General features: G+C 62.2%; 51 protein-coding genes and 1 pseudogene (2 of these 52 cut by a window edge). 28 read left to right on the forward strand and 24 right to left on the reverse strand.

Translation table 11 applies throughout. The annotated features are described in order from the left end of the window. Positions 1-1,303, reverse strand: the 5' portion of a protein-coding gene (gene gltX / locus NKI29_RS02170) for a glutamate--tRNA ligase (RefSeq protein WP_352795436.1). Its footprint begins 119 nt before the window's first position; the window shows 1,303 of its 1,422 coding nt (coding positions 1-1,303); the start codon lies at positions 1,301-1,303; its stop codon lies off the left edge, out of view. A 96-nt stretch (positions 1,304-1,399) separates the two neighbouring features. Between gltX and NKI29_RS02175 the strand changes: the two are divergent. Next, positions 1,400-3,863: pseudogene (locus tag NKI29_RS02175) on the forward strand (ComEC/Rec2 family competence protein). On the opposite strand, the gene lexA reads toward NKI29_RS02175, so the two are convergent. Then, entirely contained in the window at positions 3,857-4,591 is a 735-nt protein-coding gene (lexA, locus tag NKI29_RS02180) for a transcriptional repressor LexA (protein ID WP_023674949.1), read from the reverse strand. The pseudogene NKI29_RS02175 and the gene lexA overlap by 7 nt on opposite strands. A gap of 446 nt (positions 4,592-5,037) precedes the next feature. Here lexA and kynU point away from each other — a divergent pair, with 446 nt between their 5' ends. Both kynU and NKI29_RS02190 read left to right on the forward strand, forming a co-directional pair. Then, positions 5,038-6,285 carry a kynureninase gene (gene kynU, locus NKI29_RS02185; protein ID WP_352568688.1) on the forward strand — a complete coding sequence of 416 codons (1,248 nt, stop codon included), beginning with the start codon at positions 5,038-5,040 and terminating at the stop codon, positions 6,283-6,285. A gap of 96 nt (positions 6,286-6,381) precedes the next feature. After that, entirely contained in the window at positions 6,382-7,212 is an 831-nt protein-coding gene (locus NKI29_RS02190) for a hormone-sensitive lipase (protein WP_352568687.1), read from the forward strand. A gap of 7 nt (positions 7,213-7,219) precedes the next feature. On the opposite strand, the gene NKI29_RS02195 is transcribed toward NKI29_RS02190, so the two are convergent. The 5 genes from NKI29_RS02195 to NKI29_RS02215 are packed head-to-tail and all read right to left on the reverse strand — an operon-like array spanning position 7,220 to position 12,650. Further along, on the reverse strand, positions 7,220-8,425 hold the full coding sequence (locus NKI29_RS02195; protein ID WP_352568686.1) for a molybdopterin molybdotransferase MoeA: 1,206 nt from the start codon (positions 8,423-8,425) through the stop codon (positions 7,220-7,222). Beyond that, complete coding sequence (moaC, locus tag NKI29_RS02200; RefSeq protein ID WP_352448833.1) at positions 8,425-8,931, reverse strand: cyclic pyranopterin monophosphate synthase MoaC; 507 nt, start codon at positions 8,929-8,931, stop codon at positions 8,425-8,427. Before moaC ends, NKI29_RS02195 begins: the two co-directional genes overlap by 1 nt. Positions 8,932-8,933: 2 nt before the next feature. Continuing rightward, on the reverse strand, positions 8,934-9,746 hold the full coding sequence (gene trpC / locus NKI29_RS02205) for an indole-3-glycerol phosphate synthase TrpC (RefSeq protein ID WP_352795438.1): 813 nt from the start codon (positions 9,744-9,746) through the stop codon (positions 8,934-8,936). 4 nt (positions 9,747-9,750) lie between these two features. Beyond that, positions 9,751-10,761 carry an anthranilate phosphoribosyltransferase gene (gene trpD, locus NKI29_RS02210; protein WP_352474265.1) on the reverse strand — a complete coding sequence of 337 codons (1,011 nt, stop codon included), beginning with the start codon at positions 10,759-10,761 and terminating at the stop codon, positions 9,751-9,753. Then, a complete protein-coding gene (locus NKI29_RS02215) occupies positions 10,758-12,650 on the reverse strand; it encodes a SurA N-terminal domain-containing protein (RefSeq protein WP_352795440.1) in 1,893 nt (630 codons plus the stop codon). The genes trpD and NKI29_RS02215 overlap by 4 nt, the downstream gene beginning before the upstream one ends. A 142-nt stretch (positions 12,651-12,792) precedes the next feature. Here NKI29_RS02215 and tpiA point away from each other — a divergent pair, with 142 nt between their 5' ends. From tpiA to NKI29_RS02240, 5 genes are all read left to right on the forward strand, one after another. Then, positions 12,793-13,560 (forward strand): triose-phosphate isomerase, encoded by a 768-nt coding sequence (tpiA, locus tag NKI29_RS02220; protein WP_352795442.1) that lies wholly within the window; start codon positions 12,793-12,795, stop codon positions 13,558-13,560. A gap of 163 nt (positions 13,561-13,723) precedes the next feature. Further along, the gene (gene secG / locus NKI29_RS02225; RefSeq protein ID WP_352502400.1) at positions 13,724-14,176 is read left to right on the forward strand and encodes a preprotein translocase subunit SecG; all 453 of its coding nucleotides are present in this window, start codon (positions 13,724-13,726) and stop codon (positions 14,174-14,176) included. Positions 14,177-14,375: 199 nt separating this feature from the next. Further along, complete coding sequence (locus tag NKI29_RS02230) at positions 14,376-15,497, forward strand: L,D-transpeptidase (RefSeq protein ID WP_352685756.1); 1,122 nt, start codon at positions 14,376-14,378, stop codon at positions 15,495-15,497. 147 nt (positions 15,498-15,644) lie between these two features. Then, on the forward strand, positions 15,645-17,273 hold the full coding sequence (gene pyrG / locus NKI29_RS02235) for a CTP synthase (protein WP_352448839.1): 1,629 nt from the start codon (positions 15,645-15,647) through the stop codon (positions 17,271-17,273). Positions 17,274-17,283: 10 nt separating this feature from the next. Continuing rightward, a complete protein-coding gene (locus NKI29_RS02240) occupies positions 17,284-17,823 on the forward strand; it encodes a DUF1697 domain-containing protein (protein WP_352795444.1) in 540 nt (179 codons plus the stop codon). 30 nt (positions 17,824-17,853) lie between these two features. Here the strand turns inward: NKI29_RS02240 and NKI29_RS02245 are convergent, their stop codons facing one another. The 3 genes from NKI29_RS02245 to NKI29_RS02255 form a co-directional block, all read right to left on the reverse strand. After that, positions 17,854-19,311 carry an NCS1 family nucleobase:cation symporter-1 gene (locus tag NKI29_RS02245; protein WP_352795446.1) on the reverse strand — a complete coding sequence of 486 codons (1,458 nt, stop codon included), beginning with the start codon at positions 19,309-19,311 and terminating at the stop codon, positions 17,854-17,856. A gap of 183 nt (positions 19,312-19,494) precedes the next feature. Continuing rightward, positions 19,495-19,887: an MmcQ/YjbR family DNA-binding protein gene (locus NKI29_RS02250; protein ID WP_352621805.1), complete on the reverse strand. Its 393-nt coding sequence runs from the start codon at positions 19,885-19,887 to the stop codon at positions 19,495-19,497. 27 nt (positions 19,888-19,914) lie between these two features. Continuing rightward, positions 19,915-20,607, reverse strand: coding sequence for a TetR/AcrR family transcriptional regulator (locus tag NKI29_RS02255; RefSeq protein WP_352795447.1), 693 nt, complete (start codon positions 20,605-20,607; stop codon positions 19,915-19,917). A gap of 136 nt (positions 20,608-20,743) precedes the next feature. On the opposite strand from NKI29_RS02255, the gene NKI29_RS02260 reads away from it, so the two are divergent. Genes NKI29_RS02260 through NKI29_RS02270 form a run of 3 tightly spaced genes read left to right on the forward strand, consistent with a single transcriptional unit; the run spans position 20,744 to position 23,670 of the window. Then, on the forward strand, positions 20,744-21,754 hold the full coding sequence (locus NKI29_RS02260) for an efflux RND transporter periplasmic adaptor subunit (RefSeq protein WP_502896619.1): 1,011 nt from the start codon (positions 20,744-20,746) through the stop codon (positions 21,752-21,754). Positions 21,755-21,760: 6 nt separating this feature from the next. Continuing rightward, a complete protein-coding gene (locus NKI29_RS02265; RefSeq protein WP_023674966.1) occupies positions 21,761-23,002 on the forward strand; it encodes an ABC transporter permease in 1,242 nt (413 codons plus the stop codon). Then, on the forward strand, positions 22,999-23,670 hold the full coding sequence (locus tag NKI29_RS02270; RefSeq protein ID WP_352795450.1) for an ABC transporter ATP-binding protein: 672 nt from the start codon (positions 22,999-23,001) through the stop codon (positions 23,668-23,670). The genes NKI29_RS02265 and NKI29_RS02270 overlap by 4 nt, the downstream gene beginning before the upstream one ends. Positions 23,671-23,687: 17 nt before the next feature. On the opposite strand, the gene otsB is transcribed toward NKI29_RS02270, so the two are convergent. From otsB to NKI29_RS02290, 4 genes are all read right to left on the reverse strand, one after another. Then, on the reverse strand, positions 23,688-24,449 hold the full coding sequence (otsB, locus tag NKI29_RS02275) for a trehalose-phosphatase (RefSeq protein WP_352593655.1): 762 nt from the start codon (positions 24,447-24,449) through the stop codon (positions 23,688-23,690). After that, a complete protein-coding gene (locus NKI29_RS02280) occupies positions 24,446-26,227 on the reverse strand; it encodes an alpha,alpha-trehalose-phosphate synthase (UDP-forming) (RefSeq protein WP_023674969.1) in 1,782 nt (593 codons plus the stop codon). The genes otsB and NKI29_RS02280 overlap by 4 nt, the downstream gene beginning before the upstream one ends. Before the next feature lie 179 nt (positions 26,228-26,406). After that, positions 26,407-28,569 carry an amylo-alpha-1,6-glucosidase gene (locus NKI29_RS02285; protein WP_023674970.1) on the reverse strand — a complete coding sequence of 721 codons (2,163 nt, stop codon included), beginning with the start codon at positions 28,567-28,569 and terminating at the stop codon, positions 26,407-26,409. Positions 28,570-28,616: 47 nt separating this feature from the next. Further along, positions 28,617-29,678 carry a glycosyltransferase family 4 protein gene (locus NKI29_RS02290; RefSeq protein ID WP_352568676.1) on the reverse strand — a complete coding sequence of 354 codons (1,062 nt, stop codon included), beginning with the start codon at positions 29,676-29,678 and terminating at the stop codon, positions 28,617-28,619. 255 nt (positions 29,679-29,933) lie between these two features. Here NKI29_RS02290 and NKI29_RS02295 point away from each other — a divergent pair, with 255 nt between their 5' ends. From NKI29_RS02295 to NKI29_RS02345, 11 genes are all read left to right on the forward strand, one after another. Next, positions 29,934-30,236: a DUF982 domain-containing protein gene (locus tag NKI29_RS02295; RefSeq protein WP_084640966.1), complete on the forward strand. Its 303-nt coding sequence runs from the start codon at positions 29,934-29,936 to the stop codon at positions 30,234-30,236. A 1,170-nt stretch (positions 30,237-31,406) separates the two neighbouring features. Beyond that, a complete protein-coding gene (locus NKI29_RS02300; RefSeq protein WP_352593649.1) occupies positions 31,407-31,574 on the forward strand; it encodes a hypothetical protein in 168 nt (55 codons plus the stop codon). A 263-nt stretch (positions 31,575-31,837) separates the two neighbouring features. Continuing rightward, complete coding sequence (locus NKI29_RS02305) at positions 31,838-32,062, forward strand: hypothetical protein (protein WP_352568673.1); 225 nt, start codon at positions 31,838-31,840, stop codon at positions 32,060-32,062. A 113-nt stretch (positions 32,063-32,175) separates the two neighbouring features. After that, positions 32,176-32,430, forward strand: a complete 255-nt coding sequence (locus NKI29_RS33435; RefSeq protein ID WP_023674976.1) for a DUF6894 family protein — start codon at positions 32,176-32,178, stop codon at positions 32,428-32,430. A 465-nt stretch (positions 32,431-32,895) separates the two neighbouring features. Beyond that, positions 32,896-33,438: a class I SAM-dependent methyltransferase gene (locus NKI29_RS02315; RefSeq protein ID WP_352568671.1), complete on the forward strand. Its 543-nt coding sequence runs from the start codon at positions 32,896-32,898 to the stop codon at positions 33,436-33,438. A gap of 312 nt (positions 33,439-33,750) precedes the next feature. After that, on the forward strand, positions 33,751-35,463 hold the full coding sequence (locus tag NKI29_RS02320) for an ABC transporter ATP-binding protein (RefSeq protein ID WP_352568670.1): 1,713 nt from the start codon (positions 33,751-33,753) through the stop codon (positions 35,461-35,463). 6 nt (positions 35,464-35,469) lie between these two features. Further along, a complete protein-coding gene (locus NKI29_RS02325; RefSeq protein ID WP_352646116.1) occupies positions 35,470-36,651 on the forward strand; it encodes a glycosyltransferase family 9 protein in 1,182 nt (393 codons plus the stop codon). Between the two features lie 9 nt (positions 36,652-36,660). Beyond that, entirely contained in the window at positions 36,661-37,848 is a 1,188-nt protein-coding gene (locus tag NKI29_RS02330; RefSeq protein ID WP_352568668.1) for a glycosyltransferase family 9 protein, read from the forward strand. Then, positions 37,838-39,016 (forward strand): glycosyltransferase family 9 protein, encoded by a 1,179-nt coding sequence (locus tag NKI29_RS02335; protein ID WP_352646114.1) that lies wholly within the window; start codon positions 37,838-37,840, stop codon positions 39,014-39,016. Before NKI29_RS02330 ends, NKI29_RS02335 begins: the two co-directional genes overlap by 11 nt. Positions 39,017-39,317: 301 nt before the next feature. Then, positions 39,318-40,112 carry a sulfotransferase domain-containing protein gene (locus tag NKI29_RS02340; protein ID WP_352568666.1) on the forward strand — a complete coding sequence of 265 codons (795 nt, stop codon included), beginning with the start codon at positions 39,318-39,320 and terminating at the stop codon, positions 40,110-40,112. Positions 40,113-40,126: 14 nt separating this feature from the next. After that, entirely contained in the window at positions 40,127-40,822 is a 696-nt protein-coding gene (locus tag NKI29_RS02345; RefSeq protein WP_352568665.1) for a sulfotransferase family protein, read from the forward strand. Positions 40,823-40,852: 30 nt separating this feature from the next. Here the strand turns inward: NKI29_RS02345 and NKI29_RS02350 are convergent, their stop codons facing one another. After that, a complete protein-coding gene (locus NKI29_RS02350) occupies positions 40,853-42,250 on the reverse strand; it encodes a glycosyltransferase family 2 protein (protein WP_156937290.1) in 1,398 nt (465 codons plus the stop codon). On the opposite strand from NKI29_RS02350, the gene NKI29_RS02355 reads away from it, so the two are divergent. The 4 genes from NKI29_RS02355 to NKI29_RS02370 all read left to right on the forward strand — a co-directional run bounded on the left by NKI29_RS02355 (position 42,167) and on the right by NKI29_RS02370 (position 46,251). Beyond that, positions 42,167-43,222 carry a glycosyltransferase family 4 protein gene (locus tag NKI29_RS02355; protein WP_210164203.1) on the forward strand — a complete coding sequence of 352 codons (1,056 nt, stop codon included), beginning with the start codon at positions 42,167-42,169 and terminating at the stop codon, positions 43,220-43,222. The genes NKI29_RS02350 and NKI29_RS02355 overlap by 84 nt on opposite strands. Positions 43,223-43,335: 113 nt before the next feature. Further along, the gene (locus NKI29_RS02360; RefSeq protein WP_352471919.1) at positions 43,336-44,109 is read left to right on the forward strand and encodes a glycosyltransferase family 2 protein; all 774 of its coding nucleotides are present in this window, start codon (positions 43,336-43,338) and stop codon (positions 44,107-44,109) included. A 108-nt stretch (positions 44,110-44,217) separates the two neighbouring features. Then, positions 44,218-44,940 carry a glycosyltransferase gene (locus tag NKI29_RS02365; protein WP_352568663.1) on the forward strand — a complete coding sequence of 241 codons (723 nt, stop codon included), beginning with the start codon at positions 44,218-44,220 and terminating at the stop codon, positions 44,938-44,940. A 273-nt stretch (positions 44,941-45,213) separates the two neighbouring features. Continuing rightward, a complete protein-coding gene (locus tag NKI29_RS02370; RefSeq protein WP_352456718.1) occupies positions 45,214-46,251 on the forward strand; it encodes a phosphatidylglycerol lysyltransferase domain-containing protein in 1,038 nt (345 codons plus the stop codon). A gap of 587 nt (positions 46,252-46,838) precedes the next feature. Here NKI29_RS02370 and NKI29_RS02375 read toward each other — a convergent pair. From NKI29_RS02375 to NKI29_RS02410, 8 genes are all read right to left on the reverse strand, one after another. Continuing rightward, positions 46,839-47,915 (reverse strand): ABC transporter ATP-binding protein, encoded by a 1,077-nt coding sequence (locus NKI29_RS02375; RefSeq protein ID WP_352568662.1) that lies wholly within the window; start codon positions 47,913-47,915, stop codon positions 46,839-46,841. Next, a complete protein-coding gene (locus tag NKI29_RS02380; protein ID WP_023674990.1) occupies positions 47,912-48,712 on the reverse strand; it encodes an ABC transporter permease in 801 nt (266 codons plus the stop codon). The genes NKI29_RS02375 and NKI29_RS02380 overlap by 4 nt, the downstream gene beginning before the upstream one ends. Before the next feature lies 1 nt (position 48,713). After that, positions 48,714-49,574, reverse strand: a complete 861-nt coding sequence (locus NKI29_RS02385; RefSeq protein WP_352568661.1) for an ABC transporter permease — start codon at positions 49,572-49,574, stop codon at positions 48,714-48,716. Between the two features lie 66 nt (positions 49,575-49,640). Then, the gene (locus NKI29_RS02390) at positions 49,641-50,660 is read right to left on the reverse strand and encodes an ABC transporter substrate-binding protein (protein WP_352568660.1); all 1,020 of its coding nucleotides are present in this window, start codon (positions 50,658-50,660) and stop codon (positions 49,641-49,643) included. An 83-nt stretch (positions 50,661-50,743) separates the two neighbouring features. After that, entirely contained in the window at positions 50,744-52,219 is a 1,476-nt protein-coding gene (locus tag NKI29_RS02395) for an aldehyde dehydrogenase (protein WP_352568659.1), read from the reverse strand. After that, positions 52,216-53,274 (reverse strand): LLM class flavin-dependent oxidoreductase, encoded by a 1,059-nt coding sequence (locus NKI29_RS02400; protein ID WP_352795451.1) that lies wholly within the window; start codon positions 53,272-53,274, stop codon positions 52,216-52,218. The genes NKI29_RS02395 and NKI29_RS02400 overlap by 4 nt, the downstream gene beginning before the upstream one ends. A gap of 5 nt (positions 53,275-53,279) precedes the next feature. Further along, positions 53,280-55,079, reverse strand: a complete 1,800-nt coding sequence (locus NKI29_RS02405) for an alpha/beta fold hydrolase (protein ID WP_352795453.1) — start codon at positions 55,077-55,079, stop codon at positions 53,280-53,282. Next, a complete protein-coding gene (locus tag NKI29_RS02410; protein ID WP_023674996.1) occupies positions 55,072-55,659 on the reverse strand; it encodes an amino acid synthesis family protein in 588 nt (195 codons plus the stop codon). Before NKI29_RS02410 ends, NKI29_RS02405 begins: the two co-directional genes overlap by 8 nt. 140 nt (positions 55,660-55,799) lie before the next feature. Between NKI29_RS02410 and NKI29_RS02415 the strand changes: the two genes are divergently transcribed. After that, the gene (locus NKI29_RS02415; RefSeq protein WP_023674997.1) at positions 55,800-56,471 is read left to right on the forward strand and encodes a GntR family transcriptional regulator; all 672 of its coding nucleotides are present in this window, start codon (positions 55,800-55,802) and stop codon (positions 56,469-56,471) included. A 196-nt stretch (positions 56,472-56,667) separates the two neighbouring features. Further along, entirely contained in the window at positions 56,668-57,660 is a 993-nt protein-coding gene (dusA, locus tag NKI29_RS02420) for a tRNA dihydrouridine(20/20a) synthase DusA (RefSeq protein WP_352724792.1), read from the forward strand. Positions 57,661-57,668: 8 nt separating this feature from the next. On the opposite strand, the gene NKI29_RS02425 is transcribed toward dusA, so the two are convergent. Then, positions 57,669-57,671, reverse strand: the end of a protein-coding gene (locus NKI29_RS02425; protein ID WP_352448873.1) for a TIGR02281 family clan AA aspartic protease. It continues 702 nt past the right edge of the window; only the last 3 of its 705 coding nucleotides appear in the window; its start codon lies beyond the right edge, outside the window; it ends in the stop codon at positions 57,669-57,671.

Here is a 57,671-nt window from a genome sequence, read left to right on the forward strand (position 1 = left end):
CGGCGCCGAGTTTATGGCTGGCGGCCTGCGCATAGTCGCGGATCGCGGCTTCGGCTGAGGCGGCAGACCACTCCGAAACCGTGGCTAGTGCCGCATGAGCGCCCCGCAGGATCGCGCGCGCCTCACCGCTGAGCAGCGCCGCCGCCTTCTCGTCGACCGGCAGCGGCCGCTCGACGAAAAGGAATGCAGCCCCTTCAACAAGTTCGACCAGCGTCTTGGCGCGCTCCTTCAGGCCCGGCAAAGCGGCAAGCAGTTGCGCCCTGCGTCTGTCGTCGAGGCGCGCCGCGATTGCCGGGCCGCCTTCAAGATAGGGCAGAGTGGCGATGAAGATGTCGAGCAGCGCCGCGTCGTTCATCCGGCGCATATGCACGCCGTTAAGCGCCTCGAGCTTGGCGAAGTCGAAACGGGCGGCGCCCTTGTTGACGTCGCCAATGTCGAACCATGCAATCATGTCGGCGATCGACATGATCTCATCGTCGCCGTGGCTCCAGCCAAGCCTCGCCAGATAGTTGAGCAGCGCCTCCGGCAGGTAGCCCATGGCGCGATAGGCTTCGACGCCAAGCGCACCGTGCCGCTTCGACAGCTTGGCGCCGTCGGCACCGTGGATCAGCGGGATATGCGACATCGACGGCACCTCCCAGCCCATGGCCTGATAGATTACGGTCTGGCGTGCGGCGTTGGTCAAATGATCGTCGCCGCGGATGATGTGGGTGATGCCCATGTCGTGATCGTCGACGACGACGGCATGCATGTAGGTGGGATTGCCATCCGAGCGCAGAATAATGAAATCGTCGAGATCCTTGTTGGGAAAGCGCACGTCGCCCTGGACGCGGTCATGCACCACCGTCTCGCCGTCTGTCGGCGCCTTGATGCGGATCGCCCCCTTGGCGCCGGGCGGCGCCTCCGACGGGTCGCGGTCGCGCCAGCGTCCATCATAGCGGGGCGGAAGCCCCTTGGCTCGCGCTGCCTCGCGCATCGCCTCCAGCTCCGCCGGCGTCGCGTAGCAGTAATAGGCCTTGCCCACGCGCACCAGCTCCTCGGCCACCTCGCGATGGCGCGGCGCGCGCTCGAACTGCGAGACAGGCGCGCCGTCCCAGGTGAGTCCGAGCCAGGAAAGTCCGTCGAGAATGGCTGCCGTCGCCGCATCGGTGGAGCGCTCGCGGTCGGTGTCCTCGATGCGCAGCAGCATCGTGCCGCCTGTGTGCTTGGCATACAGCCAGTTGAACAGCGCCGTGCGCGCGCCGCCAATGTGCAGATAGCCGGTGGGCGAGGGGGCAAAACGGGTGACGACCTTATCGGGCATGGAACTCTCAGGCGGGCGAAGGAAGTGGGTTTGCGGACTTTCGCGCGTTGCGCGTTCATGTAGCATAGGAGGTCGAGGGCGCAAGGGGCAGACCCGATGGCTGTGCGAGGCCGTGGTGCGGGCGAGGGCGAGGACGTTGGCAGCGGCGTCAGCGAACGCTTGCTGTTTGCCGCTCCCCCGCCTGTCCTGCCGGCACCGGCATTGCTACCCGCTCCGCGCTTCGATGCTCCGTCGCTGCCGGCCAGCGACCCAGCAACGGTTCTCGTGCCCGCGGGCGAGCCCATCGTACGCCTGCCCAGGCGTTTCCGCCTCCCGTCACCGTCCCGTATCCGCAACAGCGTAACCTCGGCAGCCGGCCTGGAACTCGACCGCGGCATCGCCTTCCTGCTGGTGCCGGTGTTCCTCGCATGCGGGGTGGTCGTATATTTCGGGCTGTCGGTGGAGCCGGCCTTTCCACAGCCGATCGCAATCGCGCTCCTCGCGGCCCTTTGTGCCGTCGTCTCGCGGTCATGGCCCAGGACGCGCCTGTGCTTCATGGTGGCGCTGCTCTGCGCGCTTGGCGTACTTGCCGCCAAGTTCGAGACATGGCGTGTCGGAACGCATATGCTCGGCTCCGAAATCTCGACGCGGCTGACGGGTCGCGTCGTATCGTACGAGCCCATGGCGAGCGGCCGCATCAGGCTGACAATCGATGTGATCTCAACGGCCAGGCCGACACTGCGCTACATGCCGGAACGGGTCCGCGTTTCGGCGATGAAGATACCGGCTGAGCTGACCGCCGGTTCCGAGATCACCGGCTATGTGCGGCTGCTGCCGCCGACCGGCCCGGTGCGGCCCGACAGCTATGATTTCTCCTTCGACAGCTATTTCGCCGGTATCGGCGGCAGCGGCTTTTTTCTCGGCAATCCGAAAGTCGTGTCGTCGGGCAGCATGCCGCTTGCCGCGCAGCTTTCTTCCGCGATCGAAGACGCGCGCGAATCCATCGCCGACCATATCCGCAGCCGCATCGGCGGTGCCGAGGGCGAGATTGCTGCTGCGCTGATCGTCGGCGTGCGCGCCGGCATTCCCGAGGAGATCAACGAAGCGATGCGGCGCACCGGCATCTACCACATCATCTCCATCTCGGGGCTGCATATGGCGTTGGTCGCCGGCACCATCATGGCGCTGCTGCGGGGTGCCTTTGCGCTGTTTCCCGATTTCTCATCGCGACGGCCGGTCAAGAAATATGCCGCGGCCGCCGCTTTTTTCGATTGCGGCCTACCTCGTCTTTTCCGGCATTGTCGTTGCGGCCGAACGCAGCTTCATCATGCTGGCGGTGATGCTTATCGCCGTGCTGTTCGACCGGGCCGCGCTCACCATGCGCAACCTGGCGATCTCGGCCATCGCGGTCATCCTGGTGTCGCCGCACGAGGTGGTCGGTCCGAGTTTCCAGATGTCCTTCGCCGCGACGGCGGCCCTTGTCGGCGCCTATGCAGGCTGGTCCGATTACCGCGCCGGCAGGGCCACCACGCCGCCGCCGCGGCGGTCGCCGCTACGCTTTGCCACTCGAAAGGTCCTGTTGGGCATGTGCGGTCTGGCGATGACCTCAATCATTGCAGGGAGCGCCACGGCGCTTTTCGCCATATGGCATTTCCAGCGCGTGGCGCCGCTCAGCCTGTTCGCCAATCTGGCCATCATGCCCATCGTCTCACTGGTCGTCATGCCCTTCGCCGTTCTCAGCGCGCTGGCGATGCCGTTCGGTGCGGATGGCCCTTTCCTCTATGTCATGGGCAAGGGGCTGACGGCGATGATCGCCCTGTCCGGGTGGATCTCGGAGCGCTCGCCGATCGATGCGGTCGGGCTGATTTCGCTGAGATCCGTCCTTCTGGTGACGATCGCCCTCGTCATTGCCAGCATGGCGACGACCTGGTTGCGGCTGGCGGCACTTCCTTTTGCGCTCGCCGGCTTGCTGACGACAACGCAGACACGCATACCCGACGTATTGGTCTCGGAGGACGCGCGGCTGGTCGCGCTGCCGATCGGCAGCGGTGAACTCGCGGTCAACCGGGCACGCCCGAATGAGTTCACCATCGACAACTGGAAACGCGCGCTCACATCAGAGGCCATCGTCGCGCCGGAAACACCTGGAAAGAACGACCCGCAATTCGACATTGCCGATCCGGCCGACCTACCGCCGGGCATGCCGTTCATTTGCACGGACGGCCTCTGCCTTGCCAGGCATCCATCCGGCGCGATCATCGCGCAAGCCAAGGACCGCGATACTGCGCGGCCAGCCTGCGCCTTTGCCAGCTTGATCGTCATCGACGACGCCACCGCCCATAACCCCTGCTACTACGACCGGCTGGTCCTCGTCGTCACCAAACGGCAACTGGCGCGCGCGGGAAGTGCCGCCGTCTATTTCGATCCACAAGCGGCAACACGCGCCGAGATCCGCTTCGCCGTCAAAAAATCATACCGGCCCTGGCACGTGCAGCGGAAATTTTCACGCGCGGCACGGGGCCTGCCGCCATACCGCAGGGCCGACAACCCCAAAGCCGGCGCCAAGGGCGGAGCTCAGTAGCGGCGGATCAGTCCGACGAGCTTGCCCTGCACCTTGACCCTGTCTGGTCCGAAGATGCGCGTCTCGTAGGCCGGATTGGCGGCTTCCAGGGCGATCGAGGCGCCCTTGCGGCGGAACCGCTTCAGCGTCGCTTCCTCCTCGTCGACCAGTGCCACCACGATCTCACCGGGGCTCGCCGTATCGGCATTGCGGATGATCACCGTGTCGCCGTCGAAAATGCCAGCCTCGATCATCGAATCGCCTTTGACCTCGAGCGCATAATGCTCGCCGCCCATGATCATATCCGGCGGCACCGAAATCGAATGCGTCTGGTGCTGGATGGCATCGATCGGCACACCGGCCGCGATGCGGCCCATTACCGGGATCGAAACGGCGGCGACGACATCGTCGTCATTGCCGGCTGCAGGGACACGCGACGATGTCGGCTTGCCCTGCCGAGGGGCGCCTTGCCCAAGGCTGCCCTGGATGACACTCGGCGAGAACTTGCGTGCCGCATTGAGGCCGGGGGCGATCGAGTCAGGCAGGCGTAGCACCTCCAGCGCACGGGCCCGGTTGGGCAAACGGCGAATGAAGCCGCGCTCCTCCAGCGCCGTAATCAGCCGGTGGATTCCGGATTTGGAAGCCAGATCGAGCGCTTCCTTCATCTCGTCGAATGAAGGCGGGATACCGCTTTCCTTCAACCTTTCGTGGATGAACATAAGCAGTTCGTGTTGTTTGCGTGTCAGCATAGCGACCCCCAACAGAATCAGAAAAACAAACCCAGAACAAACACTATCTGTTCCAGTTGTGTTCCGCAACTGTTTAAAGTTTAATGAATGCGTTAAGGCTCGGGAAACAAACGACGTCCCTACCGGCGTACCGCATTTTCACCGCCGCGAGCCTCATCGCCTTGATTCTGCTTTCGTTTGCGCCCTTCTGGCCTCCTAGAAGGCGGCACTGGCATCGGCCGTCGGTCGGCAAAAGGCACGGAATTGAACCCGTATCGACTGTGCGGTTTGGTCAATGCACCGTGAACGAAACGAATTCAAAACGCCAACCTCGGGTTAAGTCCCGGTTTCCACCGCCTGGTCAGGCTGCTTCTCGCCGGTGGAGCCTTGCTGCGCGCAACCAGGTAATGGAAGAACAGTCGATGCGTGTCCGGCGTTGCGTTGGATCTTGGGGGAGCAGACAAATCATGACAGGAATTCCCGATCTCGTGGCCATAAAGGCGATGGATGCCGCGGATCCGTTGCGCGCGATGCGCGACCGCTTTGTGTTGCCGCAAGGAGTGATCTATCTCGACGGCAATTCGCTAGGAGCTGCTTCACGTGCCGCTTTCGATGAACTGCACAAGGCCGCGACCGAAGAATGGTCGCATGATCTCATCCGCGCATGGAACACGGCCGGCTGGTTCAACATGCCGCTTGAACTTGGCGACCAGCTCGGGCGCCTGATCGGTGCCGCGGCCGGCCAGACGGTGGTCTGCGACACGACATCGGTCAACATCTACAAGCTGCTGCACGCCGCCATGGCCATGCGACCGGAGCGGCAGGTCATCGTCGCCGAGGGCGATAGTTTTCCGACGGACCTCTACATGGCCGAGGGTGTGGTTTCGACGCGAAAAGATACGCTGCTGCGCCTCTCGGGGGTCGACGCGCCGACCATCGAAGAGCTGATCGACGAACGCACCGCCGTGGTGCTGGTCAACCACGTCAACTATAAGTCGGGCGAACTGCGCGACATGCCGGCGCTGACGCGCAGGGCTCAGGAAGCCGGGGCGATGATCGTCTGGGATCTCTGCCACACCGCCGGCGCGATGCCAGTCGAACTCGACAAGGCAAACGCCGATTTTGCCGTTGGCTGCACCTACAAATATCTGAATGGCGGCCCGGGCGCGCCTGCCTTCATCTATGCGGCTGAGCGGCATCTTTCCGACATCCAGCAGCCGCTCACCGGCTGGTGGGGCCATGCACGGCCCTTCGCCTTCGAGCCAGGCTATGCGGCCGGCACCGGCATCCGCCGGTTTCTGTGCGGCACGCAGCCGGTCCTGTCGATGCGCACGCTGAAGGGCGCGCTCGACATCTGGAACGATGTCGACATGACGGCGGTGCGCAAGAAGAGCATCGCACTGGCGGATCTGTTCATCGAGCTTGTCGAGGCAAAGTGCGGCACTTACGGGCTCACGCTCGAAAGCACGCGCGATGGGGAAAAACGCGGCAGCCAGATTTCATTCATGCATGAGCATGGCTACCAGGTCATGCGCGCGCTGATCGAACGTGGCGTGATCGGCGATTTTCGCGCGCCATCGACCATGCGCTTCGGCTTCACCCCGCTCTATGTCGGCTATGCCGATGTCTGGCAGGCCGTCGAAGTGCTTGAGGACATCCTGCGCACCGGTGCGTGGAAGGAAGCGCGCTTCGCCATCAAGGCGGCTGTCACTTGAGATTGATGCGAGAGCTGGAATCGTGAGGCTGGCGACGACGCGCCGCGCGATGCTCACGGCTACGTTGCAAGGCTATATTGCCAGGGAGGGCGCAGGGTGTTCGAACGTCACATTGCCGATTGGGACAACGCCTATGCCAACGGCGCCAACATAGCCGGCAGCGATCGCTGGCCGGCGGCCTGGATCGAGCCCGCGCGGGTTTTCCGCGACGTGCTTTCGACCGAGGGCAGGGCGCGGCTCGACATGGCCTATGGCGACAACCCACGCAACCGGCTCGATCTTTTCCTGCCGGCCATCAAGCCCAAGGGACTCGTGGTGTTCGTTCATGGCGGCTACTGGATGGCATTCGACAAGAGTTTCTGGTCGCATCTTGCCACTGGCCCTGTTGATCGCGGCTATGCGGTGGCGATGCCGTCCTACACGCTCTGTCCGCAGATACGCATTGGCGGCATCGTCAAGGAAGTCGGCGCGGCGATCGGCAAGGCGGCGGCGATGGTTCCAGGGCCGCTGATGCTGACCGGACACTCGGCCGGCGGCCATCTTGTTAGCCGGATGGTTACGGCGACGACGCCGCTGGCGCCCGAAGTGGTCCGGCGCGTTCGTCACGTGGTGTCGATCTCGGGGGTGCACGATTTGCGCCCGATCATGCGCACCGGCATGAACGAGACGCTGGCGATCGATGAGGCCGAGGCGCAGGCCGAAAGTCCGGTGCTGCTGCGCCCGATGGACAAGGCCCGCCTGACCTGCTGGGCCGGCGGCGGCGAGCGCGCCGAATTCCTGCGTCAGAGCGCGTTGCTGGCCAACATCTGGATCGGCCTGGGTACCGCGACCAGCTCGGTGGTCGAGCCTGACCGGCATCATTTCAACATCATCGACGGTTTGGCCGATCCAGACCATCCGCTGACCCGGACCTTGATTTCGGAGTGAGGCAGGTTCAGCGTAGCATCAGTACGTCGCAGGGGGAGCCCGCCGCCGCGGCAGGAGCGAACGGCGCGCGAACGATCAGCCCGTTGGCATCGGCCAGCATTTTCAGCATCGAGGAGTCCTGGATGCCGAACGGCGTCGCCACGAGCGTACCGGTGTCATCTATGACAACAGCCCGCACATAATCTTGCCTGAGATCGTTGGCCGGCATGGCAGCACCGAGCCGTGCCCGACGTATATCCTGCTGAAAGGCGCGGCCACCGAGCCGCGCCAGCAGCGGCTTCAGGAAGAGCTGAGTGCAGACCAGGCTTGCCACCGGATTGCCGGGCAGGCCGATGCAGCGAATGTCTCCCAGCCGCCCGAACATCAGTGGCTTGCCCGGCCGCATGGCGATCTTCCAGAAATCGAGCGTCATGCCTTGCCCGGTCAGCACGTCATGGACGAAGTCGTGGTCACCGACCGAGGCACCGCCCAGCGTGACGATGACGTTCGCGCCAGCCTTCACGGCCTTTTCAACCAGCGCAGCGATCGCCTCCCTGCGGTCCGGCGCGATGCCAAGGTCGAGCGCGCGCGCACCGACCGACTGTGCGGCAGCGGCGACACCATAGGCGTTGGAGGAGATGATCTGGTCGGGGCCAACATCGCTGCCCGGCGGCAGCAATTCGTCGCCGGTGGCGATGATGGCGACCAGCGGCCGTTTGACCACGCGCACCTCGGGGTGATTGGCCGATGCCGCCAGCGACAAGGCCGCCGGGTCGAGCAGGCGGCCTTTGGGCAGCAGGACATCGCTCTTGGCGAAATCGAGCCCGAGGCGGCGGATGTTGCGCCCCTGCACCGTCGGTTCCGTCACTTCGACGCTGCCGCCACCGAGATCGCGGACGTTCTCCTGGATGACGATAGTGTCGGCGCCTTCGGGAAGCGGCGCGCCGGTAAAGATGCGCACGGCCTGCCGCTGCTGCACCGTTCCGGCAAAGCCGCGTCCGGCCGGCGCCATGCCGACCACCGAAAGCCTTGCCGGTACGGACGCGATATCGGCCGCCCGCACGGCATAGCCGTCCATGGCGGAGGCGTTGAACGGCGGCTGGGTGCGGAGCGCCACAACCGGCTCCACCAGCACGCGGTCGGCGGCATCCAGCAGTGCGACGCGTTCGCCCGGCAGCGCTGCTGCGCCGTCCAGCAGGCGCTCGAGCGCCTCGGCAACTGGGACCAGCGCCATTATCGGCCTGCCTCGGTGGCCCCGTCTCCGGTGATCTTGTAGTCGCCGGATTTGCCGCCGGTCTTTTCAACCAGCCTGATGCCGGAGATGACCATGGCGCGGTCGACCGCCTTGGCCATGTCGTAGATGGTCAGGCAAGCGACCGAGACGGCACTCAGAGCCTCCATCTCAACGCCGGTCTTGCCGGTGACGCGGGTCAATGCTGTCACCTTCAGGCCGGGCAGCGCGGCGTCCGCCTCGATATCGACAGATATCCTGGTCAGCAGCAGCGGATGGCAAAGCGGGATCAGTTCATGCGTCTTCTTGGCCGCCATGATGCCGGCAATGCGCGCCGTGCCCAGCACGTCGCCCTTCTTGGCGTCGCCGGCGAGGATCATGTCCAGCGTCTCGGGCCGCATCGCGACAAAACCTTCTGCGACTGCCGTGCGCACCGTCTCAGCCTTGTCGCCGACATCGACCATGTTGGCTTCGCCCTGCGCGCCAAGATGAGTGAGGGCGGCCGCCATCCTCAAACGGCCTCTGCCGGCGCCTTGCCCGTCAACAGCAGGCGCGTTGCCGCGGCCACGTCCTGCTGGCGCATCAGGCTCTCGCCGACCAGGAAAGTCGCAATGCCGCTCTGCTCCAGCCGGCGGCAATCGTCGTGCGAAAAGATACCGCTCTCGCTGACCAGATGGCGGTCGGCCTGCACCATCGCTGCCAGCCGCTCCGAGGTCTGCAGGCTGGTTTCGAAGGTCCGGAGATTGCGGTTGTTGATACCGATCAGTCGCGACGACAGCTGCAGCGCGCGTTCCATTTCAGCCTCGTCATGCACTTCGACCAGCGCGTCCATGCCGAGCCCGAACGCTGTCGCTTCGAGTTCTCTTGCCAACGCGTCGTCGACGCTGGCCATGATGATCAGGATGGCATCGGCGCCCCATGCCCTGGCCTCGTAGACCTGATAGGGGTCGAACAGGAAATCCTTGCGCAGGGCAGGCAGCTCGACGGCAGCGCGCGCAGTGGTGAGGAATTCGGGCGCGCCTTGGAAGGAGGGTGCGTCGGTCAGCACCGAAAGGCAGGCGGCACCGCCCTTCGCATAGGCCCTGGCCAGCGCCGGCGGATCGAAATCGGCGCGGATCAGGCCTTTGGATGGGCTAGCCTTCTTGATTTCGGCAATCAGCGCGAACCCGCCGGATTTGCGCGTTGCTTCAAGGGCGGAAAGAAAGCCGCGCGGCGCGTCGGCATCCGTCGCCCGTGCCTTGATCTCGGCCAATGACACGAGTGCCTTGGCCGCCGCGATCTCGTCGCGCTTGTAAGCCTCGATCTTGCGCAGGATGTCGGACATGGTTTTAACCGTTCGAAATCTCGATCAGCCTGTCGAGCACTTTCAGCGCGCGGCCGCTGTCGATGGCCTGCGCCGCCGTTACCATGCCGTCGGCGAGGGTCGTCGCTGTGCCGGCCACCACCAGCCCGGCGCCGGCATTCATCAGCACCGTATCGCGAAAGGCGCCGGCGGCGCCGCCCAGCATGTCGCGCAGTGCCTGGGCGTTGTGGGCGGCGTCGCCGCCGCGCAACTCGTCCTTGGTGTGCCGCTTCAGTCCGACGGCTTCCGGGGTCAGCGTAAAGCTGCGGATCTCGCCGCCGGCCAATTCGGCGACAAGTGTCTCGCCGGTGGTGGTGATCTCGTCATAGCCGTCGCCATGGACGATCCAGGCATGGTCGGCACCAAGTTCCTTCAACGTTTCTGCCACCGGCATGATCCATTCGGGCAGGAACACGCCGACCATCTGCCGTCTGACACTCGCCGGATTGGAAAGCGGGCCCAGCAGGTTGAAGATGGTGCGGGTTCCGAGCTCGACCCGGGTCGGGCCGACATGCTTCATCGCCGGGTGATGCGCCGGCGCGAACATGAAGCCAACGCCGGCCTCGTGGATGCAGCGGCCGATCGTCTCCGGAGGGATGTCGATCTTGACGCCCAATGCGATCAGCACATCGGCGGCGCCGGTCAGCGAGGACAGTCCGCGATTGCCGTGCTTGGCGACGGGCACGCCGCTGCCGGCGATGACGAAAGCGGATGCGGTCGAAATGTTGACGCTGTGCGAATTGTCGCCGCCGGTGCCGACAATGTCGATGGCACCCTCGGGAGCTTCGACACGCAGCATCTTGGCGCGCATGGTGGCGACGGCGCCGGCGATCTCGCTGACGGTCTCACCGCGCACGCGCAATGCCATCAAGAAGCCGCCGATCTGGCCGGGGGTAGCATCGCCGGACATGATGATGTCGAAGGCCTCGCGCGCCTCCTCGAAGGAAAGAGCGCTGCCGGCGGCGACCTTGGCGATGTGGATCTTCAGCGCGCTCATCTGGCCAGGGCTTGGGTTACGGCCGCCTGATCGATGCGGACGTCATATTGCGTCTGCAACTGCGCCACCAACTGGTCGAGCAGGTCGTCGGACATGCCGGAGGTGAAGGACTTCTGTGCGTCCTGGGGCACTGAGCTGGCATCGGCCCCGGCAGGCTCGAACACCTCGGCAACCTTGAACAGGATCTGTCCGTCGCCCGTAGGTGAGGGGATCAACCCGATGCCGCCTTCGCCGACGCCGAACATCGCGGCGGCGCCTTCCTTGCCGAAATCGACGTCGTCCGCATCGCGCTTGACGCCGCGCTTGGTCTGCTTTTCGAGCTTGAGCTCACCGGCGATCACCTCGAGCGTGACGCCAGCCTTGAGACGCTTCTCGAGCTCCTGTGCTTTTGCGGTGAGCCGTTTGGTGGTCTCCGCCGCGGTCCAGTCGGCCACGACCTTCTGGCGGACTTCGTCCAATGTGCGGTCGCGGGCAGGCGTGATCGCGCTCACGTCGTAGAAGACGAAGCCGTTATCGGCGGTGGTGAGGCCTTCATTGTCGGTTCCGGGTTCGGATTCGAACACCGCCTTGATGAGTGCCGGCGATTCCGGCAGGTCTTTGACGATGCTTCCATCCGGCCGTTGGCCGGTGCGGTCGATGGCATCGATGGTGACGACCTTCAGCTTCAATTTGGCGGCAGCCTCGGCGAGCGAACTGCCCGAGGCGCGCGTATCCTCGTAATTGTCGTGCACGTCCAGCAAGATGCGGCTTGCCTCGCCCAGTGCCAGGTCCTTGCGGATCTGCTCGGACACTTCGGCCAGCGGCTTCACCACTTCGGGCTTGATGTCGGTGACGCGCAGCAGAACGGGACCAAAGGCGCCCTGTACGACCGGGCTGACCTCATTGACGTTCAGTTTGAAGGCAGCATCGGCGACCGCCTTGTCGGCGATCTTGTCCTTGGCCAGCGTGCCGAGCAGCGTGTCTGCCGGCGTCTTGCCTTCGGCAGCGACGATCTTGTCGAAGGTCGCGCCGGTCCTGAGCGAATCGAGCGCCGCCTTTGCGGCATCAGGTGTCTTGAACACAAGCTGCTCGATGGTGCGCATCTCCGGCGTGGTGTAGCGCGCCTTGTTCTTATTGTAGTCGTCGCTGACCTGTTGGTCGGTCACCGCGCTCAAATCCATGATGTCTTCCGGTTCGAGCCTGACATAGGAGAACTTACGGTATTGGGGAGCGGCGTAGGTTTTCTTGTTTTCCTCGAAATAGGCCGAAAGCGCGCTGTCGGACGGCGCTTCTATCGGTTCGACCAGCGATTTCGGCAAGGTCAGGTAGTCGATGGTGCGATCTTCGCCGCGATAGAGCGCGACCGCCTTGAAGAATGTATCCGGGGCCTTGAGGCCGTCCGAAACCGCCTCGACGATCTGCTGGCGGACCGCGACCTGGGCGCGGTTCTTCAAATAGTCTTCCGGCCGCATGCCGACCTGCCGAAGCAGGTACTCGAAGGTTCTCCTGTCGAAGGTTCCGGCAGGCCCTTTGAACGCCGGGTCTTCACGCGTCAGTTCGGCGAGCCGGTCCTTGGACAGGCCGAGGCCGAGCTTGCGGGCCTGCTCGTCGAGGACGGCACCCGACACGAGTTGCGCCAGCACCTGGTTGTCGATGCCGAGCGCCGTCGCTTGCTCACGGCTGATGCGCTGGCCGAATTGCTGCGACATGACGCTGAGCTGGCGATCGTAGGCGAGGCGGTATTCGTTGATCGAGACCTTGGTGCCTCCGGCCGTAATCACGGCGTCATGGCCGGCAAGACCGCCCATCAGCCGCCCCGAGATGCCCCAGATGGCGAAGCTCAACACCAACAATGACAGCAGCAGTTTCGCGACCCAGGTCCCCGCCGCGCTTCTCAACATACCAAGCATGAGTACTTCCGATTTTTGCGCATTTCGCATGCGCCGAGTCTGAAACAAGCGCAATAGCGCCCTTCCTGCCCACTGTCGATTGCTTTGTGGCCTGATTTTGATAGTGAAGGCCAGCTGGAAATTGCCCGGAGAAACAAATCCCATGACCACTGGAATCCGCCCGCTCGTCGCCGGCAATTGGAAAATGAACGGCACCAGCGCCTCGCTCAACGAGCTCAGGATGATCGGCAACGGCTTCATGAGTGGGCTAGACGCCGAGACCGAAGCGGTGGTCTGCGTGCCGGCGACCTTGCTTGCGCACGCCGCCGAGATTCTGTCGCGCACGCCGGTGCGGGCCGGCGGAGAGGATTGCCACACCAAGGAAAGCGGCGCCTATACCGGCTGCATTTCGGCCGAGATGCTGAAAGATGCAGGTGCCAGCCATGTCATCGTCGGCCATTCCGAATGCCGCGCCGATCGCAAGGAGGACGATGCCTTGGTCCAGGCCAAGGCCTCCGCCGCATGGCGCGCCGGGCTGGTGGCCATCATCTGCATTGGTGAAACAAGAGCCGAACGAGAAGCAGGAGCCACGCTCGACGTGCTGTCGCGCCAGGTCGCTGGCTCGGTCCCGCCAAACGCCACGGCTTCCAACACCGTCATTGCCTATGAGCCAATATGGGCGATTGGGACCGGCTTGACCCCGACCGCCGCCGACGTCGCCGAGGCACATGCGCATATCCGCGAAGAACTGGCACGGAAGCTCGGCAATACGGCGGCCAAGATGCGCATTCTCTACGGCGGCTCGGTCAAGCCGTCCAACGCCATCGAGTTGCTCGGCGTCAGGAATGTCGATGGCGCGCTGGTCGGCGGCGCCAGCCTAAAGGCGGCGGACTTCCTCGGCATCGCGGAAGCCTATCGAAACATCGCTTGATACAAGGGCTGGTTGCTGCATTTGAGCGGACGGCCGACGTCGAAATCGTTGCAAAGGACGCATTGCTTCCCATATTCCGGCCACGGGCTTGGAAATGCCGTCAAAGCATTGTATTGAGCCGCCTCCAAATCAGCGGCCGCACAAGGCCTTGCCAGGGTAAATTATGGAAACCGTACTGATCGTCGTCCACCTCATGGTCGTGCTCGCGCTTGTCGGCGTGGTGCTGCTGCAGCGCTCCGAAGGCGGCGGCCTCGGCATCGGCGGCGGATCGGGCTTCATGACCGCGCGTGGCGCCGCCAATGCGCTGACGCGGGCGACGGCGATCCTGGCTGCCGCTTTCTTCGTCACCTCGCTGACACTGTCGATCGTTGCGCGCTATGGCGAGAAGCCGATCGACATTCTCGATCGCGTGCCGGCGGCCTCGGACGGAGCAGGCAAGGGCGTACTCAACCAATTGCCTGGAACCACGACGCCGACGCCGCCTTCAGGCACCACGGCGCCGACCCCGCCGTCCGGCAACGGCGCGGCAACGACGCCGCCGGCAACCGCTCCGGCGACGCCGCCAGCGACAAACGGCGCCACCGCGCCGGCCACGCCGCAGGTCCCCAACCAGTAATAGGGCAACTTATGCCGCGATCTGTTGTCGTTTGAACACAGTCGCGGCAAATGCCGCACGATCATGAAGATTCGACTGCGCCTCACGCTTGAGGCGCTTCCGGCTAATCGATTATACGTTGCACGCGGCATTCTCGGCGTCCTTGGGGGGCGCCGGGCGACGCCGTGGGCAACAAGCATTGAACGATCGGATCTTCCCCATGCAGCTTCGCAGCTTCATTTTTGCCGGCCTTTGTGCCGTGCTCAGCCTAGGTGCGCCCGCTTTCGCGGCCATGCCGACGGCAAACTCGGCCCACAAAGCCGCAACAACAACCGACGTCGTCAAGGTCGCTGCCAAAAGCGATGCAGCGCAATTGAAGCTTCTCAAGAAGAAGAAAGATCCGACGCCGGACGACCTTGCGCAGATCCGCAAGATCGAAGCCAAGATCGCAGCCGACAAGGACGCCGCTCGCGCCAAGGCACTCGAAGCCAGGAAGCTGGCGATGCGCGAGGCGGCGAAAGCCAAAGCCGATGCGGAACGCCAGGCGTTCCTTGCCAAGAAGAGCCAGCCGCTCGCAACGGCCAAGGTGGCTGACGCCACGCCGGCCAAGAAGAAGACCGTCAACATCATCGAACCGATTACGCCCATTGCGCCGATCCAGTCGGCCGAGCCGATCCCGGCCGAGGCCATGAACGTTGCGCTGACCGGCAACAATGGCGAGTTGCGCAGCGAACCGGTCGGGCAGAAGCCGCAGAGCGTCGGGCTGTTCGCGGGACTGTTCGGCGGCACATCCTCTTCGTCGATGTCGCTGCTTCCGGAAACACGCGCGCTCGACGCCGCGCTCGAAAGGAAGCAGGCCAAGCGGCAGTTCAAGGTCAAGCCGGAATTCGTGCCGCAGGAGGTCGAATTCACCGGCTACAACCCCGGCACCATCGTCATCGATACCAGCGCCCGTCGTCTCTACCTCGTCGAATCATCGTCAACCGCCCGCCGTTATGCCATCGCGGTCGGCCGGGAAGGCCTGCAGTTCAAGGGTACGGTTGCCGTCGGCGACAAGCAGGAATGGCCGCGCTGGATTCCGACGCTGGATATGCAAAAGCGCGAACCCAAGCACTATGGCCAGTACAAGGACGGCATGCCCGGCGGCGGCGACAATCCGCTCGGTGCGCGCGCCATCTATCTTTACGACGGCAAGAAAGATACCCACCTGCGCATTCACGGCACCATCGCGCCGCAGTCAATCGGAACCAGCGCCTCCAATGGCTGCTTCCGTATGATCAACGAGCACGTCATGGACCTTTACCGCCGGGTGAAAGTAGGCACCAAAGTCGTCATCATCTGACGCTTTGACAGATCGTGCCAAAAGGGCCGGCCTCGCCGGCCCTTTTGTTTTGATACGCCAACGACCAGAGCGCCTTCTTGGGAAAAAGCCTTCGCGGCGGTTTTTTCTCTGGCGGAATCAATTCGGCCGCGTTAAGCGATGACTCCCATGGCGCGATATGTATTCATCACAGGCGGCGTGGTTTCCTCACTTGGAAAAGGCATTGCTGCAGCGGCCCTTGGGGCTCTCTTGCAGGCGCGGGGCTATCGCGCACGCATCAAAAAGCTCGATCCCTATCTCAATGTCGATCCCGGCACGATGTCGCCCTATCAGCACGGCGAAGTCTTCGTGACCGATGACGGGGCCGAGACCGATCTCGATCTTGGCCATTATGAGCGCTTCACCGGCCGCTCGGCCAACCAGCAGGACAACATCACCACCGGCCGCATCTATAAGAACATCATCGAGCGCGAGCGGCGCGGCGACTATCTCGGCGCCACCGTGCAGGTCATTCCGCACGTCACCGACGAGATCAAGAATTTCGTCCTCAACGGCAATGACGACTACGATTTCGTGCTGTGCGAGATCGGCGGCACCGTCGGCGACATCGAAGCGATGCCGTTCCTGGAGGCGATCCGCCAACTCGGCAACGACCTGCCGCGCAACAACGCCGTCTACGTCCACCTGACCTTGATGCCTTACATTCCGACGGCAGGCGAACTGAAGACCAAGCCGACGCAGCATTCGGTCAAGGAGTTGCGCGGCATCGGCATTGCACCCGACATACTGCTGGTCCGCGCCGACCGGCCGATCCCCAAGGAAGAGCGCAGAAAGCTGTCGCTGTTCTGCAATGTCCGCGAAAGCGCCGTCATCCAGGCGCTCGACGTCCCGCATATCTACGACGTGCCGATGGCCTATCACAATGAAGGGCTGGATTCGGAAGTGCTGGCGGCCTTCGGCATCGATCCGGCGCCGAAGCCGCGCATGGAACGGTGGCAAGCGGTGTCCAACCGCATCCACAATCCGGAAGGCGAAGTGACCATTGCCGTCGTCGGCAAATATACCGGCCTCAAGGACGCCTACAAATCGCTGATCGAGGCGCTGTCGCATGGCGGCCTCGCCAACCGGGTCAAGGTCAAGCTCGACTGGATCGAAAGCGAGATATTCGAGAAGGAAGACCCGGCGCCGTGGCTGGAGAAGGTCCATGGCATTCTCGTCCCCGGCGGTTTTGGCGAGCGCGGCTCGGAGGGCAAGATCCTGGCGGCGAAGTTCGCGCGCGAGCGCAAGGTGCCGTATTTCGGCATCTGCTTCGGCATGCAGATGGCTTGCATCGAGGCGGCGCGTTCGCTGGCCGGCGTCGAGCACGCATCATCGACCGAGTTCGGTCCAACCGAGGAGCCGGTTGTCGGCTTGATGACCGAATGGCTGAAGGGCAACATGCTGGAAAAGCGCAGGGAAACCGGCGACCTTGGTGGTACCATGCGGCTCGGTGCCTACCAGGCCGACCTCGCCAAGGGATCGAAGATCGCCGAGATCTATGGCGATACCCAGATTTCCGAACGCCATCGCCACCGCTACGAGGTCAATGTCGACTACAAGGAGCGGCTCGAGGATTGCGGCCTGGTGTTTGCCGGCATGTCGCCGGACGGCGTGCTACCGGAAACGGTCGAATATCCCGACCACCCCTGGTTCATCGGCGTGCAGTACCATCCCGAGTTGAAAAGCCGGCCGCTCGATCCGCACCCGCTGTTTGCCAGCTTCATCGAGGCGGCGGTAGAGCAGTCGCGGCTGGTCTAACTAGCCGCCCATGCAAACGTACGTCGCGCTGCTCTACAGCATTGTCCTGGGCGAGGGGCGGCGGGTCGTCATGTCCGATCTGAAGGCGATGGCCGAAGGCCTGGGTCTGAATAACCCGCGCACGCTGGTGGCGACCGGCAATCTGGTTTTCGAGGCGCAAGAAACAGAACTTGCGGCGTTGGAGCAGCGGCTGGAGGCGGCGTTCGCAAAGACTTTCGGCCGCCACGTCGACATCATCGTGCGCCGCGCCGACGGCTGGCTGAGGATGGCGGCCGGCAATCCGTTCCCAGCCGAATCGGCTGAGGCCGCGGACCAGGTGGCGGTGCGCGTGATGCGGGCGCCCGTTCCCGCCGAGACCGCCGCGGCGCTTGAGGCGTATGCCGGCAAGGACGAGAAGCTGCGGATTGTCGGCGGCGACATCTGGATCGTCTTTTCCAGCGAGACGCCGAGTTCGCGGCTGCTTGCGGCGGTCAGTCACAAACGCCTGGGCATCGGCACCTCGCGCAACTGGAATACGGTGCGCCGCCTGGCCAAGATGGTCGCAGAATAAACGGGGCGGCTCGCGCCGCCCCGAGTCTGTTCAGGCCTTGGCTATCCTGGCTCCGGCACCGAGTGCCATCGTGCGCAGCACGTAGTAGATGACGCCGGCAATTGCCACGCCGAAGAACCAGCCATAGACGCCCCACCATGACGGCAGCAGGCTGGTGAAGTTGGGCAGGATCGAGGAGAAGACCGCGCCGATACCGGCGGCGATGAAGGCATTGACATGCCAGCCGCCCTGAAAGCGGAATTCGCCATTCTCCCTGTAGAGCGCCTCGACGTCGACCTCGCCCTTCCGGATCAGGTAATAGTCGACCATCATCACGCCGAAGATAGGCCCCATCGTCGCGCCAATGATGTTGACGAAGGAGGCGGCACTGCCTTCCCAGGGCGCGAATGGATAGAGCACCAGCGCGATCAGCGCCGCGATGTAGCCGCCCTTCTTGAAGTCGATCTGGCGTGGAAAGACATTGGAGAAGTCGAAGGCCGGCGACACGAAGTTCGCCACCACATTGATGCCGAGCGTCGCCACCGCAAAGGTCAGGGCTGCGAGCGCCGCCAGGAACCAGCTGTCGAATTTCGCCGAGATCTGGTCGGGATGCAGCAGCACCTCGCCATAGACGTCGAAGGCGGCGATCGTGGTAACGCCGGCGACCAGCGAGAACAGGATAAGATTGACCGGCAGGCCCCAGATGTTGCCCTTGCGCAGCGATGCCTTGTCCGGGGCGTAGCGCGCGAAATCGCAGAAGTTGAGATAGAGCGCGGAGAAATAGGTCACCCAGATTGCGGCCACCGCAAACAGCGAGGTCCAGGAGCCCGGCGTGCCTGGCACGCCCACGTCCTTTGTCTTTTCGAGCAGCACATCCATAGGGATATCGCTGGTGAAGGCGAAGGTGCCTGCCTTGATGCAGAGATAGATCGCCAGGATCAGCATCATCACCCACACCGCCGGTCCGGCCCAATCCTGGAAGCGGCGCACCGTTTCCATGCCCCTCTGGATGATCAGGAGCTGCAGCGCCCAGATGACGGCGAAGCAGATCACCTCCAGCCCGGAGTGGCCGAGGAAATGGGTGCTCTGGTTGAAGTCGGCGAACCATTGCGAGCGGATCAGCAGGGCTACGATCGCCCCGGAGGCCGCCGCCGTCTGCGCGCCGTACCAGAAGCAGGCGACGATGGCGCGCACCAGCGCCGGTATGTTGGCGCCCCAGATGCCGAAGGAGGCACGCGCCACGACAGGGTAGGGCACCCCGGTCTTCACGCCGGCATAGCCGACCATGTTCATTAACGCATAGATGATCAGCGAGCCGATACCGATGGCGATGATGAAGTTGAGGAAGCCGCCGCAGAACAGGAACAGGCTGGCAGCGAGATAGTAGCCCCATAGGCTGTGGACGTCCGACGTCCAGACGTTGAAGATCGAGAACGGTCCCCAGTTTCGAACCTTCGCCGGTGCGAGATCCTCATTGTACAGGTCCGGTGATGCGCCTTGTATGGTCATTGCTATGTCCTCCCCTTGCGCCTCCACGCATGGCACGCAGGTTAAGCCTGACGCAGGGGAACCGGCAAGCAGACGATTTGCCGGCTTTGGCCTTAAAGTCATTCAATGAGAAACGCGCTTATCGGCGTGGCGTCGTTGAGCTTCTAGCGCCGGCGATTCGTGGGGTGACACCGATCGCTCGACCTAAGCTCCCGAGTCCACCTTGTGCGTGATCAGGGCGGCAAGCTTTTTGGGCGCTTGTGCGCGATAACTCTCATCGAGCCATGACTTCAGTTGTCCGATCGGTGGCAGTTCGTCCGGTGCTGGTTCGAATGTCACCCATCCGCTCTTGCCAAGGCCGTACTCCGTCGGCCACGCATAGTGGAGCTTTCTCGCCTCGTCGCCGCTGTAGGGGAGTTTGAGGGAGATGCTGAACGGTTCGCCTTCCAGGCTCAAATAAGCAAAGGTCTTGCCTTTCACCGCGAGATCGTCGTGACCAGGCCACGGACTCTTTGTCTCGGCGCCTGGATAGGTGAGGCCGAAGGCGCGCAGTTCCTTGAGAACAGCATCGGTCGAAGCACGCGATTTCCTACTCATCAACTCTCCTCCATCGCTGTCAGCGGCTTACGGTCCGGCTTCGAGAAAAGCCCGGGCAAAACCGGGCTGCACGGCTTCTATCGTTCCATCGGGCAACTTCAAAAGCCGGTCGATTGCGATGCCGTAGAGCCGCAATCGGCCCTCGAGCAGCCGCGCTGCTTCGTCGATATTACCCTGTTCGGCCTGTAGCAGGGCGCGGTGCATCACGTCCCGAAAGGTCAGCCGGAGTTGCAGGAACATCTCGGCAAAAGCTTCCGGGTCGGGCACGTCGAGAATGCCTTCCTCGCTTCCCTTCCTGAGCAGATTTGTGATTATCGGCTCGGCCAGTTCCCTGGCCGCCTGGTCGACCCGATGGAAGAGGGCAAGGTTCTCGGGCCGGAACACGACGAAGAACGTTTTTCGCAATTGCGGGGCAAGCTCGATGTTCAGCCGTCGCGAGCCGGCAAAGAGTGCATTGAGCCGGCCAATCCCATCGAGTGGCGGGTCGTCGAGGAGAGGTTGCAGCTCGGCAAGGCTGTCACGTGCGAGACGTCTGGCGAGCGCCTCCAGTAGGGCCTCCTTCGACGCGAAATAGTGATAGAACGCACCCTTCGACAAGCCGGCCTCGCGGATGATGTCGTTCACCGTCGTGTTGTCGTAGCCATGCTCGAAGAAAAGCCGCTGGGCACAGTCGAGGAGCTCGGCGGATCGTATCTCCGGCGGCTTTATCACTCGGGGCAAAATCGACCTCACAAAGTACAGGGGGCAAGAGGAGCACGAACCGTTTCTTTATGCAACTTTTATAGACCGACGGTCGGTCTAATGCTATGTCTGCCACCGCTCCGACGTTCGCATTCGATGGTGGAAGGAGAGCTTCTTGCGACGGATACGTTGGACTGTCGGCATCGTTCTTGTCGCGGCGACTGCTGCTTTCGGCACTTGGTATGTGTTGCAGCCGGCCAAGGTTTCGGTCGTGACGCCACAACGCGGCGACGCGGCGGAAATTGTCTATGCGAGCGGCTCCGTCGAGCCGCGAACCTGGGCCAAGGTGGCTCCCGTGGTTCGCGAGCGGATCGTCGAGCTATGCAATTGCGAGGGGTCGCGAGTTAGGCAGGGCGACGTACTCGCCAGGCTTGACGACAGCGAGGCCCGGGCTGTGCTTGGCGAGATCGAAGCGCGTCAATCACTTGCCCAGGAAGAGCTCCGGAGGCTGACCGTGCTTGCCGAAAGGCGTGCGGCAAGCCAGCAGGCGCTCGATCGCGCGCAGAGCGAGCTTGGCCAGATCGAAGCGCTGGTTGCCGGACAGAAAGCGCGGCTCGACACCTACGTCTTACGAGCGCCGAGCGCCGGTATCGTGCTCAGGCAGGACGGCGAGGTGGGTGAGATCGCCGAACTCGGCACGGTGTTGTTCTGGGTCGGCGAGCCGAAGCCGCTCCTGGTGGTCGCCGAGGTCAACGAGGAGGACATTCCACGGGTCGAGATCGGCCAGCGCGCGCTGCTTAAATCCGATGCGTTCCCTCGGCAGAATCTGGAGGCTGTGGTCGACAGCGTCACGCCCAAGGGCGATCCGGTGACGAAGACCTACCGCGTTCGTTTCCGCCTGCCGGACGACACGCCGCTTCGGATCGGCATGTCGACCGACGTGAACATTGTCATCCGCGTTTCGAAAAATGCGCTGTTGATCCCGTCGGTTGCGGTGGATGGGAACAAGGTGTTCGTAGTCGAAGGCGACAAGGCCTGGCGGCGTGAAATCCGAACGGGCATTCGCGGCACCAATGGCGTCGAAGTACAGTCAGGCATCGACGAGAAGATCAGCATCGTCTCGCCCTATCCCGCCGACCTCGGCGACGGGGGGCGCGTGAGCATCGCCGCCGCGCAGGAGAGATAGGCAACGATGGCGCTGATCGTCGACATTGCCGTAACGCATATCGCCGGCCGCGGCCGCCAGACGCTGGTCGCCATAGTCGGCGTCGCGGTGGGTGTCGGCTTCTCAATTGCGATGGCGGCGCTGATGCAGGGCGGGCAGGACGATTTCGTCAGGCAGCTCGTCGACACGATGCCGCATGTCGACATCACCGACGAGCAGCGCACAGCCCGCCGCCAGCCGGCCGAGGACTACTTCGAGACCGTCGCCATCTCCGGGCTCAGGCCGCGCGACGATCGCCGCGGCATCATCAATCCGACCGCCGCGACCTCCTGGCTCGAGAGCTGGGTTCCCGGCCGCTTCGCGGCAAGCCTAAAGACGCAGGGCGTGATCCGTTATTCCAGCCGCGAAATCGGCGCGGCGATCATCGGGGTCGAACCAGAGCGCGAATCCGGTGTCTCGCCGATCGTCGGCAAGTTCGTCGAAGGCAGCTTTTCGGCACTTGCCGCGGGCGGCAACAACGTGCTGATCGGCAACACGATGGCGAGCCGGCTCGGTGCCGGGTTCGGCGATACGATAACGGCGGTCTCCTCGGAAGGGCTGACGCGCAATTTCAAGATCGCCGGCCTTTTCCACACCGGCACCACCGCGCGCGACGAAGGCGAAGCTTATGTGCTTTTGAAGAACGCGCAGATTCTCTCAGCGCGGCCAAACGCCATCAACGAGATCCGCATCAAGCTCGACGATCCAAATCGCGCTCCGGCGGTGGCGCGCCGCGCCGAGGCTGAGCTGGGCTACAAGGCCGTGGCGTGGCAAGAAGCCAATGAATCGATTCTCGAAGCGCTCGTTGTGCGCAACGTCATCATGTACACGGTGGTCGGCGCAATCATGCTGGTTGCTGGCTTCGGCATCTACAACATCATCTCCACCATCACGCATGAGAAGGCGCGCGACATCGCCATCATGAAATCGCTCGGCTTCCCAGAGTCCGACATGCGCCGGCTCTTTCTGCTCGAAGGCCTGGTGATCGGCGCTGCCGGTTCCGCTCTCGGCTGGCTGCTCGGCTTCTCCATGATCTATGCGCTTTCGCTCATCCGTTTTGAGATCGCCGCGACCGGCCAGGAGATGACCCGGCTGCCGATAGCCTGGAGCCTGACCCACTATATCATCGCCTCGGCCTTCGCACTGGGCTCGGCGGCGGTGGCTGGCTACCTGCCGGCGCGCCGTGCAGCGCGCCTGAATCCGGTCGACATAGTAAGAGGCGCGACATGAGCGCACTCATCGAGACCGAGAGACTGACCCGCATCTTGCCAGAGACGGTCCCCGTTACGCTGGTCAAGGACATCACGCTCACGATCAACGACAACGAATTCGTCGCCGTCACCGGTCCCTCCGGCTCCGGCAAGTCCTCGCTGCTCTATCTGCTTGGGCTGCTCGACCGGCCGACAGGCGGGACCTTGAGGATAGGCGGACGCGATAGCGAGCCTATGAATGAAAGGGAGCGCGCGCAGACACGGCTTTCGACGCTGGGCTTCGTCTTCCAGTTCCATTTCCTTCTGCCGGAATTCACGGCGCGCGAAAATGTAGAAATTCCAATGCGCAAGCTTGGTCGGCTGGCCCGACCCGTGATGCGCGAACGGGCTGGCGAGTTGCTGTCATCGCTGGGGCTCGGCGAACATCTCGGCAAGCGGCCGGACCAGCTTTCGGGAGGCCAGCGTCAGCGCGTCGCGGTGGCACGCTCGCTCGCCAACGACCCGCCGCTTATCCTGGCAGACGAGCCGACGGGCAGCCTCGACAGCAAGAGCTCGGAGCAGGTGTTCACAATCCTGCAGAATCTGGTGCGCGAACGCGGCAAGACGGTCGTGGCAGTCACGCATGACCTCGACATGGCCGCACGCATGGATCGCCGCATTCACATGGTGGACGGGAAGATCAGCTGAACCGGGCCACGGCGCGATCAGGCCACCGCCGACGTCTCGAAACTGGCCTCGAGCCAGGCTATTGCGCCGGTCACGTCGTCGAGGGCATAGTTTGCGGCCGTCGGTCCGTTCGGCTTCACGCGGATGGAGATGCCGCCAATTTCATTGATCGCCTCGAAACCGTGTTCGTCCGATGTATCGTCTCCGAGGAATATCGGCCGCCGGCCGACAAAGGGCGGAATGTCCATGAAACGCCGGATGGCAGCACCTTTGACGGCTTCCAAAGGCATGAGCTCGACGCCGGCGTTTCCCGGAAGCACCCGATAACCCTTCGGAAGCCGGGCCAACGCCTGTTCGACGAGCTGGATTGCGGGTGCAAGCAGTTGCGGTGCTGCTCTTGTATGAACGGCAAGGACCGGCCCCTTGCGCTCGACATAGACCTTGCCGCTGCCCAGTTCGGCCTCGATCTCGTCCGCAAGGGCGGCGATGTCGGCCGGCGCGTCGGCGGCATCGATCGGGCCGCTCGGCGTCAGCCGGTGCTCCAGCCCATACAGTCCGGCGATCCGCAGCTTCAGCGGATGGAACAGCTTGTCCACGGCGGGAATCGATCGGCCGGTGATGAAGGCGACCGCACCATCCAGCCGCCGCTCGATGCGTTCGAGCAGATTGCGCAATTCCTCGCCGACGAACACCGCGTCGGGATGGGCAGCGTGTTCCAGCAGGGTTCCGTCGATGTCGAGGAAGAGCGCCCATTGCCCTTCCGACAGGTTCAACGCCGGCGGTTGTTCAAAGCTTTTCACGACGCTGCCTTCCGAGCCCGCTCGAACATCGAGATGACGTTGTTGGTGTTCGATGGCGGGCGCTCGCCGGTCCCGGTCACCCTGTCGAGATCGCCGCGTTTGCGCAGGCGCGCGGCGTCCAGCAGCATACTGCCGGCCCAGCGGTAGACATTGTTGTCGCGGACCATCTCGCGCATCGGCCGCAAACGTTCGCGCTGCTCTTCCGGCGTCATCGTCAGCGCCTGCAACAGCGCCTCGCTCATCATGGCCGCATCGTAGGGGTTGACGATCAGCGCTTCCAGCAGTTCGCGCGAGGCACCGGCGAAGGTGCTGAGCAAAAGCACGCCTTGTTCGTCGTCGCGCGCTGCGACGAATTCCTTGGCGACAAGGTTCATGCCGTCATGCAGACTGGTGACCATACAGATGTCGGCGGCGCGATAGACCTCGTAGACCTGCTCCTGCCGATGATGTTCGGCGACCATCAGGATAGGGCTGTATGTCTCGCTGCCATAGCGCCGGTTGAGCTCCTCGGCACAGCGGCGGCATTCGTCGTGGAGTTGCTGGTAGGCGGGCAATGTCCCCCGGCTCGGCGCGGCGATCTGCAGGAAAACCACCTTGCCTATCCATTCGGGATATCTCGTGAACAATTCGTCCAAGGCATGGAAGCGATCGAGAATGCCTTTCGTGTAGTCGAGGCGCTCGACGCCAACGCATAGTTTGGTATCCGCAGACAGGCCGAATCTGTCGCGCACGCTGGCGCGGCACTCCTCCACAGACGGCAGTTTTGCCAGCAATTGGGCCGGCCATTCTATGGAAATGGGATAGGCGTGGACCAATGTGGTCTGCCCACCATAGGAGATTGCCGCGTCTGCCCGTTCGATCCGGCTCTCCAGAAAGCGGTCGACACTTTCGGTGAAGTTGTTGGCATGGAATTGGGTATGAAAGCCGATGATCGAACTGCCGAGCAGTCCTTCCAGGATCCGCTCACGCCACGGACAGATGCTGAACACTTCCGAATTGGGCCAAGGGATGTGCCAGAAGGTAATGACTATCGCGTCCGGCAGGCGCTGGCGAATCATGCGTGGCAGCAGCGCAAAATGGTAGTCCTGCACCAGCACGATCGGCCGTTCGTTGCGGGCTTCGGCAACCACCGTATCGGCGAATTTGCGGTTGACGGCCTCGTAGGCGTCCCAGTCCGAGGCGCGAAACACGGGGCGGGTGAAGGCGATATGGCAAAGCGGCCATAGGCCCTCATTAGCGAAGCCCAGATAATAACCCTGATATTCCTCCTCCGTCAGCCAGACCCTGCGCAGCGTGTAGGACGGATTGCCTGGCGGTACCTGCACCCGGTCGTCCTTGTCGACGGTGAGGCGGTCTGCCGTGCCGCCGCCATAGGCGATCCAGGTGCCGGCACAGGCGCGGGTGATGGGCTCGAGTGCCGAAACCAGGCCGCTGGCCGGCACCAAAAGTTGGACCCCGTCATCCTTGATGTTGTGGATGTAGGGTTCGCGGTTGGACACCACGATAACCTGTGCGTCCGGCAGGTCGTCGGCCAGGATCTTGCGCAAAGTGTCGGGCGACCATGTGACCAGTGCCGCATCGGCCGACTGGCCGTTCTTTTCGAACTCGCGCAGCACCTTGCGTGCCGCTTCCGACGCGACATCCTCGCTCGGCGTGTATGCGGCCGCCGTTGCGCGGCCGCGACGCTGGCGGGATATCGACAGGAGAATGGCAAAAGCGGAAAAGCCAAAACTTGCAATCAGCAAAACCCAGAGCAGGTTTACAGTATAATCTGACATGGAATGTGATCTCGCCTCCGGCCGGCCGATAGCCGTTTTTTTATTTGTTTTCTGGTTCGCCGCCGTATAACAACGGCAGCGTTCCCGCGCCGCCCATTTTTGCAACGCACAAAGAGGCTATCGGTTCCGGACGATTGCAATGCCGCGCGTCATTTTCGACGCGCCGCAGTGCGGCGGCATCAAGTGCGCACGATGAGCGGCACCATCCCCTCATACCGATCGGCGAGAAAGGCGACGACCCGGTCGCCGACACGCTGGAATGTGAGGTCGACCACTGTCGAGCCGACACCTAGATGCCGCAATGTCAGCGTGTCGATGCCGATCGGCAGCCTTGGGCGGGTGACCCGGATTTCGCTGTTCCAGCCGTCGATTTCGAGCCCAAGGCAGGCCTGCATCAGCATGAAGGCCGATCCCGCCGACCAGGCCTGCGGCAGGCACGCGACGGGATAGGCGATGGGCGCTTCGCCCGGCGACCGGGTAAAGCCGCAGAACAGTTCCGGCAGCCGCATGTTGAAATGGACAGCCGATTCGAACGTGCCGCTCATCAGCCTGACTACGCTGTCGCGCACGCCATAACGTGCCAGGCCGGCACCGCACATGGCGGTGTCGTGCGGCCAGATCGAACCATTGTGGTAGGACATCGGATTGAAGAATATCGCATCGTCGGCCAGCGTCCTCACTCCCCAACCAGAGTGGAACGACGCAGAGAGCAGCTGATCGGCGACCATCTGCGCCCGTTCCGGCTCGGGCAGCCCGACAAAGAGAAGATGGCCGGCATTCGACGTCCGTACCTTGCAGAGCTCGCCTGCACCATCAATCGCCAGTGCATAGAAATTGAGATCGTCCATCCAGAAATGGCGTTCCACCGCGGCGCGCATGGTTTCGGCGCGTTCCTCCCAATGATCGGCCTTGTCGTCCTCGCCGCGGCGGCGGGCGAGCGCCGCCAGCCCACGGAACGCGGCAAAGACGTAGCCTTGCACCTCGACCAGGGCGATCGGCCCCTTGGGCATGCGGCCATCGGCATGGAAGACGGAATCGAAACTGTCCTTCCAGCCCTGGTTGGCAAGGCCGGTCTCGGCGCCGCGCTGGTAGGTAACGAAGCCGGTCGCGCGGCTTGTCTCCTCCGTCCATTCGGCCGCTGCACAGAGCGATGGCCACAGGCTGTCGACGAACGCCATGTCGCCGGTACGATCCGCATAGGCGCAAGCGAGATGAATGTAGAGCGGCGTGGTATCGACGCCGCCGTAATAGCGGCCGAACGGGAGCTCCCGCAGTGCCGCCATCTCGCCCTTGCGGGTCTCGTGCATGATCTTGCCCGGCTGCGAATCGCTGAACGGCGACGTTTCGGTCGCCTGATGCTGGGCGAGAAAGGCGAGTACGCCGCGCGCCAGCCCAGGATTCAACCACAGCATCTGCAGTGCGGAAATCACCCCGTCACGGCCAAATGCCGTCGAGAACCAGGGTATGCCGGCATAGGGGTAAGGTCCGGTTGAAAGCTCGGTGGTCAGCAACGCCACGTCCGCGCGCGCGCGTTCGATCCAGTCGTTGAAGACGCGGCCGGAGCTGTGCACCGTCGCGCCGTGGCGGCGTTTGGCGCGCATGCCGAAGCGAGCGCGGGCGGCAGCAGCCCGAAAACGGTCGCGGTCGGGTGTCTCCGCCACTTCCGGGCCGACCTCGATATAGAGGACCTCGCTGCTGCGCTTCGTCACCGCAACCAGGAAATCCGCGCGGCTGGCGGTCAAATTGTCCGGCGCCTGCGAGAACGAGATCGCCGACAGGCGCACGAGCTGGTCCAGCCCGTCATATCGAAGCACCACGGATGTCGGACTGGTCTCGGCGGCGTGGGCTATTCCGCGCTTGAGCCGGGTCGAACCGCGCACCTCGAACATGTCGCGGAAATCTGCTGCGAAATGCAAGGAAACCCGAATGGCCGACGATTCCTGGCTGTAGTTGGAAAGGGTGATGCGCTCGAACAGCCGGTCCTGCCAAAGCAGCCTGACGCGTTCTATGTGGATCGCGCCCTGCGGAATGTCGCGACCACCGACACTCTGGATCGGCAGATTGGTCAGGTTCGAGGTGAAAAGCACATTGTCCTGGCTGAGCGAGGCGCCGAGCAACGACATTTGCCGGCCACCGACCGTCAGCCGGAATTCCGAAAGCACACGCGTGTCGTCTCGGAAAAAGCCATCGCCGGCGCCGCGGATGTCGCCATAGGCGTCGGCCACCGCGAAGCAGTCGGCTTGCTTGAGGGCGAACAGCCGGTGCGGCTCCCGGGGCGCAACCTCGTCGAGGGAGGCAAGGGCTACGGCGGGATCAAGCTTACGCTCGTCGAGTTGATTCATACGTCACAAGCTCTGTCGTTTCGTTCCAACGTCCACAATGACGCCGATCAGGACGCTCTCGCTTCACCGGGAGTACCGATCAGGCGCGCATAGGCAGCCACATAGTCGTGGGCCATTCTCGTGGCAGAAAAACGGTTTTCGAACACGGCTCTCACCTGTCGCCTGTCGAGGCGCAGCAATTCCGGTATCGAGGTGACTGCGGCATCGACCGTATCGACAAGGAAACCGGTCACGCCGTGGTCGATGATCTCCGGCAGGGCACCGCATTTCCAGGCGATTACCGGCGTGCCACAGGCCATAGCCTCTATCGCGGCAAGACCGAACGGCTCCGGCCAATCGATCGGAAACAGCAGGCCGGCCGCCTTGCCGAGGAATTCCGCTTTTCTGTCCTCTTCGATCTCGCCGATATAGTCGACACGGTCGCCGTCGATCAGCGGCTCGACCGTGTCGTGGAAAAAAGGGCGGTCGTCGTCGCCGATCTTTGCTGCAAGCTTCAGTTTCAGCCCGGAGCGCAAGGCGATCTCAATGGCACGCTCCGGGCGCTTGTCGCGCGACAGCCGGCCGAGAAAGGCCAGATACGGCTCGTCCGCATTCGTCTCGAAAGTCGGCTCGTACATATTGATCGGCAGCCCGTGATGGATGGTCGCCAGCCAATTGGCCCTGGGTAGCCCGGTTCTCTGGCTGCGGGAAATGGAGATCATCGGAAAGCGCGGAAAATGTTCGTAGGCCGGGGCTAGGTCGACATAGTCGAGCCTGCCATGCGGTGTCGTCACCGTCCGGTCGGGCATGTGTTCGAAGAAAGGAAAATGCAGGAAGTGGCTGAGATGGAAATGGATGATGTCGAACTGTTGCGCACGGCTCCTCACCTCGGCGAGCATCGAGAGATGCGCCGCGGTTTCGGATTTGTGCGGGCGCGGATCGAGACGGAGCGCGCGCTCGCGACACGCCACCAATTTCGCCGACGTCTTGGTATCGCCGCTGGCGAACAGGGTCACGTCATGGCCAAGCTCGACCAATCCTTCGGTCAGATAGGAGACGATGCGCTCCGTCCCTCCATAGAACCGGGGTGGCACGGATTCATGGAGCGGCGCCACATGGGCTATTCTCATGTTTTGGCATTTCCCTCAAAAAGACTGCTCGTGGCATCGAAATGCATCAGCCGCGCTAACGTTCCCGTACAATGGCAAGATGTCACCCAATTGGGGCAAGATGTCACCCAATTGGAGCTGCCGGGCGCGTCCACCGCTGCTCGTCTCGTGCAGCCAACATTTTTCAGGCCAAGCCCTCTTTTGCCGGGAACCAAAGTCGGGTTCGCGAGTTTAGTGGGGTTCGATCGCACGCATCCGGTCGACGGGGAGGAAATGATGGACCGCTTGCAATTCTTTTCGCCCGTGCGGGTTTTGCGCGGACAGGGACAGCCTGTGGAGGAGATCGACAGCGTTGCCGAAGCAATGGCATTCTTGCGAAAATGGCCGGCGGGGCGGCGCGGGCCGGTTTACCAGTGCGCCGTGAATTGCTGCGCTGCGGCCATGGCCGGCCGGATGTCGGCCGAGGAAGCGAGAAAGGCTTTTGCCGGCTTCGCCCGGATCACCCGCCTGCTCGAGGGCGATCGGCCGTTGCCGATGAGCGGCGAGGATCGGCATCGCGATCACGCCTTGAGGCGATAGCGCCGACTGCCGCAGATGGTCCGAGCAAGGGTGGCATTCAGCCGGAGCGCCCGATCGGCGACCGACGAGCAGCGCCGGCAAGGTGTCGTAGAGCGCTGCCCAGTAGGGGGCGTAAAACTCACGCCGGTATTCCGGCACTATCCAGTAGACTGCGGCAATGGTCGTGAGCGTAACGATGAAGCCGATGAGCTTGCGCACGACACGCTCGACTTCAAGCGCTCGCATCGGCTTCGCCTGCAATCCCGTTGAACGCCTTCGAAACGTCTGGAAATAAGCCGTGTCGACCGCGATCATTGCTGCAGTAGTAGCTGCAATGACAGTCATGGCCTGCAAATGCACAGGCCAGCTTCTGTCGGCGAGCATCGCGACGGTGAGCGCAAGACCAAGCAATCCTGCAAGGCCAGTGAGGGGCGCGGTCGCCGATTTCGGTCGGAGCGTCATACTACTACTCCCGTTGTCGTGAGGATCGATCGTCGTTGCCGGCCGCGTGGTCGCCGCCACGGTTCAACTCGAGTGGCGCCGCCACCGGAGCCGCTTGAGCAGCCGCTACACTCCGCCGCTGCCGTTAGACCCGCCGCTGCTTGTTCCGTCGTTGCCGCCACTGGATCCGCTGCTGCCGCTCGAACCGCTGCTGCCGCTCGAACTGGTAGTACCGCTTGAGCCGCTGGCGCCGCTCGATCCGCTCTGCTGCTTGAGCCGCCGATGGGCCCCTTGTTGACATTGTGCGGGGAGGGATGATTGTTAGCGCCCTCGCTTACATTTTCGCAGGTGCATTTGCGCTGATATTTGGCGCCGAAGGCACTGCCTTCATTGCTCGCCTTCTGGCAGACCAACCCATGGCAAATCAACGTCGCTTCGGTTGTCTCGGGGGTAAGGCCCGTGATGACTAGTGCGGTTGTCGTGGCCGCCATGCCCGTGATCGTGAACCGGAGTAAATTCCGAAAATTTTGCATAGATACCTCGCTTTCTGACGCCTCGCTTCTCGGGCTCGCGCCCAAGCTTCCTCGTTGTCGAGTGGATGTTTGCGACAAGGCCGCATACGGATCGCTTACGCCTCAGCGGTCGGGGCTCAGGGGCGGCATAAAAAGTTGGACGAAACGCAGACAATGGTGCCGCATTGCGGTATTTCGACCGGAAAAGGCCAAAGATGCACTTTTGGGGGAATGGATAATGTCGAAACGGCTTAGACTGGTGCTGGGAACGGCCGGCGCAATTGCCGTCGCCATTGTCTGGGGGATCGTCGCCACGTCGATGGGGGTGCCATCGATTCTGATCACTGTAGGAGCGGTCGCGATCGGCGCGGGCATCTACAGCTATGTCGATCGAAGCCGAAGCTGATCCGGTTATCAGGCTACGGGCATAGCGCAAAAATCCCACGGTCGCAGACTGTCTGCGGCAATGCTCAGTGTACGAAAATTACCAACGACAGCGTTCTGTGGAACGAGTGGCCTGCCGAAGCTATTGTGGTGGCGGTCCGAGACACCCCCGCCTCGGGTCATTGGCTCACCCGGCCGAGTGGTCCGCTGCTACCCGATGGCAGCGGACCTTTATCCGGAGGACAGACCCGGAAGACGGACATTGTGCCGAATCGAGGGAGAACGATGGTCGTTGACGAGATTGCCGCGCGGCGCCTGAAAAGTCAGCTCGAGCAATACATGGAGACCAGGAAGAGGCGCCACGATGCGGTTTCCACCGCAGCGGCTGAGATCGCGATCAGGGCTGTCATGCCGAATTGCCCGGCCTCCGGAAAAGCCCTGGACGACATGATTGCGGCATGTGCGTTCGAACACGGGCTGGGAGTACTGTTCGATCGACCTGACGCATGAAGGCCTAAACGCCATGAATCCCAACGCCAAAATCGCACGGTGCTGTCGTGCACAAATCCGACGCTGTTCCTGAGACCGCTTGCGACTAGATAAACCAACCAACCGGAGCAGGCATGCCGAGATATTTTTTTCATTTCCGAAACAATGACGGCCGCTTGACGGAAGATTTCGAGGGTCAGGAGTTGGACGGTTTGTCCGCGGCTCAGGATAACGCAATGGCTTCGGCCAAGGAAATCCTGGCCGAGGGCCTGCTCAGCGGCAGCCCGGTCCTGACAGGCCTTTCCTTCGAAATCTGCGACGAGAACCGGAACCTGCTTTTCCGATTTCCATTCTCGGAAGCTGCCGAAAAGGCCGGCACTCGGCCGTGATTGGCCAAAAGCCCCGCGATGCGGGCGAGCTTTGATCGAGCCTGGCTGAAAAACCGCATGTCGCGGCAAGACGGTCGTTGGTGCAAATCAGCACCATAGGCAAATTAGTAGCATAGCTGCCGGCACAAAGCAAGAACAAATATGGGCTTGCCTTGCCTACGGGGCATTACTTATGTCCCTGCGTGTGCCGGCCCGGGCTATCGTGCGTTTCAGGAACTCGAGGGCAGGCACGGGTAGGGGGCACCAAGCGACGTTGCCATTTCCAACCAGTATGTCGATTTGTCGGGCCGGGTGTTCGTCAACTTACCGAAACGTCTTCGCAGGATGCTGTGATCAGGAGTTCCTTTCTCCCGCGGTTGCGTTTACAGGACGCTCAGGACAGTGTCGTTTGCGCGCCAGCAACTGGACCGAGTTAGGCCGGGCGCACAGTCCCCCTCCGTCAAGGTAACCAGTCCGGCGCCGTTTTTGGAGAACAATGATTTGTGGTGGTCAAATAAGCAAAAGAGATTCAAGGGAACGTGGGACGACCGACTGGACGGCCTATTCTCAGCAGAGGTCGACTACGCCGGGAAATCCATTCTCGATGTTGGCTGCAACATGGGTGTTGTCGCCTATGAGATATCCAAGCTAGGACCGAGTTCGATCCATGGGATCGACATTCTCAAGCCGCATATCGAGACGGCCAGGATGATCTTCCTGGGTTGTCCGGTCCAAAGCCGGTTCGATTGTCTCGATCTTGGCAGCCGGAAGCTGCAAAATGTTCTCCAACCGCAGTACGACATCGTCATGCTGCTGGCGGTCTACCATCACATGCAGTGGAGCCTCGGCGCGGACAAGGCGCGACGCGTGCTGTGCGATATCGCCGGGCGTGCTCAAACGATCGTTGCCCGCGTCCCTCCTGGCAAGGATAAGGAGATGATCGCGGTGCTTTCGGATGTGGGCTTTTCAATCAAAAGCAATCACACATCGCCTCTTGGAAGCCATCTCATGGTCCTCGCGAAACACTGACCAGGCATAGCGCGGCCGACGACGAATGGCGCAAGAGCCGCGTGGCTGGGGTCCGCTATGCTCGCATGCGAGGAACCGGCGGTCATAGGCCGATGACGTGCAAGGATCCGGTTCGGCATTGACTGCGGTCGGGAACGAAGCCACAGACAGGTGATCGAAACCGTCTCGCGCTTCAAGATAACGTGAAGACCGGACGGGATCGCAACGGGCGGCGACGAGATGATTACAAAGAAACGAGTGTCAACGGCCCCAGCATATCCGCTGATCAAGCGTCTGATTGGCGAAAATCTGCCGCCGCACAAGATGCTGTATGTGACAGGTTTGCTGTGCTCGATCGCCGCTGCTGCGGCGACCGGCGCGGCGGCCTGGATCATGAAAGTCATGATCAACACCATCTATGTCGAGCGAGACGCTGCCGCTGTATCGGGTATCAGCGCCGTCATCATCGGCATTTTCCTGGTCAAGGGCATAGCTGCCTACTGCCAGACCATCACGACGGGAAAGATTCGCCGGGCTATCGTTTCGGACCTGCAAAACCGGCAATTTTCCCGAATGGTGTATTTCGACATCAGCCGTTTCGCGAACCAGCATCCGGCAAAATTCATCTCCAAAATCATGTTCAACGCGCGCGCCGGGGCGACCGTTATTCTCACCCTCACGAGCAGCGCCGTCTCTGATCTGCTGACCCTGATTGCCTTGGCCAGCGTCATGGTCAAACAGGACCCGGTGATGTCGCTGATATCCGTGGCGGTTCTGCCGATGCTGTTCCTGTCAGTCGGCGCGATAACAAGGAAGCTCAAGGCGCTGGCGAGGGGCGAGACGGAATTGGCCGCACAAGTCCAGTCGATCGGCACGGAAGCCGTCGAAGGCATCCGCACCATCAAGTCCTTCCAGCTCGAGGACAAGGCGGTTGCCAGCTTTGCAAAGGCCGTCCGCAAGATGGAAAGACGTGGCATCCAGATCAACCGGACGTCAGCATTGATGAGCCCATTGATGGAGACCGGCGGCGGCGTGATCATCGGGCTTTTCGTTATGTACGCCAGCTGGCAGACCCTCGGCAACGGCAAGACGCCCGGCGAATTCATGGCCTTCATTACCGCGTTCCTGCTTGCCTATGAGCCTGCCAAGCGGTTGGCCCGGGTCAATGTCGACATCCAGAAGCAAATGGTCGCCGTCGAGCAGATGTATGATTTGATCGACACGCCCGAGCAACGGCGACTCGCGATTGCGGGCGAGCGTCTGACCGACGTCGATGGTGGTATCCGCTTTGAAGATGTGGCCTTTTCCTATGACGGCAACAGCCCCGCGCTCGAGGGTGTTTCCTTCGACGTGCGACCTCGTGAGAAGCTGGCGATCGTCGGCCGCTCCGGCGCCGGCAAGACCACCATCGTCAATCTGATCCTGCGCCTGATGGAGCCGGACAAGGGCAGGATCCTGATCGACGGAAAGGACATTTCGAAGATCAGCCTGGCCGACGTTCGCGATAACATCGCACTGGTATCTCAGGACGTCTTCCTGTTCGAAGGCTCGATCCGCGACAACATTCGCGACGGTCGCCCAAACGCCACCGATCAGGAAATCGAGTCCGCTGCGAATCTCGCCCGGGTCACCAGCTTTGCGTCTGCGCTCGAAAACGGGCTCGACACGCTTGTCGGGCCGAGCGGCACCAACCTGTCGGGCGGGCAGAAACAACGCGTTGCCATCGCACGCGCCCTGCTCAAGAATGCTGCGGTAATCGTCTATGATGAAGCGACATCCGCGCTCGACGGTGAAAACGAACGGGCGGTCATGGAGGCAGCCTTCGACAACACATTTCAGCGCACGGTGATCTGCATTGCGCACAGGCTGTCTACAATCAAGGCGGCCGATCGTATTCTCGTGTTTGACGCCGGACAGCTTGTCGATGCTGGAACGCATGACCAGCTTGCCAAGCACAGCGAGATATATCGTTCGATATTCCACCTGGAGACGCCCGATCCGATGGTCGAAAGCGGCAAAAAGCTGCGGCAGAGCGTATTGCGCTGAAGGCCGATGACCAGCTTTTATCACGGTTCCTATGTCCGGTATGTGATTGGTGGACTGGGCCTTCAGGTGCGCCGGTACAAAAAGGCGGTGCGCAGGTTGTTTTTCAGTCCCAAGCAGCCTCGTTCCATTCTTGAGCTACAGGCCAAGGTTGAGGCCCTGATCGTGCGCAGGGACTGGAAAGGCCTTGAAGCCGGTACCAATGAGATGGCTGTCACGGCCGATCATAATCGCGACCCGGAGCTGATGCAGAAGGCGGGCCAGGCGTTCGAACGCCTTGGCAACTTTGCGCGGGCAGCTGAGCTTCGGCTTTCCGCTCGCCGGCTGCGGAAAGGGAAGAGCGCCAACGAGTGGACCGGCGAGAATCTCGGATCGGATACACTGCTGATCGATCTTGTGGAGGATGACCCGCGCAGCCTTGGCCGGGTTATCCGCCACGCGCGACTGGCCGGCGCTGCCGCTGCCTATGCCCAAAGTGCAACAATTCGGGTCGAGCCGCGCCTGGTATCAATTCTGCAGCGAACGTTCCCGAAGGCGACCGTGGTCCCGGCGCAGCGGGATGTGGTCGGCGACAAACACGCGACTTTCGAAGATCTCGCCTGGGTGTTCGGACGCGACGCCGAAAAGCTTGCTGCCGACTTCGTACCGCTGCGGGCAGATCCTGAACTCGTCGAGGCATTCCGCAAGCGCTATCGGGCGATGACGGATCTGCCGCTGGTCGGTCTCTCCTGGGGCAGCAAGTCCCATACCAAGGACGTGCCTGATTTTCCTGAATGGGCACGGTTCATCGCCCAGACGCCAGCGACATTCGTTTCGCTCCAGTACGGGCAGATCAAGCCGGCGTTGCGGCGCCTTCGCAACGGCAACGACGCGCGTCTGATCTTTGACGACAGCGTCGACCAGATGGTCGACATGGACCGTTTCGCCGCACAGCTCGCCGCACTCGATGCTGTCGTGACGATCAGCAATACGGCGGCCCATCTTGCGGGAGCCATTGGCGTGCCGACTGTTTTCCTCATCGACGATAATTTTCAGACGGCATGGCCAGTGACTGGCGACCGGACACCCTGGTATCCGAAGGGCATTGTCATTCGCAAGGAGGGGCGCCCTTGGTCGCTGGTGCTCGACGAGGCCGGCCGGCGGCTCTCGTCGATCCTGACGACGCTTTCCGACGCTCCCCGGGGACGATAGAACATCGCCGTGCAGAACAGACGAACCATCCTTCAGAAGGCAAAAACCGCCGATCTGCGCCCGCAAGGCGCCGTCGGCAAGCGGCTGCAGAAGGTTCTCGAGCGGGCAAAGGAACTTCTTAGACGTCCTTCGCGCCACGCCGACGAAAGCGCCGAACGGCATATGAGGCTGATGGAGGAAAGCGTGCAGCGTGGTGATTGGCAAACTGCTCGCGACCATGCACTGGCGCTTGGCGTGCTTGGTGAGCAGCTTGGCGATCTCGGCCTGATCAAGAAAGCGGGGCGTGGACTGAGGCGTCTCGACGGAGGAAATCGCATCTGGCAGTTGATGGCGGCGAGCAAGCAGCTGCGCGGCAGGCCCGATTGGGATGGCAGTGATCTTGCGGGTCGCACGCTTCTCGTCGATCGTCGCGAAGGCGACCTGGCGATCTTTTTCCAGTTCGCGTCTTTGCTTGGTCCAGCAGCTGCGGCTGCCGGTCGATGCATCGTCTTCGTCGAGCCGCGACTGGCACCGCTTTATCGCAGAACATATCCTGCGCTCGATGTCAGGATTGAAGGGGAAGAGGACATGGCGGCGGTGGACGCCGATGTCGTTGCCGGTTTCGAGACGCTCGCAAAGCATTTCTGGCCGGACGACCCGGCGGCACGCGCGCCCTTCGTTCCGCTGGAGCCGGACCGCCGACTGGTTGCCGAGCTGCGCGGCACCTATCTCGATGGCGGCCCAGGTCCCCTGATCGGATTTGCTTGGGGAAGCCTCAACAAGAGCAAGGATCTGCCGGCCCTGGACGATTGGCGGACGCTGTTCAGCAGTCTGCCGGGGCGCCTCGTCAGCTTGCAATATGGCGATGTCGGGCCGGCCCTCTCCGAGTTCGAGCGCCACGCGCCGGGGCGCATCATCCATGACGCTTCCGTCGACCAGTTGACGGACATGGACCGCTTTGCCGCCCAAATTGCGGCGCTCGACGCGGTGGTGACGATCAGCAATACCGGCGCCAACCTGGCCGGAGCGCTCGGCGTGCCGACGATTGTCATGCTCGACGACGGGTTTCGACTGTCCTGGCCTGCCTTCGGCGAGACCGTCGCCGCATATCCGAGCGTTCGACTGGCCCGAAAAGGCGGCCGAGCCTGGGCGTCGGCAGTGCAGGAAGCAGGCGGACGGGTCATGCAAATCATCAGCGGAGCTGGCGATGGAAGGTAGCCTACTTCTCGGCCGGTTGCGCCGCGCTGTCGCGCTTGCAGGCTACAAATACAAGGTCTGGTTCCGACGTCACCGCCGGCAGCTCTTCCTTCGCTGGCGCGACGGCGACATTGCCGATCAGATGGCGGATTATCGGCGAAGCGTCGAGTCCCGCGATTGGCCGGCGGCCCTGCCGAAAGCCCTGGCTCTTGGATCCATTGCGAAGTCGAGGGGCGAGGTCCACCTGATCGACGAGCTCAGCAAGGCGCTGATGCGGATGGGCGCTTATGGCGCAGCCGCCGAACTCAGGATCGCCCGACGCCACATCGTCAACGGCCGCGTCGATGGCGAGTGGCTGGGCCAGGATATTTCTGGCCAGACACTGCTGATTGATCTGATGGAAACCGAAAAGCAGGGTCTGGCCACCGCGATCCATCATGCGAGTTCCGTCGGCTGTGCCCTGGAGCGCGCCGCCCGCTCGATCGTGCTGGTCGAGCGCCGCCTGGTACCGCTCTTTCAGCGCACTTTTCCGACCGCCGATGTGCGGCCGGTCGGCGCTGGCGGCAAGGCCGCCTATGCCGAGGCGCAGGCCTTCGCCGGCGTCCAGCATCTGACTGCCGTTTTCGAAACCGACGAGGCGACGATCCGCGAGCATTTCGTGCCCCTTAAGCCGGATCCGGCCCGGGTCGCTGAACTTCGCGCCCGCTACCGGAAGGAAGGACGGCCGTTGGTCGGTATCGCATGGGGCAGCTCCAATCCCGGCAAAGACCTGCCGCCGCTTGCCGCCTGGCGAAACCTGATCGGCCGACCGGACCTCCGGTTCGTCTCGCTGCAGTACGGCCAGATCGAGACCGATCTGAAGATCCTGACCGACGGTGAGCCGGAGCGAATTCTTCATGACAGATCGGTCGATCAGCTCGTCGACATGGATCTTTTCGCCGCGCAGGTTGCCGCGATGGACGCCGTGGTGACCATCAGCAATACCGGAGCGCATCTGGCCGGCGCGCTCGGCATCCCCTCGGTTTTCATTCTGGGCGACGGCTTCAAACGCTCCTGGCCGGTCGAGGGCGACCGCACGCCCTACTATCCATCGGCCGTGCTGGTCTCGAAACGGGAACGCCCCTGGTCCGTGGTGATGGGCGAGGCCGAGTCCATTCTGGCGCCATGGCTCACAAAAGTGAGTGGCTAATGCATGTCGTCCAAAAGCGCGTCACTGAATACGCTTCGACGCGATGCGCATTAAGGAGTTCGGCCGACGGACCGCGGAATGGAGCGCCCGTGTCGAACAGTCGTCGCAACAGGCCAAAAAACATAAGGCATTCCGAACCGGGATATAGTAAAGGCCAATTCGCCCCGCAGAGGATCGCAATTCTTGCCGGCATTTCTGCCTTGTGTTCGAATTAGCCGTAGGCTTAGGCGCCCAGTAATGGGGTTGGTCTGGCCGGCAGCGGTTCGGGCGCCAGCTCTGATAATCTAAAGGAGGTCTCTCCATGTCCTTTCTAAACATGTCCTTTCTAAAATTTTTCCAGGCCAAAGAGCCGCCTCTTCCTCTTATCGTATCCTTTCCAAAATCGGGGCGCACGTGGCTGCGTGTCATGCTGGACGATCTCGGAGTTGAAGTTCAATACATTCACGACGGAACCGACCACAAGTTACTTCGACCGATATCGGGCCTCAAGGAGAATAAATCTCGATACAAGAAGAGAAGAACAATAATGCTTGTTCGCGATCCAAGAGATACGGTGGTCTCAGGGTACTTTCAGGTTCAGAAGCGCCACATGCTTCCAGCGGGATCGTTCAGCGATTTTATCAGAAGCGACAATCATGGGATTGAAAAGATCATCAGATTTAATCTGCATTGGTTCGCGGCCATGCCCCGGATGCGCGAAATCCGGTATCTTCAATATGAAGATATGCATCGGGATACGGCTGGTGTCCTTCGCGCGATCCTTGGATTCCTGAACCAGCAGGCTGACGATCGGACGCTTGTCGAGGTGGCGAACAACCGAACGTTCGACAAGATGAAAGTGAGTGAATCGACCGGTGATCTGTCCGATCGATACGGCAAGATATTACAGCCGCGCGATGCGAATGATCCCGAAAGCTTCAAGGTGCGCAAGGGCAAGATAGGCGGTTACGGGGAATATCTTTCCGAGGACGACGTGGCCTATTGTGACGAGCAGTTGGCTAAGTTCGAATATTGGGAGAAGCTGGACAAGGTTTTTAGCACGAACGGCTTGTGCTACGCTCGCGTCGATAACCGCGCCCGGGTCGCCTTGGGTTAGGGAGCATTGCCGACATGGTGATGCGGACCGGATTCATTTGCGGCTGCGGCCATAGCGGGACGACGTTGATTGCGACGATCCTTGCGTCGCATCCCGACGTCTACCTGCCGCTCCAGGAAACCAACATTTTCTTCAAGTGGACGCCACTGGCCATGTTCCGCTTCTGGAAACTGAAGCGGGCGGCGCTCGATGCTGGAAAGAACCTGCTGCTTGAAAAGACACCGCGGCATATCCGCCGTGTCGCCCGCATTCGCCGGCTCGTGCCCGGTGCGCGTTTCGTCATGCCGGTGCGAGATGGGCGCGACGTCGTAGCGTCCCTGATCAAACGACTTGGCGACCCAACGGAGGCTCTCGACCGCTGGATCAACGACAATGCGCTGGTTCTTGCGGAACGGGGAAAGCCGGATGTGCTGATCTATCGCTATGAGGACCTGGTCGAGAATCCGGCCAAAGTCGTCGAGCAGATATGCGGCTTTCTCGATGTAACCTTCAGCCCGGATCTCCTCGACTATCACAAGAACCCGCAGCAGTGGTTCAAGCCGACCGACGCCAGCGGCGAGACGCCGCATGCGGTGCTCCGGAACCAACAGGTCAATCAGCCGATCTATGACGGGAGCGGAAGATGGCGCTCCGAACTTGGAAACGCCGAGCTACAGGACCTGGTCCAAGGACGAGGTGCCCAGCTTATGAAAGCATTCGGTTATGCATGATGTCGGTTCGGCATCTGCTTGAAATGCCGTCTACCAATCAATTTTGTCGATCAAACCCGTTTTGAACAGGCTGTGAGCTCCTTCGTACAGCATTGACTGTTCGCTCATCGCGCTGAGAGCGGCTTTACCGCTCGATACCTCATGATACTGGCGATATTTGGAAGCGCCGTTCCAATACTGACCTTCCGCCACCGCGACCTGCGCCTTGTCGTTGAAATCGGCGAAGAACTTGAAATGAAGCAGGCCAGCCAATCCCTTTATATAGTTTCGCCAGTAGGGCAGCGGTGAGTGAATCGACGTAAAAATCGTCTGGCGATCAACATATATCAGAGGAAACTTGGTCAACTTGTGCTGCCTGGCGAAAAGCCGGGTTCTCGGGCCGCCTGTGATCTTGAGATGCCGGGGGCTCCTCGTCACCTCATAGCCGCTGCCGTCGAAATGGTCCGCAACTTGCCATGGCGGCACGATGGGATCGAAGGGTACGTCCCAGATGTTTCCGCTCGGATACATGTCGATCATCGGCGCCAGCAGGCGTGTCATTCCGCGCCGCTTGAGCCAGTCGGCCATCGCACCGAGCGGATGCTGATCCATACCGTCATAGACAAGATATTCGTCCGCATCCACGGTCAGATACCAGCGAGGCTGACCATAGATCTGCACAATCCGCTGACGCCAAAGGTTTCCCAGGTCCGACTGCGAATAGGTGATCGGCGAGCTGAATAGATCGACATCTGGCTGCTCGGCCAGAAGCTCAGCTGTTCCGTCTGTCGAGCGGTCATCGAGGACGGCGAATCTGGTGACGCCGAGTTCGCGATAGTGCTTCAGGAACGGGCGTAGCCTGTCCGCCTCGTTGCGGATGACGAGGATCAAAGGCAGGTCATTCGCTTTAAGGGGCGTTATCGGCCGCAGCGATGACACTTCTGCCCGTCTTCCGAAGGTGTGTCTCAGCCGATATATGGCGGTGTCGGTAATCGTCCGGCGGACAATGGCGGGCCAGGTTGCTTTGCTCAAGCCATCGATTCCCCTCATGGCGGTCACCGCCCGGCTGGAGCTGGCGCTGATCCGCTGTTTGCAGTTAATTTCTACATGCAGCACCGTTAGGCAAATCGCAAGCAGTTGCGGACAATGGACACAGGCCTGTTCTGAGTTCCGGCGGGTGAGCTTTCCAAGTGTTGCCGATGCGAGCTGGCCTCTATAGACATCGTCAGATGGCAACAAGGCCGGAGCCCAGACCCCATGTACGCCGGCATTCGTGGCACCGAAATTCAATTCGACAGGCCGCTCCTGTTCGTGCGCCAGCGTTATGCGCCTTTCGGTGGCGGCGAGATCATGTTGGAAAACATCATGGCCGCATTCGCCGCGCGTCAGCGGCGGGTGGCCGTGCTGTCCGGCGACTGGCCGCGTTATGAAGGCATCGAGTTCATCCATTGTGCCGGCCGCCGGTTTCCGCGTTCGCTGCGGGCGACGTCCTTTGCCCAAGCTGCCTGCCGCAAGATCGCCGAGATGCCGCCGGCGCTGGTGCAGAGCAACGATCGCCTCCCGTGCTGCGATGTCTTCCGGGCCGGGGAGGGCGTTCATGCCGCCTATCTTGCCGAGCGGCGGCGTTTCGAGACGCGGCTTGGCAGGGCGGCAATGGCGCTGAGCCCCTTTCACCGCCAGACGCTGCGCCTTGAACGTGCAACCTACGCCAGCCCGAGGCTCAAAGCTGTCATTGCCATTTCGAAGATGGTGGCAGAGGACATTGTCCGTCACTACGATTATCCGGCGGAAAATGTGCACCATATTCCCAACGGGGTGGATCTCGACCGCTTCAACCCGCAGCTGCGCCAGCAGCATCGGGCGACAATCCGCGCGCGGCTCGACGTCGACGAAAACAGGCCGGTCGTCCTGTTTGTCGGCTCGGGCTTTGCGCGAAAAGGACTTCTTGCACTGATGAAGGCGGTCGCTAGGCTCGATGGCGAGCCTGAATTGTGGGTCATCGGCCATGATTCGCGCGCCAACGCCTTCAGGCAGGCCGGTGACAGGCTCGGTCTCGGCGCACGGCTCAAGATGCTGGGGCCGCAGAAAGACATGCTGCCGTGGTACGGCGCGGCCGATATTGCCGTGCTGCCTTCCATCTATGATCCTTTCGGCACAGTGGTCATCGAAGCGATGGCCAGCGGCTTGCCCGCCGTGGTAAGCACCGGCTGTGGAGCGCGCGAGCTTGTCGAGCGGTTCGAGCCGACGCTCGTTTGCGATGCGGCCAGCGAAAGCGACCTCGCTGCAGCGCTCGCGCACGCGCTGCAGTTGTCGTCACGACCTGAGACCGCAGCCCGGGTGAGAGCGGCGGCCGAACACTATGATTTCAATGTCATGATCAAGCGAATGATGGCGCTGTATGAAGGCCTTGATCTGAAATGATTTTCGACTTTGTTGAATTAGGTTAGTACCCTCAGTGTGCTAACGGGCCGGGAGCCGATGCTGCAGATGCATTCGAATGACAGTGGCAGCTTTGATGCCGGAGCATTCTGACCGTGCCGGCGCTCTCGGTCATTATCATCACCCGCAACGAGGAGGCATCCATCGCGCAATGCCTTCGGTCGGTCCATTTTGCCGATGAGATCGTCGTTCTCGACAACAACAGCAGCGACAGAACCAGGGAGATTGCCGGTGCTCTGGGAGCAAAGGTTCTGATGACCGTTGATTGGCCCGGTTTTGGTGCGCAAAAAAACCGTGCGCTGGCCGCGGCAACGGGGGATTGGATCCTCTCGCTGGATGCCGATGAGTGGGTGGAGGCGCCGCTCGGCGCGGAAATAAGGGCCGCAATCGCCGACCCAAAAGCCAATGACGGCTTCGAAATACCGAGAAGATCGCGCTTTTGCGGGCACATTGTCCGCCATAGCGGCTGGTCGCCCGATCTGGTGCTCAGGCTCTTCCGTCGCCGCTCCGGGCGGTTCAGCGACGACACCGTGCACGAGAAGGTATTGGTGAACGGGAAGGTCAGCCGATTGTCTCAGCCGATCGAGCACGATTCCATTACCGACTTGGCAGATGCCCACGACAAGATCGGCCGGTACGCAGAAGCGTCCGCCGCGCAACTGCTTGCCGAGGGCAAAAAAAGCTCGATAGGCAAGGCGGTTTTGCGCTCGGTCTGGGCCTATGTGCGCAGCTATATTTTCCGGCTGGGATTTCTGGACGGTTCCATTGGTGCGATGGTGGCCGCGTATTCGGCCAGCTACACCTATCAGAAATGGGCCCGTGTCGCATTGGGAATGCGAGGCCCGGTCCACCCAAAAAAGCAACGCTGAGGCCAGGACAAATCTGTGAGAAACCGGCTTGGTTGACCGCAATTGTTGCCGAGCCATCGCCAACTAGTTAGTGTACGACCGTAAAAATCGAAAGCCAGGGTAGTGAATATGACTGATGCGTTTAGGGTATTTATCGGATGGGACAGCCGTGAGCCGATCGCGTACGACGTCGCGCGACACTCGCTGCTCAAACATGCGTCGGCGCCTGTCTCCGTCATTCCGATCAAACAGGACGAGATGCGTGCCCGCGGGCTATATTGGCGGGAAAAAGATCCGCTCGCCTCAACGGAGTTCACCTACACGCGCTTCCTCACGCCCTTTCTCGCCGACTACACGGGTTGGGCCCTGTTTTGCGATTGCGATTTCCTGTGGCTTGGTGATGTCGCAGGCCTGCTGAAATATACGGACTCGGACAAGGCGGTCTATTGCGTCCAGCATGACTATACGCCGAAGGCCACAACCAAGATGGATGGTGTGGTCCAGACGTCCTATCCTCGGAAAAACTGGTCGTCGCTGATGCTGTTCAATTGCGCGCATCCTTCGGTCAGATCGCTCACGCCAGAGGTCGTGAATCAGGAAAGTGGCGCCTATCTTCACCGAATGCAGTGGGTTGCCGACAAAGATTTGGGCTCATTGCCGGTAGAGTGGAATTGGCTCGAAGGTTGGAATGAAAAGCCTGCGGTCGGCACACCTAAGGCGGTCCACTATACCAGCGGCGGCCCGTGGTTTGCCGAATGGCAGAATGTCGACTACGCTGATTTGTGGATAGCAGAACGCGACGAGTTCCTGGCTTCCTATCAAGCGGAATCTTCGCAGAGCGCCGTTCGATAAGAACATCGTGTTGGCAGGTGACCTGGGCGCTTCCGAAAGTGGCATTGATTTTCGTGTCGCCAAGGGCGCAGCAACCAGCCGTCAGGCGCTGGGCGTCGACAACAATGCATGTTGCCGCCTGGGGGCGGGACCGAGGCAGATTGCGCCTACGAATCTGGCGGCTCCGGCCGGGTAAACATGCCGCGCTGAGATAAGGATCAGCTCGCGGCAATATGATCGGTTTTGGGGTCCGTCAGCTCTTTCATCGGCCTAGCCGGCACGCGAAAGTCGACCATGCCGTCACTGCGAAGACGCCTCGATCGTTTCCTGGAGAACCGCGGGCCTAAAATACCGCGGCTGCAGCTGAACCATGTCGAGCGCCTGGCGCTGGTCCGTCGCCACGGTGATTTTTCCCTTGCCTATTCGACCGCCGTGCAGAAGGGGCTTCACTACTTCGGCGATGCCCAGGGCTACATCGCTTACGGCAGCAAAACGCGACATCATTTCGCGCTCGGTGATCCAGTGGCTGCCCCGGCCGATCGGCGCGACTATATCAGACGTTTCATCGAGGTTGCCGGCAGCCCGTGGTTCGTGCAGATCGGCGACCAGACGGCGCGCGTGCTTGCCGGGCTTGGCTATCAGGTCAACCGCCTCGGCGTCGACACCAGGCTTGTCCTGCCCAGACACGACTTTTCCGGAAAGCGCAATGAGACAGTGCGCTATTCCGAACGCTGGCTCTTGAAGAAGGGTTTTTCCTTCGCAGAGGACAACGGGACTGTCTTCCTCGACGAGATTGCCAGGCTCTCCCAGAATTGGCGGGCCGACCGCATCGTCAAGCGCTGGGAGATGAGATTTCTCAACAGGCCCTTTGCCGATCACCTTGGCGTCGATATGCGCCGTTTCGTCCTGCACGGTCCGGATGGGGAGCTCGTGGCCTTGCTGGATTTCGATCCGCTGTTCAGCGACGGCAAGGTCATCGGCTACACCACCTCGTTCAAGCGCAAGCACATCGATGCCTCGGCGCATGCCGAGATCGGCCTGACCAAATTCGCGGTCGACCGCTTTCGCGATGAAGGTGTTTCCGTCGTCACCCTAGGCCTGTCGCCGCTTGTCGAAATCGGACCTAGCGGGTTTGCCGAAAGCGATTTCTGGCGGCACGCCTTCCAGCGTGCCTATGACTCCCTCTGGGTCAATCGCACCCGCTTCAATCTGCAGGGGCAGGCGGCCTTCAAGCGCCGGTTCCATGGTGTCGAAGAGCCGACCTATCTTGCCTTTCGCAAGGGGACCTTTTTCGAAGCGCTTTCTCTGCTCCGGCTGATCAGGGCCGTCTAGTGCCTAGTGGCTGAGCGCTCGTCGTCTCCTAGTATCGTCGACCTCACACCGGTCAGGCTCGTTGTTTAGGTGGGAAAGGAATGCCGCGGCGGGAAGCAAAAGACCGGCTGCGAATCGCCGGCCCATTCTGCGGCGTCCCCCAGTCCCGCCGGGCACGTTTGGCAGCCTGAGAACGGCTTCGCGTCAGCGCCAAGGGGTCGGATTTACGGTTGCTGCAGCGTACCGCCGGGAATAACGAGGGTACCCTGGCCTGGCCTTGAGTATCTGAAGCCTATGAAGAACAAAGCAACGATGATCAAACAAATGACGATGACCGCGACGACGCTGCCAGGATGGTGTCCGGTATCTGGCGGTTGGACCATTGCCTTCCCGTATGGCTATCGCCGCTGACCTTCTTCATCTTCCAACCGAGCATGACGACTGTCAATGGATACGGGAGTTGCGCCCGCCATCCAATCAGCCGACTGCAGCGTCGATCACGTTGCGCGTTGCTGACCGAAGCTGATGATGGACCTAACCACAGCTTGTCCCCAAGCACGCTTCCATCGCTGCGAAGCGTTGAAGGGCGGCGATCCACCGCGGCTTAGTCAGGCCGGAAACAGGAATGCAGCAGCGGGATCGAAAAAGACCTGCCGGCTGCAGGGCCACACATCCTGCGATTGCATGGCGGCGGAGGTCGGCCTGATGTCAACCTCCTGTCCAGCGGCGATGCGCGCGACGATCCGCCGGCGCTCGCCGTAAAATGCGATGTCGACGATCTCGACATTCAGTTCCGCGCTCGCCGGGCTCCGCTCCATGCTAAAGGCTTCGGGCCGGATCATCAGCCTGGTCTTCTGGCCTTTGCCGAACGTGCCGTTGGCCCTGACTCCGGATATCACCGAACCGTCTGTCATGCGGATCGTTGTCGTGCCGTTGGTGGTGCCGAGATGTTCGGCGGCGAGGAAATTCGAATTGCCGATGAAGCCGGCGACGAAATCGGTCGCCGGCCTGAGATAGAGATCCTCGCCGGTGCCGGTCTGCTCGATGCGGCCATCCTTGAACAGGGCGATTCGGTCCGACAGATGCAGCGCCTCTTCCTGATCGTGGGTGACGTAGAGAATGGTGACGCCGGTCTGGCGATGGATGCGGCGGATTTCGCCCTGGATTTCCTCGCGCAGCTTCTTGTCGAGCGCCGACAATGGCTCGTCCATCAAAAGGATCGGAGGATCGTAGGCCAGCGCCCGGGCCAGCGCGACGCGCTGCTGCTGGCCGCCCGACAGCGCACCGGGTAAGCGTCCGGCAAAGCTTTCGAGCCGCACCAGGGCCAGCATGTCGGCGACCTTTTTCTTCACGTCGGCGTCCGGCCGGCGGCGAACCCGCAGCGGAAAAGCGACGTTTTCGGCCACCGTCAGATGCGGAAACAGCGTGTAGCGCTGGAAGACCATGCCGATGTTGCGCTTATGCGAAGGCACTGCAAGCAGTGATTTTCCTTCCAGCAAGACATCGCCGGAAGTCGGGTCCTGAAAGCCGGCGATCGCGTAGAGCGTCGTCGATTTTCCCGAACCGGAGGGCCCGAGGAAGGTCAGGAACTCGCCCCTGGGAATGTCCAGCGTGACGTCGTGCACGGCGACGATCGCCCCGAACGCCTTGCGCAGATTGCGGATGGAGAGGAAAGGGTGGGTCATGTCCGGAACTTTCGGTGCAGCAGCGCCGTCATCACCATCAGGGCAAGCGTCAGCCCGACCAGCAGGCTGGAGGCAGCGGCGATCACCGGACTGAGGTCCGACCGCAGACTGCCCCAGATCTTGACGGGCAAGGTTTGCAAGCTGGGGCTGGCCATGAAGATCGCCACCACGACTTCGTCCCACGAGGCGAGGAAGGAAAAGATCGCGGCGGAGAAGATGCCGATCCGGATCGACGGCAAGGTGATCCTGAGCCTGGCCTCGAGCGGGCTTGCCCCGCAGACGATTGCCGCGTCCTCGATCGACTTGTCGAACCCTTCGAGCGCGGTGGCGATCGGAATGATGGCGAAGGGCAGCGCCAGCACGGTGTGGGCGATGACGAAGCCGATGGTGGTGCCGCCGAGGCCAAGGCGAAGGAAGAAGGCGTAGATGGCGATGGCGAAGACAACGACGGGCAGCACCATCGGCGTCAGCAGCAGGCCGCGCAGGATCTCACGTCCGGCAAACCGTCCGCGAACCAGGGCAAAGGAGGCGAGCAGGCCGATCGCTACTGCCAGGATCGCCGTCATGGTGGCGATTCGGGCGCTGGTCAGCGCGGCGTTGAGCCAAGCCGGATCGGCAAAAAGCTCCTGGTACCATTTGAGCGTCCAGCCGGGCGGCGGAAAAGCCAGCCAGCGCGACGAGCCGAAGGAGAGCAGGACGATGAAAACCACCGGCAACAGAAGAAAGCCGGCGACCAGCGCGGTGAAGCCGAGCAGGGCAACCCGTAGCCAACCCATGCGGTCATAGTCGAGCAGCATCTCAGATGCCTCCGCTCGTGCGCCTGGCACCGACAAGGCGCAGCTGCAGTGCGTAGAGAACCATGGTGACGACAAGCAGGATGAAGGCAGCGGCGCTGCCGAGCCCCCAGTTGAGCAGCGACTGGACCATTTGCGCGATCATTTCGGCAAGCATCATGTTCGACGTGCCGCCGAGCAGTGCCGGCGTTACGAAGTAGCCGAGCGACATGACGAAGACCATCAGGCCGCCGGCCGCGACGCCGGGCAGCGACAGCGGCACGAGGATGCGGCGGAACGCCTGGAAAGGGCTTGCGCCGCACAGCGACGCCGCACGCAGCGTCATCGGATCGATCGCCCGTAACGTGCCGACCAGCGGCAGGATCATGAAGGGCAGCATGATATAGACCATGCCGATGGTGACGCCGGTGAGATTGTTGATGAGCGGCAGCGGGTGGTCGATGACGCCGATGGTCATCAGCGTCCGGTTGATCACGCCGGTACGCTGCAGGAGCACCATCCAGGCATAGGTGCGGGTGAGCAGGTTCGTCCACATCGACAGAATGATGATGCCGAAGATGATCGAGGCCAGTCCCGAAGGCATGATCGCCAGCATCCAGGCGACCGGAAAGGCGACAAGGACCGTGGCGACGGTGACCAACGCCGCGACCAGGAATGTGTTGAAGAACACCCGCGCATAGGTGCCGTCACCAAGCAGGGCCGCATAGTTCTGCAAGCCTGGCTCGGGCTCCGTGACACTGCGCAAAAGCAGCGCCAGCACGGGGACGACGAAGAACAGCACAATCAGAATCAGGGCCGGCAGCAGGCCATTGAGACCTGCCGGCACCCGCACCGTTCCAAGGTTCCGGCGTGTTTCGACCGACATGACAGCGACCCGGCTACGGGACGAGACGGAGCGAACCGTCTCGTCCATTGCGGTTCAAGGGCGGGCTTATTTCGCCTGCCAGGCATACCAGCGCGCGGCGATGGTGTCGCGATTGGCGGCCCAGTAGTTCATGTCGAGATTGATCTGTCCGTCGACATGAGCGTCCGGCAGCGATTTCACGGCATCGGCCGGCATCTCTGCCTTGGCCTTGGTGTTGATCGGCGCATAACCGCTGGTTTCGGCAAATTTGGCCTGGCCGGCGGGGCTGCTCGCCGCGGCGAGGAATTTCATCGCCGTATCCTTGTTCTTGGCACCCTTCGGTACCACCAGAACGTCGGCGGCGGTCAGGTTCTGATTCCAGGAGACGCCGACATCGGCGCCATCCTTGTCCAGTGCGAAGACGCGGCCGTTCCACAGCTGGCCGAACGTCGCTTCGCCGGATGCGATCAATTGCTGCGACTCCGCCCCGCCGCTCCACCAGACGATGTCCGACTTGATGGTGTCGAGTTTCTTGAAGGCGCGATCGAGATCCAGCGGATAGAGCTTGTCCGCCGGGACACCATCGGCCAGCAGCGCGATCTCGATGACACCGGGCGCCGACCATTTGTAGAAGGTCCGCTTGCCCGGGAACTTCGTCAGGTCGAACATGTCGGCCCAGCCGGCCGGTTCACCCGAAACGGCGCCCTTGTTCCAGGCGAGCACGAAGGAATAGTAGAAACTGCCGACGGCGTGATCGGTGGTGAAGCGCGGATCGAGGTCGGCCTTCGGCACGGCCTTGAAGTCGATCGGCTCGAGCAGACCGTCCTTGGCCGCCTTGATGGCGAAATCCATCTCGACATCGACGACGTCCCAGTTGACACTGCCGCTGTCGACCATCGCCTTCAGCTTGCCGTAGTCGGTCGGGCCGTCCTGCATGACCTTGATGCCGGATGCAGCGGTGAACGGCTCGGCCCAGGATTTGGTCTGCGCTTCCTGGGTCGTCCCGCCCCAGCTGGTGAACACCATGTCCTCGGCTTTTGCGGCCGTCGTTGCCAGAACTGTCGTTGCAATAAATCCGGCAAGGAAGCCGGTGATGATCAGTTTCATGTCGTTCTCCTCTGTTGTTTTCGTTGTTGTCTGTTCGCGATCGGTCGTTTTCGCCTTGATCGCGCATCTCCGGCCAGCGGCGGCTACCGCATGACAAAAGGATCGGGAATCGGGTCGTCGGAGGTGCGTATCCACACCGATTTCGAACGCGTGTAGTCGCGGATCGCATCGAGGCCGCCCTCGCGGCCGAGCCCGGATTGGCCGTAGCCGCCAAACGGAACCAGCGGCGAGACCGCCCGATAGGTGTTGATCCAGACCACGCCGGCATGGATGCCGCGCGCCATGCGGTGGGCTTTTGCCAGATTGGTGGTGAACACGCCGGACGCCAGGCCGAACTTCGTGTTGTTGGCGAGCGAAAGCGCTTCAGCTTCGCTGTCGAAGGCTAGCACACAGAGCACCGGGCCGAAGAGCTCTTCGCGCACGCAGGCAAGGGTCTGATCAGGCGCGTCGATAATCGTCGGCGCGTAATAGAAGCCGTCCGCCATGCCCGCGGGGCGGATGCCGCCGGTGACCAGTTGCCCGCCCGCGGCCAGGCTTTCAGCAATGATCTTCTCTATCCATTCGCGCTGGCGCGAGGTGGCGAGCGGTCCCATTTCGATCGCGGGATCCTGCGGATCGCCAATCCTGATCGCCTCGGCTTTGCGCTTGAGCCGGGCGAGGAATTCGTCCTTCACGGAGCGCTGGACCAGCAGCCGCGAGCCGGCGACGCAGCTCTGGCCGGTGGCAGCGAAGATGCCGGCAACGACCGCGTTGGCGGCGCTGTCCAGATCGGCATCGGCAAACACCACGACCGGGCTTTTGCCGCCGAGCTCGAGCGTCGTGAAGGCGAGGTTTTCCGCCGTATTCCTGACGATCTGCCGAGCGGTCGAGGGACCGCCGGTGAAGGCGACGCGGGCGACGAGCGGATGACTGGTCAGCCGGTGACCGCAATCGTGGCCGAAGCCGGTCAGGATGTTCACGGTCCCGGCGGGAAATCCCGCCTCATGGACGAGTTCGGCGAAGGCCAGCAACGGGGCAGGGCCGTCTTCCGATGCTTTCAGAACGATGGTGCAGCCGGCCGCCAGCGCCGGCCCGAGCTTGACGGCGGACAGGAAGAGCTGCGAGTTCCACGGCACAATGGCGGCGACGACGCCAATTGGCTCCGGCCGGATGGTCACTTCCATGTCGGCCTTGTCGATGGGGACAAACGAGCCCTCGTGCTTGTCGGCCAGCCCGCCATAATAGCGGTAATAGTCGCCGACATAGGCGATCTGGGCGCGGGTCTCGCGGATGATCTTGCCGGTATCGCGCGTCTCGAGTTCCGCCAGCCGGTCGGCATTGGCGACCACCAGATCGCTGAGCCGCACCAGAAGCTTGCCGCGTGCCGTTGCCGTCATTGCCGGCCACGTGCCTGAGCCAAGCGCCCGGTGAGCAGCTTCGACGGCGCGGTCGACGTCATCAGACGATGCAGCGGGCATCTTCGCCCATGGCGCGCCCGTCGAGGGATCGATGCTGTCGAAGGTCGCCGCCACTTCGACGAAGCTGCCGTCAATATAGTTCCTGAATTGAGTGGTGCTCATCGCAACCCAGCTTTCGGCTCGGAAAAGGCCGGCATCACCCTGTCGATGAAGAGCTGCAGCGATTTCTTCTTGCGCCGATGGGAAAGGCCGCTGTCGATCCAGATCGAATACTGATCGTAGCCGAGCGCTTCGTAGGCTTTCAGCCTGGCGATCACCTCGTCGGCTTCGCCAATGACCAGGTTCTGCTTGATCTTGTCAGGCGCATATTGCGGCATGGGCGCGATCTCGTCTTCGGTCAGCGCTTCCATTATGCCCTGGTGCACCGGCTTCTTGTTCTGGAACCAGGCGCCGAACTGGCAGTAGAACTGCGACAGATCCTGCGCGAGCCGGTCAGCCTCCGCGGCATCCTCGGCGACGAAAGTATGCATCAGCAGCATGATCTCCGGCCTTGGTACGTCGGGGTGGGCATTACACGCTGCGTTGAAACGCTCCATCAGGCTGGCCACTTCGCCATCGCCGGAGGCAAGCGGCGTCACCTGGACGTTGCATTTGCTGGAAACCGCAAAGTCGTGCGAGTTCGGATCGCGTGCGGCCACCCAGATCGGCGGATAAGGCTTTTGCAGCGGCTTGGGCGACGAGGTGGTCGACGGAAACGACCAGAACTCGCCGGCGAGTTCGAAATCACCATCCCAAAGGCCGCGGATCGCCGGCACCATCTCGCGCATACGCTGGCCGGCACCCCAGGCCTCGAGGCCCGGGAAAAGTCGCTGGTATTCGTAAGCGTAGGCGCCGCGCGCAATGCCGATGTCGAGACGGCCGCCGGTGACGACGTCGGCCATCGCTGCTTCGCCGGCAAGCTTGATCGGGTGCCAGAACGGCGCGACGATGGTTCCTGTTCCGAGCCGGATGCGCCTGGTTTTGGCGGCGAGCCAGGCGATGTTGATGAACGGGTTCGGCGAGATGGTGAATTCCATCCCGTGATGCTCGCCGATCCAGGCAGTCTCGAATCCTGCCTCTTCCGCCTGCAGAACCAGCTCCTCCAGCTCGCCGACAAGCTCGGAATGCGGCTTTGCCAGATCCGATCGCTCCATGTGCACGAAAAGCGAAAACTTCATCGGTTTCACCCGCGGCCGGAAAGAGGAATTTGAGAAGGCGAGGGCTTGGCGAGCGGCCGGACTTCACCTTCGACCTCGTTGCCGACATAGACGCCGAATGCATCTTCCGTACGTTCGCGCGCATAGCGGGCAAGCATCGAACGCACTGCGGGATCGGCGATCTTCAGATCCGCGATCTTCTCGATGTCGACAAGCCGCATCTGGCGATCGTCGGAATAGGATCCCTCGAGCGTTCCGCGATAATAAACATGCGTGCGCCAGGGTTCGGCGGCATCGTCCCACACCGCGAACAGGAAGCCGAGCTGGGCGTCTATGGCCTTGGCGGCAAGGCGCCCCTTGAGGCTGCGCGCATCGTTGGGCGTGCCCAGTCCGCGCCCCGCAGGCAATTCATAAATCCCGTCGGCCGTTGCGAAGAACAGCACACGGCCCTCGTTCTCGAGAATGGCGCCGACCTCCGTATCGGGGGGCGCCGCCGCCAGCGCCTCCTGGCTGAGGCCAGGCGTGACGTAGGTGCCTCTGCAATAACCGAGGGGCTGGGCTCCGTTGTGGCTGAAGTCGCGGACGCGGCCGATGAGGATCGAGTGATCGCCAGCATCGACCAGCTGCTCCATGCCGCAATCGAACACCGCAACGCAGCCGTCGATCAGCGGATTGCCAGTGCGGCCCGGTTGCCAGCTCACGGCCGCGAACTTGTCCGCTGCTTTGGAAGCGAAGATGCCGGAATGGGCCTTCTGGTCCTCTGACAGGATGTTGATGGCGAAACCTCTCGACGTCGAAAAAGCACTGTGCCCCAGCGCCCTCTTGGCGATGCAGACAAGCACCAGCGGCGGCTCGAGCGAGACCGAGGTGAAGGAGTTGGCGGTGAAGCCGCGCGGTTCGCCTTCCGCGCTGATCGTGGTGACGATGGTGACGCCGGTCAGGAACGAGCCGAGTGCGCGCCGGAATTCGCCGCTGTCAAAGACTGCATCCGTCTCCGGCTTCACGCCAGCGTCTCCTTCCGTGTCGAGAAATTCCATGATGTGTTTGGTCACTTTTTCAGGTGAAGCCATTGCCATCATGTGCCTTTCTCCATTGAGCACGAGGCATTGACCGTGCGGCGCAAGCCTCGCCATCGCCGCCGACATGGCCGGGGTCGAATTGCTGTCTTGCGACCCGGTCATGAACAGGGCTGGTGCGGCAAGACCGGGGAGAGCATCGGCATGCTCGGCATCGGCACGGGCAAAGAGGCGATAGGTGCGCGCGTAGCCTTCGGGTTCGACCCTTTCAAGGGCGGCGCGCGCTGTGGTGGCCGCCCCGATAAGGTTCGCCGGCAGCGGGTCGCCGAACCAGCGGGCAAGCGTAGCCGCAATGGCGGAAGGGTTGCCACGAGGGCCAAGCGCGGCCGCCCGCTCGCGCACGGCCTGCGTCAAGGCCGCGGGGCGGCGGAACACCGCGTTGAGGCACACGATGGCGCGAACGCGCAAAGGGGCGCGAAGGGCGATTTCCAGTGCGACCAGCGCGCCCATCGAATGGCCGACGATCGACACCGACGCCACGCCAAGATGGTCGAGCAGGCGAACCGCCTGATCGGCGAAATCCGACAGGCTGGCTTCTTCCGGCGGCAGCGGTGAAACGCCGTGGCCGAGCATGTCGATGGCGATCAGGTCATGATGGTCTTTCATCGCCGCGATCTGATCGTGCCAGATCGCGGCGTTCATGCCGACACCGTGAATGAGCAGAACCGGCGCGCCGGAGCCGGCGCGGATGAAGCCGGTGCCGTCCGGAGCCGTGTCCCGGACCCATGCGGTGGCAGCGACGTCAGCCATGCAGGTCTCCGACCTCCTTGAGGTCCTGATAGCGGTCGCCGATACGATGGTGCGGGCGGCCACCAATCGAAGCGCCAAGCGCCACTACCAGCTCATCGGGCGCTGGCGCGTCGCCGATTTGGAAATGTACGGTCAGATAGTGGGAGCGGCGGCCTTCGTCGTTCTTGTCCATCAGCGGGATCATGATCGGGGTGTTCGGCCCTCCGCGCAGATTGGTGAAGGCGAGATAGGTCTTGGCGCCGACGGCGCGACGGTAATGGTTGCCGAAATGCAGCGTATGGATCAGCGCCGATGCATGCTCGATCTCGCCCGCCGTGCCGCAGACCGCGGCCTTGCCATAACCCTCTATCGCCTCGCCGGAACCGGCGACGGCGATAATCTCGCGGGTCAGCAGTTCACCGAGGACGGGAGCAATAGCGCGGATCTCCGGCGACAGGTCGTCGGTGAAACCGCGGCCGGCCCAGGGATTTGTCAGCACAGCCGCGACACCGATCAGACGCAGCGGTTTTGGGGCTTCCTTGCCGCCCTCGATTAACGTGTTCTCGATGTACGTGACGATCTTTCGAATGGCTGGTTTCATGAAAGTCCTCGGTCGCCACGGCGCTGTGCAACGCCGAAATCTTTACATCATCTTATGGTATACCATACTATGGAGCACCAGAAGCCTTGTCAATCGGCTATGGAATCTGTTTTGTGGCCGGATCGGGGTAGGGAGAGAAAATGTCAGGCGATACGCTGCGGATCGACCGCTCTGCCAAGACGCTGAGGACGCTGGCGCTGGAGCGCATGCGTGAGGCGATCATGGGCTTCCATTTCCAGCCTGGTGAAAGGCTGGTCGAGCGGCCGCTATGCGATCAGCTCGGGGTAAGCCGTTCCGTCGTGCGCGAGGTGCTGCGGCAGCTGGAGGCGGAAGGCCTGGTGCAGATGATACCGGGCCACGGACCCGCCGTGGCCAAACCGGATCTCGGCCGCACCGACGAAATCTATGAATTGCGGGCGCTGCTCGAGGGCATCGCGGCGCGGGCTTGCGCCCTGACAGCCACGGACGCGCAGATCGCCTCGCTCGATGCCGCCTTGACGAACCTGCTTGAGGCGTGGGCGTCCGGTGCGCCTGTCGAGGTGATGCGGGCAACGACCAAGTTCTACGAAACGCTGTTCGAGGCGGCGGACAAGCGCATTGCCTGGGAAATCGTGACGGGGCTGAATGTCCGCATCAACCAGCTCCGCTCAATGACGATCGCGTCGGAGAACCGCCGCGAGCCGGCGATCGCCGAAATGACCGAAATCATGGATGCAATCCGGTCGCGCAAGCCGGACGAGGCGGAGGAGGCGGCGCGGCGGCATGTCGAATCCGCGTGGCAGATCGCCCGCAACACGCTTCGCCTTGGCTGACTGGTATGCCGCCGGCGGTCCATCGTTCCACGGCAGGCATCTAACTGGTGCGTACAGTGACATGTGTGACATGCCAATTTGCTTTCAGTTGCGGCGGCAAAATCGTATATCGGGTCAGTTAGGTGTGCATCTCTTGCCAAATTGCTCTGTCATTCGAACGGAGTATCGGACGGACTGAGACAGAAAAAATAGTAAAATGAATATGTTACGCCACAAAGTTGCCGTGGCGCCGATGATGGACTGGACGGACCGGCACTGCCGGTTCTTCCATCGCCAGCTGACGCGCGAGGCGCTGCTCTACACCGAGATGGTGGTGGCCGATGCGGTCATCCACGGCGCACGCGAGCGGCTGCTCGGCTTCGTCGACAGCGAACATCCGGTGGCGCTGCAACTCGGCGGCGCCGATCCGGGAAAGCTGGCCGAGGCGGCGCGCATCGGCGAAACCTTCGGCTATGATGAAATCAACCTCAATGTCGGCTGCCCGTCCGACCGCGTCCAGTCGGGCACCTTCGGCGCCTGCCTGATGAAGACGCCCGTGCTCGTCGCGGATTGCGTCGCGGCAATGAAGGCGGCGGTGAAAATACCGGTTACCGTCAAGTGCCGCATCGGCGTCGATGAGCAGGATCCGGAACCGGCACTCGATGCGTTGGCCGATGCTGTTTTCGCGGCCGGCGCCGACGCGCTGTGGGTGCACGCCCGCAAGGCCTGGCTGGAAGGACTGAGCCCAAAGGAAAATCGTGACATCCCACCGCTCGACTATGACCGCGTCTATCGGCTGAAAGCCAGAAAACAAAACAAATTCATCGGCATCAACGGTGGCATTCAATCTCGCGCAGAGGCGCTGACGCATCTCGACCATGTCGATGGCGCCATGCTCGGCCGCGCCGCCTATCACACGCCAGGGATACTGACCGGCATCGATGCCGCGTTTTACGGCAGCACTGCTGAGTCGTTCGATTTTGCCGCACTGATCGATGCCATGGCGGATTACGCGTCACGCCATATCGAGCAGGGCGGACGCCTCGGGCATGTCACCCGGCACATGGTCGGGCTGTTTCACGGCCTGCCCGGTGCACGCCGCTACCGGCAGATCCTCTCCACCGATGCGACACGGCCGGGTGCCGGACCGGAGGTGCTGAAGTCAGCCTTCGCAGAGGTCGATTTCGGCCGGACCGCGGAGGCGGCCTGAGGAAAAACTTA

Origin of the sequence: Mesorhizobium sp. M0678 (genome assembly GCF_040320505.1) — a bacterium.
GTDB lineage: Bacteria > Pseudomonadota > Alphaproteobacteria > Rhizobiales > Rhizobiaceae > Mesorhizobium.

Excerpts from the sequence above, each read along its gene's own strand:
- moaC (WP_352448833.1), bottom strand. The coding sequence starts at position 8,931 with ATGGCGGCCGCCCTCACTCATCTTGGCGCGCAGGGCGAAGCCAACATG.
- NKI29_RS02350 (WP_156937290.1), bottom strand. The coding sequence starts at position 42,250 with ATGGATGAACTCGATGCCTTCATAACGCGGCCAGTCGCCGGACAGCAC.
- NKI29_RS02335 (WP_352646114.1), top strand. The coding sequence starts at position 37,838 with ATGGAAGGTAGCCTACTTCTCGGCCGGTTGCGCCGCGCTGTCGCGCTT.
- NKI29_RS02345 (WP_352568665.1), top strand. The coding sequence starts at position 40,127 with ATGGTGATGCGGACCGGATTCATTTGCGGCTGCGGCCATAGCGGGACG.
- NKI29_RS02380 (WP_023674990.1), bottom strand. The coding sequence starts at position 48,712 with ATGCTGCTCGACTATGACCGCATGGGTTGGCTACGGGTTGCCCTGCTC.
- NKI29_RS02230 (WP_352685756.1), top strand. The coding sequence starts at position 14,376 with ATGCAGCTTCGCAGCTTCATTTTTGCCGGCCTTTGTGCCGTGCTCAGC.
- NKI29_RS02375 (WP_352568662.1), bottom strand. The coding sequence starts at position 47,915 with ATGACCCACCCTTTCCTCTCCATCCGCAATCTGCGCAAGGCGTTCGGG.
- NKI29_RS02305 (WP_352568673.1), top strand. The coding sequence starts at position 31,838 with ATGGTCGTTGACGAGATTGCCGCGCGGCGCCTGAAAAGTCAGCTCGAG.
- kynU (WP_352568688.1), top strand. The coding sequence starts at position 5,038 with ATGACAGGAATTCCCGATCTCGTGGCCATAAAGGCGATGGATGCCGCG.
- NKI29_RS02415 (WP_023674997.1), top strand. The coding sequence starts at position 55,800 with ATGTCAGGCGATACGCTGCGGATCGACCGCTCTGCCAAGACGCTGAGG.
- NKI29_RS02295 (WP_084640966.1), top strand. The coding sequence starts at position 29,934 with ATGGACCGCTTGCAATTCTTTTCGCCCGTGCGGGTTTTGCGCGGACAG.
- NKI29_RS02365 (WP_352568663.1), top strand. The coding sequence starts at position 44,218 with ATGACTGATGCGTTTAGGGTATTTATCGGATGGGACAGCCGTGAGCCG.
- NKI29_RS02270 (WP_352795450.1), top strand. The coding sequence starts at position 22,999 with ATGAGCGCACTCATCGAGACCGAGAGACTGACCCGCATCTTGCCAGAG.
- NKI29_RS33435 (WP_023674976.1), top strand. The coding sequence starts at position 32,176 with ATGCCGAGATATTTTTTTCATTTCCGAAACAATGACGGCCGCTTGACG.
- NKI29_RS02410 (WP_023674996.1), bottom strand. The coding sequence starts at position 55,659 with ATGAAACCAGCCATTCGAAAGATCGTCACGTACATCGAGAACACGTTA.
- NKI29_RS02285 (WP_023674970.1), bottom strand. The coding sequence starts at position 28,569 with ATGAATCAACTCGACGAGCGTAAGCTTGATCCCGCCGTAGCCCTTGCC.
- NKI29_RS02390 (WP_352568660.1), bottom strand. The coding sequence starts at position 50,660 with ATGAAACTGATCATCACCGGCTTCCTTGCCGGATTTATTGCAACGACA.
- NKI29_RS02400 (WP_352795451.1), bottom strand. The coding sequence starts at position 53,274 with ATGAAGTTTTCGCTTTTCGTGCACATGGAGCGATCGGATCTGGCAAAG.
- NKI29_RS02290 (WP_352568676.1), bottom strand. The coding sequence starts at position 29,678 with ATGAGAATAGCCCATGTGGCGCCGCTCCATGAATCCGTGCCACCCCGG.
- pyrG (WP_352448839.1), top strand. The coding sequence starts at position 15,645 with ATGGCGCGATATGTATTCATCACAGGCGGCGTGGTTTCCTCACTTGGA.
- NKI29_RS02395 (WP_352568659.1), bottom strand. The coding sequence starts at position 52,219 with ATGAGCACCACTCAATTCAGGAACTATATTGACGGCAGCTTCGTCGAA.
- secG (WP_352502400.1), top strand. The coding sequence starts at position 13,724 with ATGGAAACCGTACTGATCGTCGTCCACCTCATGGTCGTGCTCGCGCTT.
- NKI29_RS02245 (WP_352795446.1), bottom strand. The coding sequence starts at position 19,311 with ATGACCATACAAGGCGCATCACCGGACCTGTACAATGAGGATCTCGCA.
- NKI29_RS02325 (WP_352646116.1), top strand. The coding sequence starts at position 35,470 with ATGACCAGCTTTTATCACGGTTCCTATGTCCGGTATGTGATTGGTGGA.
- NKI29_RS02280 (WP_023674969.1), bottom strand. The coding sequence starts at position 26,227 with ATGTCAGATTATACTGTAAACCTGCTCTGGGTTTTGCTGATTGCAAGT.
- trpD (WP_352474265.1), bottom strand. The coding sequence starts at position 10,761 with ATGAGCGCGCTGAAGATCCACATCGCCAAGGTCGCCGCCGGCAGCGCT.
- NKI29_RS02405 (WP_352795453.1), bottom strand. The coding sequence starts at position 55,079 with ATGGCTGACGTCGCTGCCACCGCATGGGTCCGGGACACGGCTCCGGAC.
- tpiA (WP_352795442.1), top strand. The coding sequence starts at position 12,793 with ATGACCACTGGAATCCGCCCGCTCGTCGCCGGCAATTGGAAAATGAAC.
- lexA (WP_023674949.1), bottom strand. The coding sequence starts at position 4,591 with ATGCTGACACGCAAACAACACGAACTGCTTATGTTCATCCACGAAAGG.
- NKI29_RS02340 (WP_352568666.1), top strand. The coding sequence starts at position 39,318 with ATGTCCTTTCTAAACATGTCCTTTCTAAAATTTTTCCAGGCCAAAGAG.
- NKI29_RS02370 (WP_352456718.1), top strand. The coding sequence starts at position 45,214 with ATGCCGTCACTGCGAAGACGCCTCGATCGTTTCCTGGAGAACCGCGGG.
- NKI29_RS02215 (WP_352795440.1), bottom strand. The coding sequence starts at position 12,650 with ATGCTTGGTATGTTGAGAAGCGCGGCGGGGACCTGGGTCGCGAAACTG.
- NKI29_RS02265 (WP_023674966.1), top strand. The coding sequence starts at position 21,761 with ATGGCGCTGATCGTCGACATTGCCGTAACGCATATCGCCGGCCGCGGC.
- NKI29_RS02240 (WP_352795444.1), top strand. The coding sequence starts at position 17,284 with ATGCAAACGTACGTCGCGCTGCTCTACAGCATTGTCCTGGGCGAGGGG.
- trpC (WP_352795438.1), bottom strand. The coding sequence starts at position 9,746 with ATGTCCGACATCCTGCGCAAGATCGAGGCTTACAAGCGCGACGAGATC.
- NKI29_RS02300 (WP_352593649.1), top strand. The coding sequence starts at position 31,407 with ATGTCGAAACGGCTTAGACTGGTGCTGGGAACGGCCGGCGCAATTGCC.
- NKI29_RS02250 (WP_352621805.1), bottom strand. The coding sequence starts at position 19,887 with ATGAGTAGGAAATCGCGTGCTTCGACCGATGCTGTTCTCAAGGAACTG.
- NKI29_RS02385 (WP_352568661.1), bottom strand. The coding sequence starts at position 49,574 with ATGTCGGTCGAAACACGCCGGAACCTTGGAACGGTGCGGGTGCCGGCA.
- NKI29_RS02195 (WP_352568686.1), bottom strand. The coding sequence starts at position 8,425 with ATGGCGCTGGTCCCAGTTGCCGAGGCGCTCGAGCGCCTGCTGGACGGC.
- NKI29_RS02355 (WP_210164203.1), top strand. The coding sequence starts at position 42,167 with ATGGCCGCATTCGCCGCGCGTCAGCGGCGGGTGGCCGTGCTGTCCGGC.
- dusA (WP_352724792.1), top strand. The coding sequence starts at position 56,668 with ATGAATATGTTACGCCACAAAGTTGCCGTGGCGCCGATGATGGACTGG.